Genomic DNA, 57671 nt, shown 5'->3' with positions numbered 1-57671 from the left:
CGACGGCGCGGTGCACGACTTCGGCAGCGGCGCGATGAACGTGCAAGGCGGCAGCCAGATCGTGAACAGCCACGCTGGCGGTGTCGACGGCATGGGGCAGATGACCGGCCAGGGCGACGTGACGATCGGCGCGGCTTCGATCTCGAACACGCAAGGCGGCCAGTTGATGGGCGCGAACCTTCGCGTTCAAGGCGATAGTCTCGACAACTCAGGGGGGCAGGTCGGCAACGTAGCGAATGCCACGGGCGACGTGAGCGTCGCGATGTCGGGCGCGGTGACGAATGCCAACGGGTCGCTCACCTCGACGCGCGACCTGTCGGTAGCGGCTTCCACGCTGCTCGGCGACGGCACGTACAGTGCGGCGCGCGACGCGGCGATCAATCTGCAAGGCGACTTCACGACGACGCCGCAAACGCTGTTCAACATTGGTCGCGACCTGACGTTTACGTTGCCGGGCACGTTCGCCAACAGCGCGAACCTGCAATCGGTCCGCAACCTGACAGTCAACGCCGGCAACATCGTCAACACGGGCGCGATCACGGCCGGCAGCCTGCTCAGTACGCATTCGGGCGACCTGACGAACTATGGCGCGATGGTCGGCGGCAGCGTCGCCATCCAGGCCAGCGGCACGGCGTCAAACCTCGGCCCGGTCGCGTTGATCGGCGCATCGGACACGGCGGGCCTGCTCGAAATTCTTGCGCACGACATCGAGAACCGCGACGACACGACGCTGGGCGACTCGATGCCGACCACGACGATCTTCGGGCTCGGCAAAGTGGCTTTGGCTGGCGGCAAGGATGCGAGCGGCAACTATACGAACGCGGCGTTGATCAACAATGCGTCGGCGGCGATCCAATCGGGTGCTGCGATGGAACTGCACGCCGACAAGGTCACGAACACGCGGCGCGTGATGCAGACTTCGGGCAACACGAGTCAGGTCGATCCCGCACTGCTGCAACAGCTCGGCATCAGCATGTCGGGGTGCGCCGCTTACTTCATGGCAGCCTGTAGCGGTCAAGACGTTCACTGGGTCAACATCTTTCACGACCCGAACGATCCCAGTTACGATCCCGCGCCGATCATCGCCGCGCTCAAGGCGCAGCCGGGTGGCGTCTTCACGGTACCGCCGAACGGCGGCCAGTGGAACAGCGGTTATCAGTACACGACCTACGAGGGCAAGGCGGTCGCCAACACCGTGACGAAGCTGAGCCCGGGCGCGCAGATCGCGTCGGGCGGCGATCTCGACGCGTCGACGGTCAAGACGTTCCAGAACTACTGGAGCAGCGTGACGGCGGCCGGCAACATCAAGCAGCCCGCGAGCCTCGACATGGACGGCTGGGGCGCAACGGGCCAGCAGGCGCCGGGCGTGACGGTCACGTATTCCGGGTACTACCACTACAACAACTACGACAACACCGAACACAACTGGACCTTGCCGTTCGGCGACAAGCCGTTCGTCGGCGGGCCGGGCGGCTATACGCAGGCCGCGCCGGCCGACGTGCGGCAATACAGCTTGCCCGACTATCGTTCGACGTGGGGCGCAAACGGCACGATCTCGGGCAACGGCGTGAGCGTGAACAACACGGCGGCCAATGCGACCATTCCGTCGCTTGGCCTGCTGCCCGGTCAGGCCGTGCCGGGACTGACGATCGGCACGGTGAGCGGCAATGCAAGCGGCACGCAGTCGGGAGCCGCCGCGATCAAGGGCGGTACGCCGACCTGGGTCGACCCGGTCATCGCGAGCGCGACGGCCGTGAACGTGCTGAACAACCTGACGATTCCGCAAGGCGGCCTGTATCGTCCGAATCCGGCACCGAACCCGACGTACCTGATCGAGACGAACCCCGCGTTCACGCGGATGAACAATTTCCTGTCGAGCGACTATTACCTGAATCAGATCGGCGTGAATCCGCTGACGACCGAAAAGCGTCTCGGTGACGGGTTCTACGAGCAGCAGCTCGTGCGCAACCAGGTCACGCAACTGACGGGTAAGGCGGTGTTGGGGCCGTATACGGACCTCCAGGGCATGTATCAGTCGCTGATGCTCGCGGGCGCAGAATTGTCGAAGTCGCTGAACCTGCCGCTCGGCATGAGCCTTTCGGCGCAGCAGGTGGCCGCGCTCACGACCAACGTGATCATCATGCAGACCGAGACGGTCGGCGGCCAGCAGGTATTGGTACCGGTCGTCTATCTGGCCAAGGCCGATCGGCAGAACGCGAACGGTCCGTTGATCACGGCCGGCAATATCGATTTGAAGAACACGCAGGTCTTCACGAACAGCGGGACCGTGAAGGCGGACACGACGCTCGCGCTTCAGGGCAAGCAGATCGACAACGCGTTCGGTGCGCTGCAAAGCGGTGGGCTGATGTCGCTCGATACGACGGGCAACGTGGACCTCACGTCGGCCAACGTGAAGGCCGGAAGCCTCGACCTGAACGCGGGTAACAAGCTGATTCTGGATACCGCGACGCAGACGACGCACCAGGTCAGCCGCGACGGCGCGACGAGCGACAAGACGACGCTCGGGCCGGCCGCGAACCTGAACGTGGCCGGCGACGCGTCGATCAAGACCGGCGGCGACTTCCAGCAGAACGCGGGCAATCTGAACGTCGGCGGGAATCTGAACGCCAATATCGGCGGGAACTGGAATCTCGGTGCACAGCAGACCGGCGAGCACAAGGTCGTGCAGCGTGCGAACGGCGTGTCGGATACGGACCTCAACGGCGCGACCGGCAGTACCGTGAACGTCGGCGGCAAGTCGGCTATCGGTGTGGGCGGTGACTTGACGGCGCAAGGTGCGCAGCTCGACTTCGGCCAGGGCGGCACGATCGCCGCGAAGGGCAACGTGACCTTCGGTGCGGCGAGTGTTACGTCGACGATCAACGCCAACAGCTCGGGTGACCAAGGGAATCGCAGCTATGCGGAAACCCGGCATGGGTCGGACCAGGCGCTGACGGGCACGACCGTCAAGGGCGGCGATACGCTCAATGTGGTGTCGGGCAAGGACATCAACGTCATCGGCAGCACGATCGACCTGAAGAAAGGCGATGCGAACCTGCTGGCGGCCGGCGACGTGAATGTCGGGGTGGCCACCGAAACGCATGAGTACAACTCACGTGAGACGCACAGCCATAGTGGCGTCGTGAGCGGCACGAAAATCGCCAGCTCGCAGGATGCAACCTCGACGATCGCGAACGGCAGCCTGATTTCGGCGGACGGCGTGTCGATCGGCAGCGGCAAAGACATCAATGTTCAGGGTAGTACGGTCGTCGGGACGAAAGATGTGGCGCTGAACGCGGCGCACGACGTGAACATCACGACGTCGCAGGACACCAGCCAATCATCGACTACCTATCAGGAACAGCATTCGGGCTTGATGTCGGGCGGCGGCCTGTCGTTCTCGGTCGGTAACAGCAAGCTCGCACAGCAGAATCAATCGTCGAGCATCACGAACAATGCCAGCACGGTCGGCTCGGTCGACGGTAATCTGTCCATCAACGCGGGTAACACGCTGCACGTGAAGGGCAGCGATCTGGTGGCAAGAAAGGATGTCACCGGAACGGCGGCGAACATCCTCGTTGATTCGGCAACCGATACCTCGCACCAGGCACAACAGCAACAGACGAGCAAGAGCGGGCTGACTGTCGGCCTGTCGGGCTCGGTGGGCGATGCAATCAACAATGCGATCAGCGAGACGCAGGCCGCGCGCGAGTCGGCGAAGGACACCAACGGGCGTGCGTCGGCGCTGCATAGCATCGCGGCGGCCGGCGACGTGGCATTCGGCGGCATGGGCGGAGCAGCGCTGCTGAACGGCGCGAAGGGGCCGCAGGCCCCGAGCATCGGCGTGCAGGTTAGCGTCGGTTCGAGTCATAGTTCGATGCAGTCGTCGGAAGACCAGACGATTCAGCGCGGTTCCAGCATCAATGCGGGCGGGAATGCAAAGTTGATCGCAACGGGCAACGGCACGCCGAAGGACGGCAACATCACGATCGCCGGCTCGAACGTGAACGCCGCCAATGTTGCGCTGATCGCGAACAACCAGGTCAATCTCGTCAACACGACCGATACGGACAGGACGCAAAGCTCGAACTCGTCGTCGGGATCGAGCGTCGGCGTGTCGATCGGCACGAACGGCATCGGCGTGTCCGCGTCGATGCAGCGTGCGCATGGAGACGGCAATTCGGACGCCGCGATCCAGAACAACACGCACATCAATGCTAGCCAGACCGCGACCATTGTGAGCGGCGGCGACACGAACGTGATCGGCGCGAACGTGAACGCGAACAAGGTCGTGGCGGACGTGGTCGGCAACCTGAACGTGGCGAGCGTCCAGGATACGACCGTGAGCGCCGCGCATCAGTCGAGCGCGGGCGGTGGCTTCTCGATCAGTCAGGCCGGCGGTGTCGGTGGGAGTTTCAGTGCGCAGAACGGTCACGCGGATGGCAACTATGCCGGCGTGAACGAGCAGGCCGGCATCCAGGCCGGTTCGGGCGGGTTCGACGTGACCGTGAAGGGCAACACCGATCTGAAGGGGGCGTATATCGGCAGCACGGCCGATCCGTCGAAGAATAGCCTGACGACCGGCACGCTCACGACGAGCGACATCGAAAACCACTCGCACTACAGCGCGAACAGTGCGGGTTTCAGCGCTGGTGCATCGGTCGGGCCGAGCAACAAGGCAGTTGGCCCGTCGTCGGTATCGGGCTCGGGCGGCGTCACGCCGATGGTGTTCCAGAACGACAGCGGCGACCAGAGCGCGACGACGAAGAGCGCGGTGAGCGCAGGTACGATCAACCTCACGAAGCCGGGCGAGCAGACGCAGGATCTCGCGAACCTGAACCGCGATGCGACGAATCTGAACGGGACCGTTTCGAAGACGCCCGATGTACAAAAGATGCTGTCGCAGCAGGCCGATACGATGAATGCGGCGCAGGCGGCGGGACAGACGGTGTCGCAGGCGATTGGTCTGTATGCCGACCACAAGCGCGACGCAGCATTGGAAGCGGCAGACAAAGCCTACAAGGCTGGCGATTTGGCGGGCGCGCAGGCGGCGTTGAACGAGGCCAAGGGCTGGATGGAAGGCGGTGCGTCGCGCGCGGAACTGCAGATGGGTGGCGGCGCGCTGATCGGCGGGCTCGGCGGCGGCAGCGCGCTCACGGCGTTCGGCGGCGCAGCGGGAGCGGGCATGTCGTCACTGCTGGCGAACCAAGCCGAGAAGATCAGTAAATCGGTGGGCGATACGACCGGCTCGTCGCTGGTCGGCAATATTGCCGCGAACGTCGCAGCGACGGTCGGTGGCGCACTGGTTGGCGGTAGCGCGGGCGCGGCGATGGCGTCGAATGTGCAGCTTTACAATGCGGGTAACGACTCGGGGAACCAACAGTCAAACGACATTTTCGCAGCGTTGTCGAAGAAGGTCGCGCAAGCCATCGTCATGACGGGAGATGCCAAGGTCGGTGTCTGGAACGGGATGGTCAACGTTGCGGGTGCGATCGTCAATATTCCGAACGGCGGGCCGTTTGCTACGCCGGGTGATCCGGGCTACATTTCGCTGGATGGGCTGAAGAAACCGTATAAGTCGGGAACGTCGGTTGGCCCTGAGATGGAATTCTGGACGCCTGTTCTGGCGACGTTGGGCCTCGGTGGCAAAGCGGCAGTCGGAACTGACGCGGCAGCAACATCAACTGATGTTGCTACGGTTAGAAACGGTGCGCTGAAGAATGCGAGTGGTGATCTCTCCGCGGCAGCCAATTCGGCGAGAAATCAGCCGTATGGTCAGGGAGCAAGCGCCAGTCAGTCTCCGGGAACCCAGGGGGCAAGCTCAGGTAGTAATATCTCAGCATCAAACGGTTCATCGAGTCCCACGACAATTGTTGCGAGCAATCCAGTTGATCTGAATGCTTTCGATCGATTGAACGTTGTTGATCCGGCAGTAGGTAAATTTAGACCAGGTGAAGCCGGAGCAGCGGCAGAGCTTGAAAATTATCTGGGTGGCACGCTCCAACGTGCGCCTCAGGGCTCCTCGGTTGATTTTGTATTCAGCTCCGGGCCGAACAACGGTAAGACCGTGGATTTTATGCTTACGCCGGATACGGTCGCGCAGGCGGCAAAGATAAATCAGTTTTTTGATAAAAATCTTAATAATTTCATGAACACTCTTTCGGATCATGCGGCTGCTGCGGATTTTGTGCCGTTGGATTCTAGATTTCTGAGTGAGGCAAACAAAGCATTGCTTGTCAAGGCTATTGGCAATCTCCCGCAAAAACTGCAGGCGAAGATTATTCTGATCAAGTGAGGCGAAAATGGCGGGATCGATAGTTATTTCTAAAGAAGTGCGCGTCCCTGTGAGTACGAGTCAGTTCGATTATTTGGTCAGTCGAATCGGTGATCAATTTCACTCGTCCGACATGTGGATTAAGGATGAGGTTTACCTTCCTATGGAAGAGGGGGGGATGAGCTTTATCTCAACGGAATCGTTGAACTCTAACGGGCTGTCAATTTTTCTGGCGACTGTGATGCGGGCTAGAGCCGCTTCTCAGGCTGAGGAATCGTTTCCCCTATACGAGAATGTATGGAATCAATTGGTTGAGAAGTTGCGGCAGGATGCGCGGCTCGGAGTTTCGGGGAATTGATTTAAACCTCAGTCATGGTGAGGCGCTGATGCGGATTGATGATCAGTGTTGTATCGATAACGGAGATGTTTGTTGTCTATTCCCATCAATTCAAAACATAACTAAATGAAAACGACCAGACGGCTGGCGGTTTTACCAATCACTACTCTGATCACGCTTGCTGCGCAAGCACAACAGGCGCCGTCTCCCAGTGACCAGGCCGCCGCTGCCCGCGCGAACGCCGAGCAGAATCAGCAAGCTCAGCAGCGCCGTGATGCGCTGCAGCGAGAAGCCACCGTGCAAGCGCCGGGCGTGCGCTCGGACGTGCCGCGCCCGGAAGCCTATCCGGTATTGCCGACCGAAACACCGTGCTTTCGAATTGATCATTTCGGGCTCGACGTGCCCGACTCGCTATCGGCCGCGTCAAAGGCGCAAGGCGCATCAGCCTTGCCGATGGATCGCTTCGCCTTTGCGCGCGACTGGCTCGCGCACTACGCCGGCCAATGCGTTGGTAAGCAAGGCGTCGACCTGATCGTAAAAGGACTATCACAAGCCATCCTCGCACGCGGCTACATCACTACCCGCGTACTCGTTCCAGAGCAGGATTTGTCCACCGGCACATTGAAGCTTGCCCTGATTCCGGGCGTGATCCGCCACGTGCGTTTCGAGGACGAAAAGTTGCGCGGAACGTGGAAGACCGCATTCCCGACTCGCGACGGCGACGTGTTGAACCTGCGCGACATCGAACAAGGGCTCGAGCAGATGAAGCGTGTCTCAAGTCAGGATGTGTCAATGCGGATTGCACCGGGCGACATGCCTGGCGAAAGCGACGTCGTCCTCGACGTGAAGCGCGGCAAACCATGGACCGTCGTGGCGTCCATCGACAACTCGGGCACGCGCGCAACCGGCAAACTGCAAGGCAACGTATCGCTTGGCATCGATAACCCGCTGGGCTTGAACGACATTTTCAACGTCGGTTTCAACCAGGACCTGGAATTTGGCGACAAGCGTTTCGGTTCGCACGGCTGGAACGCGTTCTACTCGGTTCCTTGGGGTTACTGGACCGGCACGCTATCGGCCTATACCAGCACGTACTTTCAACCGCTCGCGGCCGTGAACCAGACGTTCGTTGCCAGCGGCAACATGAAGACGGTCGACTTCAAGCTCAACCGCGTACTGAGCCGCAGCCGGAACGATGTGTTCGGTGCACAGGTTCGCCTGACGCGCCGTTTCGGCGACAGCTACATCGAAGGCACGACGATACCGTCGTCGCACCAGAATGCGACCTTTCTCGAATTCGGGCTGAACGACCGACACTATTTCGGCTCGTCGCAGTTCGACGGTTCGCTTGCCTATCGCCAAGGGCTCGGATGGCTTGGCTCGACCGACAGCATGTTCGCGGCGGAGGGTGGCCAGACTTACAGATTCAAGATGGTCGTGCTCGATGCGAATTTGTCGACACCGTTCGTCATCGGTACGCAGCCGTTCAAATACGTGACGACCTTTCATGGTCAGTACACAGGCAACACGGTGTCGTACCTCGACAGCGTCACGATCGGCAGCCGTTATACCGTGCGGGGATTCGACGGCGAAACGCTGCTGGCAGCATCACGCGGGTTCTACTGGCGCAATGAGTTGCAGGTCCCGATCGCGCAGACCGGGCTCGCGGCCTATGCCGGGCTCGACTACGGCCGCGTATGGGGACCGGAACCGGTCGCCTTGGTCGGCACGCAACTCGCCGGAGCAGTGATCGGCGTGAAGGGTAGCGTCGCGACGCGCTTCGGCGCATATGCCTACGATCTCTTTGCAGGCACCCCGGTGTACAAGCCTTCCGGATTCGAGACCGCGCGCATAACACTTGGGTTTCAGCTTACGGCGCAATTCTGATCGAGACACGTAAAAGCAAAGAGCCATTTGCGGAAGCCCCTGTCGGGCATCTGGAGCAATTGGTCGCAATTCGTTAGCCGGTGCGATGCAAGAGGCAACCTGGGGGTAAGCCATCCGTTGCCGATCGTGGAGATATCAATGCTGAAAAATGCATGGGCCGGAAATGAGCCTCTCTGGAAAGTCTGGTGGGGACTCGGTATTCCCACCGGAGTGGCCATGTTTTTGATCAACGTCTGTGTCCGGCACATGGTTGATCTGTCGACGCCGAAGATCTACCTGGTACCGCTGCTCTGCTTGCAACTCGTATTGATCGCCGCATGGGTACGCACTGCCTGGATTTGTGCTCCGAACGTGAGGCATGGTCTGTGGATGTATCTTGCGCGAATCTGGCTTGTACTCTGGCTGCTTTCACTGGTTCAGCAAACGTTGCGGCACGGGTGAGCACCCGCGGTTCTGCGCGGTGTTACAAAGCTGGTCGGTCCGGCTTGATTTATCCGGAATCGAGATCGCTGTCGGACAGCTTGACGCCGTCGGCACGTGAACGTTCGCCTTCTATCGAACCCATCCTCAGCCCTGTCACCGCCGCAACTCGCGGGGCGTGAGCTGCCCATTCCATTGCCTCGAACACGAGATGACGGATTGGTTCATCCGGCCTTTTAAAACTGTTCGATGCACGACATCGAACGGTCATCGCCTTCCATTTCCAACCTGCCGCCGACCGCGCTGTGATAGCGCGCGGCCGTCGTTGCATTTCCTGCGGCGCTGATCAGGCAATAAATTATTGTTGGTTCTGCTTCCCCGACTGCACTCGCATAGTGGTGCTTCGATGTTCGCCCGCTTGCGGCGGCCTTCGCGGGCCGCCGCAAGCGTTTTCATGCTGCCCGGTCAGACACGCAGCGACCGGCTTCTTCTCGACGCTGAAACCGTAGCGCGGCACGCACGCCGGATCGGCGCCGGCAGCACACTACGCCCGAGCCTTCCTCCGTCGACAGTTCATCGATCGTGGCAGGGTCCTGCCTGGCCGCGCGCACGCCGGCGAACCGGCGCGCACGCTGCCACGTCGTCAGAAATCGAATCCCGGCCCGCCCGCGCCCGGGCCGCCCGGGGCGGCAGCCGGCGCCGCATCCTTCGGTGCTTCGAACACGGTCGCATCGGTCGTCAGCAGCAGTCCGGCCACCGACGCCGCGTTCTGCAGCGCGGTGCGCGTGACCTTGGTCGGATCGAGCACGCCCGATTCGACGAGGTCGCCGTACTCGCCCGTCTGCGCGTTGTACCCGAAGTTGCCCGTGCCTTCGGCGACTTTCGCGACGACGACGCTCGCTTCCTCGCCCGCATTCGTGACGATCTGGCGCAGCGGTTCCTCCAGCGCGCGCAGCACGATCTTGATGCCCGCGTCCTGATCGGCGTTCGCGCCTTTCAGCTCGCGAATCGCCTGCCGCACACGGATCAGTGCGACGCCGCCGCCCGGCACGATGCCTTCTTCCACTGCCGCGCGCGTCGCATGCAGCGCGTCGTCGACGCGATCCTTCTTCTCCTTCACCTCGATTTCGGTCGCGCCGCCGACCTTGATCACCGCCACGCCGCCCGCGAGCTTCGCGACGCGTTCCTGCAGCTTCTCGCGGTCGTAGTCGGACGTCGCCTCGTCGATCTGCACGCGGATCTGCTTCACGCGCGCTTCGATGTTCTTCGCATCGCCCGCGCCGTCGATCACGGTGGTGTTTTCCTTGCCGACCTCGATGCGCTTCGCCTGGCCCAGATCAGCGAGCGCGGCCTTCTCGAGCGTCAGGCCGGTTTCCTCGGCGATCACCTGGCCGCCGGTGAGGATCGCGATGTCCTCGAGCAGCGCCTTGCGGCGATCGCCGAAGCCCGGCGCCTTGACCGCGACCGTCTTCAGGATGCCGCGGATGTTGTTCACGACGAGCGTCGCGAGGGCTTCGCCTTCGACGTCTTCCGCGATGATCAGCAGCGGCCGGCCCGACTTGGCGACCTGTTCGAGCACCGGCAGCAGATCGCGGATATTCGAGATCTTCTTGTCGTGCAGGAGGATGTACGGGTTTTCGATCTCGGCGATCTGCTTGTCCGGATTGTTGATGAAATACGGCGACAGGTAACCGCGGTCGAATTGCAGCCCCTCGACGACGTCGAGCTCGTCGGCGAGCGACTTGCCGTCCTCGACGGTAATCACGCCTTCCTTGCCGACGCGGTCGATCGCTTCGGCAATGCGCTGTCCGATCGACTCCTCGCCGTTCGCGGAAATCGTCGCGACCTGCGCGATTTCCTTGCTGGTGGTGGTCGGCTTGCTGATCTTCTTCAATTCGTCGACGGCCGATGCGACGGCCTTGTCGATGCCGCGCTTCAGGTCGAGCGGATTGAGCCCGGCCGCAACGTATTTCTGGCCTTCGCGGACGATCGCCTGTGCGAGCACGGTGGCTGTCGTCGTGCCGTCGCCGGCCGCGTCGCTGGTGCGCGACGCGACTTCCTTCACGAGCTGCGCGCCGATGTTCTGCAGCTTGTCCGCGAGTTCGATTTCCTTCGCGACCGACACGCCGTCCTTCGTGACGACGGGCGCGCCGAAGCTGCGTTCGAGCACGACGTTGCGACCCTTCGGCCCGAGCGTGACCTTCACCGCGTTCGCGAGAATGTTGACGCCTTCGGTGAGCTTCGCACGGGCGACGTCGCTGAAAATGATTTCCTTGGCTGCCATGATTGCGCTCCGTTATTGATTGACGACCGCGACGATGTCTTCCTCGCGCAGCACGAGAAACTCGTTGCCGTCCACCTTGACGGCTTGCCCCGCGTACTTGCCGAACAGCACGCGCTCGCCGACCTGCAGGTCGGGCACGATGCGCTGGCCGTCCGTGTCCTTGCGGCCGGGGCCGACGGCGATCACTTCGCCCTGGTCGGGTTTTTCGGCTGCGCTGTCGGGAATCACGATGCCCGATGCGGTGGTGGTTTCCTGATCGAGTCGCTTCACGATCACGCGATCGTGCAAGGGGCGTAGGCTCATTTTTTTTCGTCCTGTGCTGTTCTGTCGAAATTGGCTGGCACTCTTTAACAGAGAGTGCTGACGAGTATAGAAATGCGCGGCGACGCGATCCAATAACGGATTCGGAAAAGCATTTGCGCGAATGCGCTTTGGGAGCGGCGCCGGCTCGGGCGCACGGAGGCCGTCGCCGGACACGACGCGCGACGCGGGCGCGTCAGATCAGCAGCGACACCGTCCTGAACAACGCGAGATCGTCCTTGCGCGCGGAGCGCGCGTGCCGCCGGATGACCTGCAGCAGGCAATCGATGAAGCAGCGTGCGGCCTCGCTCAGCGTGCTGCTGCGGCGCGTGACGATGCCGAGCTCGCGCGGCTCGAAGCTCTCCTTCAGCGACAGCGCGCGCATTCGCTCGCCGAACGGCGGCACGGCGGCGAGGATCGACGGGCACCACGTGCACATGTCGGCCTGCTCGAGCATCGTCTGCAGCATCGCGACCGATTGCGCGCGCACGATGCGTCGCTCGTCGATCTGCGCGCCGTGGCGCGTGAACAGGTAGTCGACGAGCGCCGCCTGGCCATCCGCCGCGAAATTCAGCACCCAATCGTTGTCGAGCAGGTCGTGGATCGATCGCGCGCGTTCGCGCGGGTGGCCGGCGCGCACCATCACCGAGGTCTCGTAACGCAGCATCGGCTCGAACGCGAATTCCTGCGCGCTGCCCGGCTGCACGTGCCCGAGCGCGAAATCCATGGTGCCGTCGCGCAGTAGCGGCTGTGCGACGGCGATCAACGCTTCGTAGAGTTCGAGACGCACGTCGGGCATCCGTTCTCGAAAACGCAGCACCGCTTCCGCCAGGAACGTCATGGTGAGCCACGGCGTGACGCCGACGCTCAGCCGCCCCTCGACGCGCCCGCGCATCCGTTCGAGATCGCTCTGCGCGTGCTCCAGTTGCTTCAGCACGAGCTTCGCATGCGTGAGAAGGGTTTTCCCGTATTCGGTAAAACCGATGCCTTCCGGCGCGCGCACGAGCAGAGGCAGGCGCTCGCTTGCCTCCAGCTCGCGCAACGCGCGCGTGACGGCCGCCTGCGACAGCCCGAGGGTGCGCGCCGCGCCCCGGATGCTGCCGGCCTCCGCGCTCGCGACGAGCGCCTGCAACTGATGCAGCTTCATGGTGCGATACCCGACAACGAAAGGTTGTCATCATAACGAAACCGCGGCTGTTCGCCCGGATTTTCGCTGCATACGATCCCGTCACGATCCGCCCTCCGGCGATCGGCAACCGGAACGTAGCGAAGGAGTATCGGGGTTGGGCCAGACACGAATTTTTCCCGAAATGGCAGCGATCGAAGCCGAGATGATCGCGCTGCGCCGCCGGCTGCACGCGCATCCCGAGCTCGGCTTCGAGGAACGCGCGACCGGCGATCTCGTCGCCGAGCACCTGACAACATGGGGTTATCGGGTGGAGCGCGGCCTCGGCGGCACCGGCGTGGTCGGCACGCTGGCGCGCGGCGCCGGCAAGCGGCTCGGGTTGCGCGCGGACATGGACGCGTTGCCGATCCGCGAGACGACCGGGCTGCCGCATGCGAGCCGGCACGACGGCGTGATGCACGCGTGCGGCCACGATGGCCATACGGCGATGCTGCTCGCCGCCGCGTGCTGCATCGCGGTGCGCGCGCGTTTCACGGGCACGCTGAACCTGATCTTCCAGCCGGCGGAGGAAGGGCTCGGCGGCGCGAAGCGCATGCTCGACGACGGGCTGTTCACGCGGTTCCCGTGCGACGCGGTGTTCGCGATGCACAACGTGCCGGGGTTGCCGGCCGGCGTGCTCGGCTTCTGCGACGGCCCGGCGATGGCGTCGGCCGACGAGGTGCGCGTGCGCGTGGCGGGCCGCGGCGGGCACGGCGCCGCGCCGCACACGACGGTCGATCCGGTGGTGGTCTGCGCATCGATCGTGATGGCGCTGCAGACGATCGTGTCGCGCAACGTGAATCCGCAGGAGCTGGCGATCGTCACGGCGGGCGCGATCCATGCGGGCGCCGCGTCGAACGTGATTCCGCCGCACGCGGAGCTCGAACTGAGCGTGCGCGCGCTGTCGCCGGACGTACGCACGCTGCTCGAGCGGCGCATCCGCGAGGTCGTGCACGGGCAGGCCGCGAGTTATGGCGCGACGGCCGAGATCGACTACCGGCACACCTATCCGGTGCTCGTCAATCACGCGGCGGAAACGGCATTCGCCCGCGAAGTCGCGCGCGAATGGGGTGGCGACGGCGCGCTGATTCCGCAGCTGCGGCCGATCGCGGCGAGCGAGGACTTCGCGTTCATGCTGAACGCGTGCCCGGGCAGCTACCTGTCGATCGGCAACGGCGACGGCAACGGTGATGGCGCGACCGGATGCGGGCTGCACCACCCCGGCTACGACTTCAACGATGCATGTCTCGCGACGGGCGCGAGCTATTGGGTCGCGCTGGCGGAGCGATATCTCGCGTGACGCGGCGCACGCGGCGAACCGGCGCCCGATGCGCCGGACGAATTCGATTCACGATCTACACGAGGAGACGGCAATGAAGCAGTGGATGGCGGCGCTCTCGATGGCGCTGGCGGCAGGGGCCGCACATGCAGGCGACTGGGCGGGCAAGGATATCCGGCTCGCGGTCGATCCGACCTACCCGCCGCTCGAGTACAAGCTGCCGGACGGCACGCTGACCGGGTTCGGGATCGACATCACGAATGCGCTGTGCGCGGAACTGAAGGCGCGCTGCGTGTGGGTCGAGTCGAGTTTCGACGGGATGATCCCGGGGCTGCTCGCGCGCAAGTTCGACGTGATCGCGTCGTCGATGACGATCACGCCGAAGCGGATGCAGCAGATCGCGTTCACGAACCGGATCTCGAACGCGCCTGCGCGGCTGATCGCGCGCAAGGGTTCGCCGTTGCTGCCGACGGCCGAATCGCTGAAGGGCAAGCGGATCGGTGTCGAGCAGGGCTCCGCGCAGGCCGACTATGCGATCGCGAACTGGCAGCGGGCCGGCGTGCAGATCGTGTCCTACCCGAACCAGGACCAGGTCTACGCGGATCTCGTGACGGGGCGGCTCGACGCGGCGTTCCAGGCGTCGATCGCGGCCAGCGACGGTTTCCTGAAGAAGCCGCAGGGCAAGGACTTTGCATTCGCCGGTGAAGCGATCGACGACACGAAGTACTTCGGGCAGGGCGACGGGCTCGGTCTGCGCAAGCAGGACACCGACTTGCGCGACGCGTTCAATCGCGCGCTCGCGACGATTCTCGCAAACGGCACGTATCGGCGGATCAACCGGAAGTATTTCGATTTCGACATCTACGGCGCGAAGTGAGCCGCGCGGCGTGCTGTCGGCGCGTCGCACGTGAGGAGACCCCGCGCGCGATCGACCGCGCGCCGGATACCGGGAATGACCGCCTGCACGGCCTGCGAATCGCGCGGGCATTCACGTGCAGGCCCGGAAAAACGAATAAGGATAACGAATGAACTGGAGAATTTTTTTCGTCGCGATTCCGGCGCTGTGCGCAGCGCCTGCGTTCGCGCAGGGTAGCATCACGCTCTACGGTCTGGTCGACGCGGGTATCGACTATACGAACGACGTCGGCGGCCACGGTGCGTGGCAGATGGCGAGCGGCTTCGCGCAGGGCAGCCGCTGGGGGCTGAAAGGCGCCGAGGATCTCGGCGGCGGCTATAGCGCGCTGTTCCAGATCGAGAGCGGCTTCAACGTGAACGCCGGCACGCTCGCGCAGGGCGGGCGCATGTTCGGGCGGCAGGCTTATGTCGGGCTCGGCAGCACGCGCTACGGCACGCTGACGCTCGGCCGGCAATACGATTCTGTGGTCGACTATCTCGCGCCGACGACCGCGAACGGGAGCTGGGGCGTCTATCCGTTCTCGCATCCGCTCGATAACGACAACACGGGCAACACGTTCCGCGTCGACAACACGGTCAAGTACGCGAGCCTGGATTTCTCTGGTTTCTCGTTCGGCGGCACCTACAGCTTCAGCAACGACACGGGCTTCGCGAACAACCGGGTGTGGAGCGCCGGCGCGCGGTACGAGCACGGCGGGCTGCTGGTCGGCGCTGCGTTCCTGAACGCGAACGACCCCGGCGCGACGTCCGGCGGCGCGGTCGCGGGTTCGGGTTCGGTCGGCGCCGATGCGAACTTTGCGTCGGCGCGGCTGCGAATCTTCGGGGCGGGGATCAACTACACGGCCGGGCTCGCGACGGTCGGCTTCGCGTACACGAACAGCAACGTCACGCGTCCGACCGCGAACGTCGGCTACCTGTTCGGCGACGAGACGATCGCGCCCATGACGGGGCTGCTCGCCGGCGGCACGGTGACGGCGATCAAGTACCAGAACTTCGAGCTGAACGGCAAATACCAGTTCACGCCCGCGTGCTTCGTCGGCGCGCAGTACGTGTACACGACGGTGCGCTACGACGCGACGACGGGCAGCGCGAAGCCGAAGATCCATTCGATCGGGCTGATGGCCGACTACGACCTGTCGAAGCGAACGGACGTGTACCTGATGGGCGCGTATCAGCGGGTTGCGGGCGACGCGACGGGTTCGTCGCTCGATCGGGCGCTCATCCCCGGCGCGGCGGACCTGTCGTCGACGTCCAAGCAACTGATGGTGCATGCGGGGATTCGTCACCGGTTCTGACGGCGTGCGGTCAAGCGGCGGTAACGGACGAAGGAAGACTCGTCGCCCGTCGCCGCCGATGCGCGTGCGTGACCGCGCATCGCGCCGCTTTCTCCCGTCACGCCGCGACGCGAATCACGACCTTGCCGAAATGCTGGCCCGACTGCAGGTATGCATAAGCTTCCGGCGCTTCGTCGAAGCCGAACACGCGATCGACGACGGGCCGGATCCGCTTCGCGTCGACGAGACGGACGACGTCGTCGAGCATCGCGCGGCTGCCGACCATGATCCCGTGAAGCCGCCGGATGCCGCCGATCAGCGACAGCAGCCCGAGTTCGGGGCCGCCGAAACTGCTGAGGCCGCCGATCACCGACACGATGCCGCCCAGCTTCGTCGCGGCGACCGAGCGCGGCAGCGTGTCGCGTCCGCCGACCTCGACGACGAGATCCGCACCCGCGCCGTCGGTGAGCCGCAGCACTTCATGCTGCCATTCGGGCGTCGCGCGATAGTTGATCGTTGCATCCGCACCGAGTGCACGCGCGCGTTCGAGCTTCGCGTCGCTCGACGATGTGACGATCGTCCGCAGCCCCGCCGCATGCGCGAGCTGCAGCGCGACGATCGATACGCCGCCCGTGCCGAGCAGCACGACGGTCGAGCCGGGGCCTGCGCCGCCGTCGGCGAACAGCGCATTCCAAGCGGTCACGCCCGCGCACGACAGCGTCGCCGCCTCGTCGTAGTCGAGATGCGCGGGAATCGCGACCAGCGCGGTTTCGTCGGACACGAAGTGTTCGGCCAGCACGCCGTCGAATTGCGCGCCCGGCGAACCCGAGACTTTCGCCGGCGTGGGCGGCCCGTCGATCCAGCGCGGGAAATACGTGTTGATCACGCGATCGCCGGGCTTGAAGCGCGTGACGTCGCGGCCGGTTTCGACGACTTCGCCCGCGCCGTCGGCCACGGGAATCAGCGGCGCGTCGCCGATGCCGAGATAATCGCCGCGCGCGAACATCAGGTCGCGATAGTTCAGCCCGGCCGAGTGGATCTTCACGACGACGTCGGTCGGCCCGACCGGCCGACGGGCGGCGTCGATGCGCCGGAGCCCGGCGACGCCGTCGCCCGGTTTCAGTTGCCATGCATGCATGTTCGACTCCTGGTTCGATGGGGACGGGACTATCATAGTGTTGCGTGTGGGGACGCATTGGCGAGAGTTTGGCCACGAACTGTTTCCATGCGGGACACAAACCTGCGAACGAACCGGAGCGGAATCACATGGACGAGCGGCTGAGAGGCGTCGCGGAATTCGTTGAGGTCGTGGAGTCGGGCAGCTTCGCGGCGGCGGCGCTGCGCGTCGGCGTCACGCGTTCGGCGGTCGCGAAGGTCGTCGCGCGGCTCGAGCACCGTCTCGGCGTGCGGCTGCTGCAGCGCACGACCCGCCAACTCAACCTGACCGACGAAGGGAGCGTCTATTACGAGCAGTGCCGGCGGTTGCTGGCCGAACTCGGCGAAACGGAGGCCGCGCTCGACGCGGGCCGGCGCGAGCCGTCCGGGCGGCTGCGCATCAGCGTGCCCGTGCTGTTCGGGCGGCAATGCGTGGCCCCGGTCATGCGGCGTCTCGTCGAGCGCCATCCGCGGCTCGAAATCGACGTGTCGTTCAGCGACCGCGTGGCCGACCTGATCGACGACGGCTTCGACATCGCGGTGCGCATCGGCGAGCTGGCCGATACGAGCGCGCTCGTCGGCCGGCGGCTGGGCGTGCAGCGCATGGGCATCTGCGCATCGCCCGCGTATCTCGAACGTCATGGCCGGCCGTCGGGGCTCGACGAACTCGCGTCGCACGTCGGCATCGCGTATTCGCGTGGCGGGCAGCCGGTGCCGTGGCGGATCATCGGCGCGGACGGCCAGGCGCACGACCACCGCGTGGCCGGGCGCCTGCGGTTCGACGACCTGCAGGCGATCGCCGAGGCCGCCGCCGCCGGCGCGGGCCTCGCATGGCTGCCGTGCTGGCTGATGGCGCCGTACCTGCGCGACGGCCGGCTCGCGCTGGTGATGGACAGCAACAGCGTGTCGGGCGCGGAGGTGTTCGCGGTGCGGCCGAAGTCGCGGCACGTGCCGTCGAAGGTGCGCGTCGTCGTCGATGCGCTGGTCGACGAGATCCCGCGGGTGCTGGCGTCGGATGACGGAGACAGGCAGGGGGCGCCGCATCGACGCTCGCATACCTCGTGATCTGCAATTCGCCGATCGCGATCTCGCTGTTGTTCATGATGGTGCGATACGGCGAAGCGTCTCGCGTGTCGGCGCCGTTCTTCCCGATTTCGCCCGCGACCGTGCCCGTGCCGATTGCGCTGGTGGCGCTCGGCGAGACGAATGGCATGCTCGCATGACCCTGCATGGCGCTGGCGGCGGCATGGCTGTTTCTCGTGATGCGTTACTGAACGCACAGGCTGACGGGCTTTCGCTGGCATCTCACATATCGAGACGACGTCCCGGTAATTGACGCGAATTTCGCGCGGCTCCTAGACTGGCTTGCATGACGCCGCGCTTCACTCGGCGCGACGATGCCGCCGCCGTGCGCGCGGCGGCCATACCGTCCCGCGAGACGATCCAGGAGACAAGCCGATGACCGCCGCCGCCCCGCAGTTGCACGCCGTCACGATGCGGCGCCTGAACCTGCGCCTGATTCCGTTCCTGATGCTGCTGTACCTCGTCGCGTATATCGACCGCTCGAACATCTCGGTCGCGGCGCTGCAGATGAACGCCGACCTCGGCCTCAGCGCCGAAATGTACGGACTCGGCGCGGGATTGTTCTACGTGACCTACATCCTGTTCGAGGTGCCGAGCAACCTGTTCCTCGCGCGTGTCGGCGCGCGCCGCTGGATCGCTCGGATCATGATCACGTGGGGCCTCGTCGCGGCCGCGATGAGCGCCGTCCATACGCCGGGGCAACTCTACGCGATGCGCCTGCTGCTCGGCGCGGCCGAGGCGGGCTTCACGCCGGGCATCATCTACTACTTGTCGGCGTGGTATCCGCAGAGCGATCGTGCGCGCGCGATGTCGTTCTTCTATATCGGCGCGACGCTCGCTTCGGTGATCGGGTTGCCGTTGTCCGGCGCGCTGCTGAACCTGAACGGCATGCTCGGCGTCGAAGGCTGGCGCTGGCTGTTCCTGCTCGAGGGTGTGCCCGCGCTGCTGCTCGGCTTCGTCGTGCTGCGCCGCCTGCCCGACACGCCCGCGCACGCGCGTTGGCTGCCGGCCGACGAGCGCGCGTGGCTCGAAGCGACGCTGCGCGACAGCGCGCCGCGCGAGCACCTGTCGCACGGCGTCGCGCTGCGGCGCGCGTTCGGCGATGGCAAGGTATGGGCACTCGCCGCGTTCTGGCTGCTGCAGGCGTTCGGCACGATCGGCCTCACGCTGTTCCTGCCACTGCTCGTGAAGAGCCTGTCGGGGCAATCGAGCTTCGCGGTCGGCAGTCTGTCCGCGCTGCCGTTCCTGTTCGCGTGTGTCGCGATGTATCTGAACGGCCGGCATTCGGATCTCGGCGGCGAACGCGCGTTACATCTCGGCGTGCCGATGCTGGTGGCCGGCGCATTGCTGGTCGCGGCGATCTATACGCCGGTGCTGCCTGTCGCGTATGCGCTGCTGGTGCTCGCGGTCGGCTTCAACTGGGCCGCGACGCCCGTGTTCTGGGCCGTGACGACCGAGTATGTGTCGGGCCTCACGGCCGCCGCTTCGATCGCGCTGATCAATGCGGTCGCGAATATTGCCGGCCTCGCGCTGCCGCCCGTAATGGGGCGGATCAAGGACGTCACGCATTCGTACGACCTCGCGCTGCTGCTCGTCGCAGTCGCGTTGCTGGCGGGCGGCGTGCTCGCGCTGCGGATCGCGTCGCGACGTGCGATGCCGGTGGTGGCGGAGCGGGCGGGGTGAACGTATGTGAACGCGTTACCCCGCTTCCGGATGAGGCACTTCGCGGCGTTATCGATGTTCGTCGTTTTTGTTCGATAACAGGAAGCAAGCACCGCCTGACGCCAGGAAGAGCCATGCCAGTTTCTTTGTTCGCTCCATCGACAGACCCTTCGCAGGTCGAGAGAATTTTCAGTATTTCCGCGATTTCAGCATTCGTCGATCGATGCGTGCATGTGCTGGCGCCGATATTCATTATCCGATCGAGGACGCATATTCCCCCACCCCGTTAGCATGTGACGAATCCGACTTTGGGCGCCGCGCGCGCGACGCTAAGATCGCCGATCCCGTAGATCGAGCGTTCCACAACAATGAAAAAGTCCGCGTCGCCGTTGCATGCTTTCCGTTTCCGTGTCGTCTGCGCCGCGATCGCCGGCGCGGTGTCGCTCGCGTCGTGCGGCGGCGTCGACGGCGATCCGCCGCCGCAGGCCAGCGCGGCGCCGTCGGCCAAGCGCCCGAACATCCTGTACATCATGGCCGACGATCTCGGCTATTCCGACGTCCATGCGTTCGGCGGCGAAATCAACACGCCGAACCTCGACGCGCTCGTCGCGTCGGGCCGCATCCTGTCGAACCACCACACGGGCGCCGTCTGCGCGATCACGCGCGCGATGCTGGTGTCCGGCACCGATCATCATCTCGTCGGCGAAGGCACGATGGGCGTGCCGACCGACGAGCGGCGCGGGCTGCCCGGCTACGAGGGCTATCTGAACGACCGCGCGCTGTCGTTCGCGCAATTGCTGAAGGACGCCGGCTATCACACGTATATCGCGGGCAAGTGGCACATCGGCTCGGGGATCGTCGGCAGTACGACGGGCAGCGGGCAGACGCCCGACCAGTGGGGTTTCGAGCGCAGCTACGTGCTGCTCGGCGGCGCGGCGACGAACCACTTCGCGCACGAGCCGGCCGGCTCGTCGAACTACACGGAAGACGGCCGCTACGTGCAGCCTGGCCAGCCCGGGCAACCGGGCGGCGCGGGCGGCAGCCCGGCCGTGTTCTATTCGACCGATTTCTATACGCAGAAGCTGATCTCGTACATCGATGCGAACAAGCAGGACGGCAAGCCGTTCTTCGCATACGCCGCCTATACGTCGCCGCACTGGCCGCTGCAGGTGCCCGATCCGTGGCTGCACAAGTACGCGGGCGTGTACGACGCCGGCTACGATGCGATCCGCAACGCGCGGATTGCCCGACAGAAGGCGCTCGGCCTGATACCCGCCGATTTCAAACCGTTCGACGGACTGCCGGAGACGACGGCCGCATCGCCCGCGACCGCGAACGACGGCAAGGCCGGCGCGAAGTACGTCAGCGCAGTGCATTCGGCCGCGGACGGCTACGTCGACTACGGCGCCGGCAAGGTCGACAAGCTGTGGTCGAGCCTGTCGCCGGCCGAGCGCCGGGCGCAGGCGCGCTACATGGAAATCTACGCGGGGATGGTCGAGAACCTCGACTACAACATCGGACTCCTGATCCAGCATCTGAAGGACATCGGCGAATACGACAACACGTTCATCATGTTCCAGTCGGACAACGGCGCGGAAGGCTGGCCGATCGATTCCGGCGCCGACCCGACCGCGACCGATACCGCGAACGCGCAGGAGCCGACCTATTCGGCGCTCGGCACCGACAACGGCAAGCAGAATGCGCAGCGCCTGCAGTACGGGCTGCGCTGGGCCGAAGTGAGCGCGGCGCCGTTCCGGCTCACGAAGGGCTATTCGGGCGAAGGCGGCGTATCGACGCCGACCATCGTGCACCTGCCGGGCCAGTCGCAGCCATTGCCGCCGCTGCGCGCGTTCACGCACGTGACCGACAACACGGCCACGTTCCTCGCGGTCGCGGGCGTCACGCCGCCGTCGCAGCCGGCGCCGCCGCTCGTCAACACGCTGACGGGCGTCGACCAGAACAAGGGCAAGGTCGTCTACAACAACCGCTACGTGTATCCGGTCACGGGCCAGTCGCTGCTGCCGGTGCTCACGGGCTCGGTGACGGGCGAAGTGCACACGACGGCGTTCGGCGACGAAGCGTACGGCCGCGCGTACCTGCGCAGCGCCGACGGCCGCTGGAAGGCGCTGTGGACCGAGCCGCCGCTCGGGCCGCTCGACGGTCACTGGCAGTTGTACGACCTCGCGTCGGATCGCGGCGAGACGACGGACGTGTCCGCGCAGAACCCGTCGGTGATCGGCACGCTCGTCGACCAGTGGAAGGCCTACATGAGCAGCGTCGGCGGCGTCGAGCCGCTGCGGCCGCGCGGCTACTACTGAGCGCGAGGGGCGACACGATGCGGTTCCGCTTCTGGACGATCGGCGCGGCGCTGGCCGCCACGCTGTTCGCCGCCGCGTTCGCGGCAGGCTATGCGAATCCGGCGACGCCGGCCGGCGGCGCGTTCGACGACCTGAATCGCGGCCGCGCGCTCGCGCCGCTCGGTTCGGAACGCCAGTGCGAACGCTATTCGGGGCTGCCGTCGAAGTGGCGCGACGATCCGAAGGCCGGAATGGTGCACCTGCGCGGCGGCGCGTTCGTGTTCGGCAGCACGCGCGGCTACGCGGACGAGCGTCCGGTCGGCGACGGCCGCACGCGCGTCGGCGGCTTCTGGATCGACCAGACCGACGTGACGATCGCGCAATTCGCGGCATTCGTGCAGGCGACCGGCTACGTGACCGAGGCCGAGCAGCAGGGCGGCGCGGCGGTGTTCCATGTGCCGACGCGCGACGAGATGAACGCGCGCGACCTCGCTTGGTGGTCGTGGGTGAAGGGCGCGTCGTGGCGGCATCCGCGCGGGCCCGGCAGCGACGTGGACGGGCTCGGCAACCTGCCGGTGACGCTCGTCACGCAGCGCGATGCGCTCGCGTATGCGCACTGGCTCGGCCGCGACTTGCCGACCGAGGCCGAATGGGAGTACGCGGGCAAGGCCGGCCGCGACGACGCATCGCTCGATGCGGCGCCGCGCGACGCGCAGGGCAAGCCGGCCGCGAACTATTGGCAGGGCGCGTTTCCGGTGCTCGACTCGGCGGAGGACGGCCACGCGGGGCTGGCCCCCGTCGGCTGCTATGCGGCGAACGGCTTTCGTCTTTACGACATGATCGGCAACGCGTGGGAATGGACGAAGGACGCGTACACGGGCCCGCATCAATCCCACACGAACGGCGACACGGCGGCCGTCGCGCCGCCGACGCGCCGGCACGATACGCCGATGGTCATCAAGGGCGGCTCGTTCCTGTGCTCGCGCGATTACTGCGTGCGCTATCGCGCATCGTCTCGCGAACAACAGGAGGCCGATCTCGGCGCGTCGCATATCGGGTTTCGCACGATCCTGAGGGACGCGTCATGACGGTCGGCATCGGGCGATTCGTTTCTGCATGGTTGCTGATTGCGTGCGCGGCGATGCAGCAGGGGGCGGCGATGGCTGCCGAAGCCGCGGCGCCGGCCGTGCGCGTCGGCGTCACGCGCGGCGTGCATGCGCAGATTCTCGACGAAGTGAAGCGGGTGGCCGCCGCGCGCGGGCTCGGCATCGACGTCGTCGAATTCGACGATGCATCGCGCATCGATACGGCGCTGGCCGACGGGCGAATCGACGCGGCCAGCTTCGAGGATGCGCAACAGCTTGCCGCGACCCGCGCCCGGATGCGCTACGCGCTGACCGAAGTCGCGCCGACCGTCACGTTGCCGATGGCGTTGTATTCGCGCAAGCTGAGGAGTCTGAACGAACTGCAACCCGGCGCGACGGTCGCGCTTCCCGCCGATCCGCGCGGGATGGCGCGCGCGCTCGTGCTGCTGCAGAACGACACGCTGGTGACGCTGCGCGAGAAGGCCGGCCTGCATGCGACGCTGCGCGACGTGACGGGCAACCGGCTCGGGCTGAAATTCGTCGCGCTGCGCCGCGACCGGCTTTACGCGGCCCTCGACACGGCCGCGTTCGTCGCGATCGACAGCGACGAGGCGGCCCGCGCCGGGCTGCAGCCCGCGCGCGACAGCATCAGCCTGGAGGATGCGCGCTCGCCGTATGCGAACGTGCTCACGGTGCGCGATGCCGATCGCGCGAAGCCGTGGGTCGCGCAGCTCGTCGCCGCGTATCACTCGGACGAGGTCGCGCGCTTCATCCTCACGCGCTACCAGGATTCGGTGCGGCGGCCGTGGTAGACACCTACCTGCTCGCGTGCAACGCGTGCGGACGCTGCTGCAACAGTGCGCCGACGCTGTCGTTGCGCGAACTGTTCCGGCATCGGCACCGCTTCGTCGGCGCGTTGACGATCCGCCGCGTGCCGAAGCGGCGCATCGGCGAACGCTGGCAAGCGGGCGGCCGCGAGCATTCGCTCGATGCGGATGACGTCGCGGCGGCCGATGCGCTGGCGGACCGATTGTTCCATCGCGGCCGCGTGCATGGCGAATGGCTCGCGCTGACGCTGCAAGGCTACGACTATCCGTCGCTGGGCCGTTGCGCGGCGCTGGCCGACGACGGCCGCTGCGGCGTGCACGCGAACAAGCCGTCGATCTGCCGCGCGGTGCCGCTCGATCCGATGCTGCCCGACCGGTTGCAGGCACGCGTGCTCGCGACGCGGCGCGGCGATGCGGCGTGGCTCGGCGCGAATTGCATCGTCGATGCCGCGAGCGTGCAGTCTGCCGAGGTATCGGCGTTCCCGATTCCGCTGGTGACGGCCGGGCAGGTCGAGGATCGTGCGATGCTCGACGCGCATCGCGATGCGCTCGTGTTCGAGCGCGCGGTGTGGCGCGACGCCGTGTTCGCGTCGCTGGCCGACGGCGGGCCGGGCGTGAGCGATGCGCTGTCGCGGCTGGCGCCCGGCGGCTACCTGACCGTGTCGATCGTGCCGGCCCTGCTGGCCGTCGCTCAGGTTTCCGCGCATTGCCGCGCGCTGTGCATCGACTTCGTCGACGCCCAACTGACCTTGATCGGCGCGAACATCGAAGCGGCGCTCGCGCGCCGACATGCCGACGACCGGCCCGCGACGCGCGAATTGCGTGGCTTCGCGCAGGCGCTGGAGCGGGCGCGACGAGCGCTCGCGGCGACGCCGGCATCCGCCGCCGCCACGCGCGACGATGCGTCACGCATCGAAGCGTGGCTCGACGATCGCGTCGACGCCGCTTCGCTCGCCGCCTGACGATCGCGGCACGCCGCGCGTGCCTTACACTTGGCGCTCTTTCAATCGTTGCAGAGCGAGCGGGCATGTACGCGTCGACTTTCATTTTTCGCGCCGGCCAGTACGACGACGAATTCCACCGGCTCGACCGGCAGATCGCCGACATGGCGCGCGCGACGCCCGGCTATCTCGGCGAGGAAACGTGGGAGAACGCGCAAGCCGGCTTGATCCAGAACGTCTATTACTGGGAATCCGAGGCGGCGCTGCGGCAGTTGATCCAGCATCCCGCGCATCTCGAAGCCAAGGCGAAGCAGGCGCGCTGGCTGGACGGGTATCGTGTCGTGATTTCGCAGGTGCTTCGCGAGTATGGCGACGGCAAGCTGACGCCGCCGCATGCGGCGCCATCCGCGTAAGGGGTGCCGGGTCAGGCGGCCGCCCCGGCTTTTCCCGGGCCGCCCGGCTTGCCCGCCGCGCGCTCCCAGATCGGGAAGGTCGCGTTCTGGATCGACGTCTGCGCGTCGATGACCTTGCGGTGGTCGATGCCGGGCAGGTCGAGCAGCCGGTCGACGGCCGCCTTCGCGCCCTGGGCGTCCTGCGGAAAGCCGCACGCGAACTGCTTGTTCGTATCGAACAGGACCCACCAGATGTCCGACACGAACGGCCCGTGATCGTTGGTTTCGATCAGGATCGCGCCGAGGTCGGACAGCGCGATGCCGCGCGTCGTCCCGGTCTGGTCGGTCGACGCGATGCGCGTATCGGTTGCGGTCACGGTCCAGCCGCTTTGCCGGGTAGACGGGCGGGTCGACGACGGCGCGGCATTCGGTCGGGCCGGGCTGCCGGCGGCTGCGTTTGTCCCTGCGCCTGGGCCTGCGCCGGTCGGCACGATCCCGCCCGCGGCACCGACCGCACGGCTCGGCGCACCGCCATCCTGCCGCGCGCGCCCGTCGATCCACGGCAGCGCGGCGGCGCCCGCCATCGCCGCGATCCATAAGTAGTACCCGGCCCCGAACGTGCGGATCGTTTCGTAGTTCGCGTCGGTCGGGATCGTATGCCACCCGAGCGCAAAAACCACGACCACGGCCAGCAGCGCCGACACGGTACGGCTCGGCCTGAGCAGCGCGACGACGAGCAGCGGGTTGCCGAGCCAGGCGAATTGCAGGTCGAGGATCGCGAGCCCGCCGAGCGCGAGCACCGTGTAGCCGTGCAACCAGCTCACCGCGCCGGCCGCATTCGGCGGTTCGGCCGCGACGGGCAGCAGCAGCGACGCGACATACAGCGCGACGATCACGACGCGCGCGAGGTTCAGGCGGGGCGAAGCGGAGCGAATCTGCATGTTGCCTTCCTGTCGTGCACGGTCATGCGAGGCGACGAATGCCGGACGGCCCGGCCCTCATTCGCGACGCGCGGCGCCGACGTGGCGGCGCGCCGAACGCGATTGTGGGCGATTCGCGCGGCGATGTCGAACGCGCGTCGTCTGCCGCTGCCAGGTCAAAGCGCTTCGACCAGCAACCGCGTGCTCTTCTCGCAATACTCGTGACACGCCGCGCGCGCGGCGATCGACGCGCCGTGCACGAACCGCGGCGCGTCCGCCCGCCGCGACATCGACACGACGATCGACGGCGGCGACGGCTGCAGCGGCAGCTCGACGACTTCGCCGCTCGCGATCAGCGCATCGACGAACAGCACCGGAATCGCGGCAACGCCGAAGCCGTCGCGCACCAGTTGCACGATCACCGAGATCGACGGCGACCCGGTGATGCGCGTCTCCGACAGCGGCACGCCGTGCGCATGCGCGAGCGTGCGGACGATGTCTTCCAGCGCACGATGGGGCGCGGTGCCGCGCCCGTAGGTGAGGATCGGCTGGCGCAGCACCTGCCGCGCGAGGCCTGTGCGCAGGTTCGGCAGCAGCCCCGCGCGCGCGATCCAGCGCACCGGGTAGTTCGCGAGCGCGTCGCATACGACCGACGCCTCGTCGCTGCCTTCCACGCGGATGATCAGGTCGAGCTCGCCGGCCATCAGCCGGCGTTGCAGCACGACGCTGACGTCGACGGTCAGATCGATCTCGAGCTGCGGATAGTCGGCCGCGAGCCGCCGCATATAGTGCGGCAGCCAGCTGTGCACGACCGTCTCGATCACGCCGAGCCGCAGCTTGCCGCGCAGCGCGCGCTCGCCGGACGCGGCGGCCTGCAGTTCCTGCGTCGCCTCGACCACGGCTTTCGCATAGCCGAGCAGGTATTCGCCGTTCGGCGTGAGCCGGAACGCGCGGCTGTCGCGATCGACGAGTACCGTATGCAGTTCGTCCTCGAGCGCTTTCAGGCGCTGCGAGATCGCGGCCGGCGTCGCATGCAGCGCGGCCGCGGTCGTGCGGAAGTTGCGCAGCTTCGCGAGCGTGACGAAGGTTTCGAGAAAACGCGTGTTCATGGCGGTCGGGCGAGCAGTGGATGCGCAGCTTGCCGGCGACGAAAAATGAACGGGACCGGGGAAAACCCGCGGATCCGTTAAGAAATTCTATACAACGGACGCAAAAAAACTCGTTGGCGACAAATTTTTTTCTTTTCTATTCTTCGCCGTATCCGATGACACGCCACCGTCATCGCCATGCCATCCCGATTCTGCGACCGACCATCATGACGCCTTCCGAATTCCGCCAGTCCGTGCGCCGCGGCGCGTTCCGCGGCCCGACCGCCGGCCATTGCGGCCCGTTTGCCCAGGCGAACCTGGCGATCCTGCCCGACGCGTACGCGCACGATTTCCTGCGCTTCTGCCAGGCCAACCCGAAGGCTTGCCCGCTGCTGGGCGTTGGCGAATCGGGCGCGTTCCGGCTCGACGCGCTCGGCGAGGATCTCGACATCCGCACCGACGTACCGAGCTACAACGTCTACCGCGACGGCCGCCTGACCGAGCAGGTCGAATCGCTGGAAGCGCTGTGGCGCGACGATTTCGTCGTATTTGCGATCGGCTGCTCGTTTTCGTTCGAGGACATGCTCGCCCGCGAAGGGATCGGGCTGCGCCACGTCGAGGAAGGGCGCAACGTGCCGATGTACCGCACGTCGATCGCGAACCGCCGCGCGGGAATCTTCGGCGGCCAACTGGTCGTGTCGATGCGGCCGCTGCGCGGCGCCGACGCGATCCGCGCGGTGCAGATCACGAGCCGGTTCCCGGGCGTGCATGGCGCACCGATCCATATCGGTCATCCGCGGGAACTGGGCATCGAGGATTTGAACGCGCCCGAATTCGGCGACGCGGTGACGATCCGCGACGGCGAACTGCCGGTGTTCTGGGCGTGCGGCGTGACGCCGCAAACCGCGCTGATGGACGCGAAGCTGCCGATCGCGATCGCGCATACGCCCGGCCACATGCTGATGACCGACATCACGAACGCGTCGCTGGCCGTGTTTTGACCGGCCGCACACCCCTTACGCCACGTACCCGCGACACACCACACGCCATTCGACGGCGCATCACGACAGGAGCACCACCATGGAAAGCAAGACCCTCGCGGCGCCCGCCGCCGAGCCCGCGAGCCGCGCGCGCAGCGGCCTGTTCTCGTGGTACGCGGATGCGCAGCCGCGCGAACGCCGCGCGTTCTGGAGCTGCAAGGTCGGCTACATGCTCGACGGAATGGACACGCAGATGCTGTCGTTCGTGATCCCGACACTCGTCGCGACCTGGGGCATCTCGCTTGCCGACGCAGGCTTCATCGGCACCATCACGCTGCTCGCGTCGGCGCTCGGCGGCTGGATCGCCGGCATCCTGTCCGACCGGATCGGCCGTGTGCGCACGCTGCAGCTCACGGTGCTGTGGTTCGCGGTGTTCACCGCGCTGTGCGGGCTCGCGCAGAACTACCCGCAACTGGTCGCGGCGCGCGCGCTGATGGGCTTCGGCTTCGGCGGCGAATGGACGGCCGGCGCGGTGCTGATCGGCGAGGTGATTCGCGCGCGCGACCGCGGCAGGGCGGTCGGCCTCGTGCAGTCGGGCTGGGCGATCGGCTGGGGGCTGTGCGCGCTGCTGTATGCGCTGCTGTTTTCGGTGCTGCCGGCCGAGCAGGCGTGGCGCGCGCTGTTCCTCGTCGGGCTCGCGCCCGCGCTGCTGGTCGTCGCGATCCGCCGTTACGTGAAGGAGCCGGACGTCTACGAGAAGGAGAAGGCCGCGCAGGCGAAAGTGGCCGACGCACCGCGCCTCACCGAGATCTTCGCGCCGAAGCTGATCACGACGACGCTGCGCGCGGCGCTCCTGACGACCGGCGCGCAGGGCGGTTACTACGCGATCACGACGTGGCTGCCGACCTTCCTGAAGACCGAGCGGCACCTCACGGTGATGGGCACTGGCGGCTATCTCGCGATGATCATCCTCGGCTCGTGGGTTGGCTACCTGACGAGCGCGTACCTGACCGACCGCCTCGGCCGCAAGCCGAACTTCATCCTGTTCGCGGTCGGCTCGATGGTGATCGCGTTCTCGTACACGTCGCTGAACCTGACCAATGCTTCGATGCTGTGGCTCGGCTTCCCGCTCGGCTTCTTCGCGTCGGGCATTTTCTCGGGGATGGGTGCGTTCCTCACCGAGCTGTTCCCGACCCGCGTGCGCGGGTCCGGCCAGGGCTTCTGCTACAACGTGGGCCGTGCGATCGGTGCACTGTTTCCGTTCCTGATCGGCGCGCTGTCGAAGCAATACGGGCTCGGCACGAGCATCGGCATCTTCGCGGTCGCCGCGTACGGCGTGGTGATCGTCGCCGCGCTGACGCTGCCCGAGACCCGCGGCCGCGAACTCGACGCCGCGTAAGCGGCAGCGGCCCGCGCGCCGCTTTCTCCCTTTTCCCCTTTTTTACCGGTACCGCCACGCGGCGCGCGACGCGCGCCGTGCGGCGGCGCTCGCCCCTCGATTCAACGACGCATCGCCCCGACATCATGACCGACCGACACCTTTCTCCCGTTTCCTCCGACGCCGCGCGCTGGCAATTCTGGATCGACCGCGGCGGCACGTTCACCGACATCGTCGCGCGGCGGCCCGACGGCTCGCTCGTCACGCACAAGCTGCTGTCGGAGAACCCCGAGCAGTACCGCGACGCGGCCGTGGCCGGCATCCGTCACCTGCTCGGCCTCGCGGCTGGCGAGCCGATCACGCCCGAGCGGGTCGACATGGTGAAGATGGGGACGACGGTCGCGACCAACGCGTTGCTCGAACGCAAGGGCGAACGCACCGCGCTCGCGACGACGCGCGGCTTTCGCGACGTGCTGCGCATCGCATACCAGAACCGGCCGCGCCTGTTCGATCTCGACATCGTGCTGCCCGACGCGCTGTACGAGACGGTCGTCGAGATCGACGAGCGCGTCGGCGCGCATGGCGACGTGGTCGTGCCGCTCGATGTTCAGGGTGCCGAAGCGTCGTTGCGCCGCGTGTTCGACGGCGGCGTGCGCGCCCTCGCGATCGTGCTGATCCACGGCTACCGCTACACCGCGCACGAACGGATGCTGGCCGAACTCGCGCGCCGCATCGGCTTCACGCAGGTGTCGGTGTCGCACGAGGTGTCGCCGCTGATGAAGATGGTGTCGCGCGGCGACACGACCGTGGTCGACGCGTACCTGTCGCCGATCCTGCGTCGCTACGTCGAACAGGTCGCGCACGAGATGCCGGGCGTGAACCTGCAGTTCATGCAGAGCAGCGGCGGGCTGACACGCGCCGATGCGTTCCAGGGCAAGGACGCGATCCTGTCCGGCCCGGCCGGCGGCATCGTCGGGATGGTGCGCGCGGCGCGCGCGGCCGGCTTCGAGCGCGTGATCGGCTTCGACATGGGCGGCACGTCGACCGACGTGTCGCACTACAACGGCGAATTCGAGCGCGTGTTCGAGACGCAGGTGGCCGGCGTGCGGATGCGCGCACCGATGATGAGCATCCATACGGTCGCCGCGGGCGGCGGCTCGGTGCTCGGCTTCGACGGTGCGCGGCTGCGCGTGGGGCCCGAATCGGCCGGCGCGAATCCGGGGCCGGCCGCGTACCGGCGCGGCGGCCCGCTGACGGTGACCGACTGCAACGTGATGCTCGGCAAGATCCAGCCCGACCATTTTCCGCGGGTGTTCGGCCCGCATGCGGACCAGCCGCTCGACCGCGACGGCGTGGTCGCGAAGTTCGCGGCGCTCGCCGACGAGATTCACGCGGCGACCGGGCGGCGCGAGACGCCCGAGGCGCTTGCCGAAGGTTTCCTGGAGATCGCGATCGGCAGCATGGCGAACGCGATCAAGAAGATTTCCGTGCAGCGCGGCCACGACGTGTCGCGCTACGTGCTGACGACGTTCGGCGGCGCGGGCGGCCAGCACGCGTGCGGCGTGGCCGATGCGCTCGGGATGACGCAGGTGTTCGCGCATCCGCTCGCGGGCGTGCTGTCCGCGTACGGGATGGGGCTGGCCGACCAGACCGCGATGCGCGAGCGCGCGGTCGAGGCCGTGCTGACCGACGCGTCGCTGCCGGCGCTGAACGCGGCGCTCGACCGGCTGGCCGACGAGGCCATCGGCGCGCTGCTCGAACAGGGCGTGCCGCCGCAGCGGATCGCGACCGAGCGGCGCGTGCATCTGCGCTACCAGGGCACCGATTCGGCGCTCGACGTACCGGCCGGCAGCGTCGCCGCGATGCAGCAGGCGTTCGAGGCCGCGTACCGGCAGCGCTACGCGTTCCTGATGCCGGGCACGCCGCTCGTCGCCGAGCTCGCGTCGGTCGAGGCGATCGGCCGCTCGGACGCGCCGGTCGACCTCGCGCCGCTCGCGCCGCGCGCGGAAGACGCGGCGCCTCGAGCGCACACGGCCGTGCGCTTTTATTCCGGCGGCCGGTGGCACGACGCGGCGCTGGTCGTGCGCGACACGCTGCGCGCCGGCGATGTGATCGACGGCCCGGCGATCGTCGCGGAACAGAACGGCACGACCGTCGTCGAGCCCGGCTGGCGCGCCGCGATGACCGCCCAGGGCAACCTCGTGCTGACGCGCACGACGCCGCTGCCGACGCGCCGCTCGCTCGGCACCGACGCCGATCCGGTGCGGCTCGAGATCTTCAACAACCTGTTCATGTCGATCGCCGAGCAGATGGGGCTGCGGCTGCAGAACACCGCGTACTCGGTGAACATCAAGGAGCGGCTCGACTTCTCGTGCGCGATCTTCGACGGCGACGGCAACCTGATCGCGAACGCGCCGCACATGCCCGTGCACCTCGGCTCGATGGGTGAAAGCATCCGCACGGTGATCGAGCGCAACCGCGGCCGCATGCGCGACGGCGACGTGTTCATGCTGAACGACCCGTACCACGGCGGCACGCACCTGCCGGACGTGACGGTCATCACGCCGGTGTTCGCGGACGGCTCGGACGCGCCGCTGTTCTACGTCGGCTCGCGCGGCCACCACGCGGACATCGGCGGCACGACGCCGGGCTCGATGCCGCCCGATTCGACCCATATCGACGAGGAAGGCGTGCTGATCGACAACTGGCAGCTCGTGTCGGCCGGCGTGCTGCGCGACGCCGAGACGCGCGCGCTGCTGGCGTCGGGCCGCTACCCGGCGCGCAACGTCGAGCAGAACATGGCCGACCTGCGGGCCCAGGTCGCCGCGAACCGGAAGGGCGTCGACGAATTGCGCCGGATGGTCGCGCAGTTCGGCCGCGACGTCGTGCTCGCGTTCATGGGGCACGTGCAGGACAACGCGGAAGAAGCGGTGCGGCGCGTGATCGGCGCGCTGCAGGACGGCGCATACCGGTACCCGCTCGACAACGGCGCGGAGATTCGCGTCGCGATTCGCGTCGACCGCGCGGCGCGGTGCGCGGAGATCGACTTCACCGGCACGTCCGCGCAGCTCGACAACAACTTCAACGCGCCGAAGGCCGTCTGCATGGCCGCGGTGCTGTACGTGTTCCGCACGCTGGTCGGCGACGACATCCCGCTGAACGCCGGCTGCCTGAAGCCGCTGACCGTGATCGTGCCGGCCCGCTCGATGCTGAACCCCGAATACCCGGCGGCCGTCGTGTCGGGCAACGTCGAGACGTCGTCGGCGATCACCAACGCGCTGTACGGCGCGCTCGGCTGCGTCGCGTCGAGCCAGGGAACGATGAACAACTTCACATTCGGCAACGATCGGTACCAGTACTACGAGACGATCGCGGGCGGCAGCGGCGCGGGCGACGGCTTCGCGGGCGTCGCCGCGGTGCAGACGCACATGACGAACTCGCGGCTCACCGATCCGGAGGTGCTCGAATGGCGCTATCCGGTGCGGCTCGATTCGCACCGGATTCGCGCCGGCTCGGGCGGCGCCGGGCGCTGGCGCGGCGGCGACGGCGCGGTGCGGCGGATCCGCTTCCTCGAGCCGATGACCGCGTCGATCCTGTCGAACAACCGGATCCACGCGCCGTTCGGCGCGGCGGGCGGCGAAGCCGGTGCGCTCGGCCGCAACACGATCGAGCGGGCGGACGGCACGGTCGAGGCGCTCGACCACATCGGCCGCGCGCAGATGGCGCCGGGCGACGTGTTCGTCGTCGAAACGCCGGGCGGCGGCGGCTACGGCGCGCCGGAATGAGCGGCGCACCCGGCGCGGGCACTCCGCGCCGGGTGCGCGGGCGGGTGAAGAATATTGCAAAGAACTGTGGAATAAAGCGGCGCATTCACGCGCGAGCGGAATCAAAATGGCGGCAACACGGATCGCGGCATGCGATTCGACCCCTGCCGCCACGGTCTCCCCAAAGATCTGGCCCCGTCACCGCGGATCGACCTCAAACGCCCGTCCGGCGCGGGTTCCGGCCCGGCAATCCACCCTCGACGCGCGGCGCGTCGCCCACCCGTTCTCATGCGGCCGATCATGAAAAATCCGGCTTGCCAATCGAGTCCCGGTTCCTTGACACTTTTCTCTAAATGTGAGTGCCAATCTTCATCGTCATTTGATAAGATGGCTCTCATCATTCGTAAGGCAGAACCTGCGCGCATCACGCGCGAACGCCGGCCGCATCAGCTGCAAACAAGTACGGGACGAGGCCCGCTGTCACGGCGATCACGGCTGCCCTGCCGGGCATGCGCGCTGCGCGTGCCCGGGAAGGCGGTCGGCCCACTCGCCTCCGTCTACACTGTGCGTTTTTTTTGGATCGGGGCGTGTCCATGGATGACGAAAACGATAGCGCGGTGCTCGAGGCGCATGTCGGTACGCGCAGCCCCTGCTGGCGTCTCGGCAGCGACAGCAACGCGCTCGAGCTGGCCGCGGTCCGCGGCCTGACCAACGTCGCGATCGCGCTGACGGCCGAACAGGCCGCGCGCATCCGCGCGCTGACCGGCGTCACGTCGCACCTCGTGCTGGACATCGTGCTGTTCGGCAACCCGGTCAGCCTCCATCTCGTCGGCAGGAAGGTCAATACGGTCGACTGGGCCGGCACGGCGTCCGCCTATTCCGATACCGAGTCCGTCGCCGGCGACCTGTCGCACGGGCTCGCGTTCGCCGAGCAGGTCGTGTCCGAAGTGAATTCGCTCGTCGTGATCCTCGACCGCAACGGGATGGTGCAGCGCTTCAACCGTTTGTGCGAGGAAGTGACGGGCAAGCGCGAGGTCGACGTGATCGGCCGCAGCGCGTTCGAGCTGTTCATGAGCCCCGAACAGGGCGCGCAGTCGCGCAGCAACATCACGGGCTTCTTCGCGAGCAACCAGTCGTTCGCGGTCGAGCGCTACATCAACACGGTCAACGGGCCGCGCCTGTTCCAGTTCCGCAACAAGTTCGTGCGGAGCGGCAGCGGCGTGGACGAACAGTTCCTGATCTGCTCGGGCATCGACATCACCGAGGAGCGCAACGCGCAGCAGCGGCTCTCCGAGCTCGCGAACACCGACGTGCTCACCGGGCTGCCGAACCGCCATGCGATCAGCGAGCGCATCCGGACGGCAATCGCCGAGGAGAGCGAGCTGACGCGCGGCCAGGTCGGCATCCTGTTTCTCGATCTCGACAACTTCAAGCGCGTCAACGATCACTACGGCCACATCACCGGCGACCGCCTGTTGCAGGACGTATCGGCGATCATCAGCGGCTGCCTGCCGTCCGGTGCGACGCTCGCGCGGCTCGGCGGCGACGAATTCCTCGTACTGTTCGAACACGGCACGCGCCCGCTGCTCGAAGCGACCGCGCAGATCATTCTCGAGCGGCTGCGCACGCCGATCCATCTCGGGCTGATGGAGGTCTACACGAGCTGCTCGATCGGTATCGCGATGTATCCGCAGCACGGCGATTCGCTCGAGACGCTGATCCGCAGCGCCGACACCGCGATGTACGTCGCGAAGGAAGCGGGCAAGCATACGTATCGCGTGTTCTCGCTGGAGATGAACCAGAAGGTCGCGAAGTACATGTGGCTCGACACGAACCTGCGCAAGGCGCTCGAGGAAGAGCAGTTCGTGCTCCACTACCAGCCGGTCGTCGATATCGCGACGGGCGACGTGCACGGCGTCGAGGCGCTGATCCGCTGGCAGTCGCCCGATCGCGGGCTCGTCGCGCCGGTCGAGTTCATCCGTTTCGCGGAAGAGTCGGGGCTGATCGCGCCGCTCGGACGCTGGGTGATGCGTACCGCGGCCGCGCAGGCCGCCGCATGGAAGGCGAAGGGGCTCGGCGTCCGGATCGCGGTGAACGTGTCCGCGCGGCAGTTGCAGGACATGAACATCGTCCACCAGTTCGCGTCGATTCTCGACGCCGCGGGGCTGAAACCGGGCCTGCTCGACATCGAGCTGACCGAAAGCTGCTTCATCGAGGACGAGGAGGCGGCCATCGGGCTGATGCGGCAGTTCCGCCAACTGGGCGCGGAGATCCATCTCGACGATTTCGGCACCGGCTATTCGTCGCTGTCGCAGTTGTCGCGCCTGCCGCTCGACGTGATCAAGCTCGACCGCACCTTCATCACGGCCATCGACCGCAATCCGCGCTCGCAGGCGCTGGTGCGCTCGGTCGTGTCGCTCGCGAAGGCGCTGAATTTCGCGGTGGTCGCCGAAGGCGTCGAAACGCATGCGGAAGCCGAATTCCTGAAGCAGCTCGACGTCGATCACGCGCAGGGCTACTACTACGCGCGGCCGATGCCGGCGCAGGCGTTCGAGGGGTGGCTCGCGGAGACGAGAAAGCTCAGGCTGATCGCCTGAGCGTCGTTCCGGAAACGGGCGCCGCCGGCCGTCGGCGGCGCCCGTCGCATTACACCGTGCGCAGTTTCGACACGCGCCGGTTCTGCAGCATCACCAGGCGTTCCATGTACGCGAGGTCCTTCGGCTCGATCGTGAACGCCGCATGCACCCACGCTTCCGTGATATCCATCAGCTCCGAGCGCGACAACTGGAACACGCGTTCGCGGGCGCGCAGCATCGCACGGATGCCGTTCAGCTTGGGCTTCGTCACGTCGATGAAGGTGCGCGTCGCGAGGTACGCGTCACCGGCGTCGAACGTCTCGTCGATCAGGCCGCGATCTTCGTACCACTCGGCCGCGTGCGCTTCGCCGGTCGCGATCAACGATTCCGCGAGACCGCGGTTCGCCTTGCGCGCGACCAGCGAATAGCCGCCCATGCCCGGGAACAGGTTGAACGCGATCTCCGGGAACCCGAGTTTCACGCCCTTCTGCGCGAGCACGTAGTGATGCGCGAGCGCGGCCTCGAAGCCGCCGCCGAGCGCGCTGCCCTCGACCATCGCGATCGAGATCGCGCCGGTGCCGAAGCCCGTGTAGATCTCGTACACGCCGTCGATGCACGAGCGCGCGTAGGCCATCAGCTGGTCGCGCCGGCCGCTGCGGATCGCGTCGACGAAGAAGCTCAGGTCGCCGCCGACGTTGAACAGCTCGGGGACGAGCGAGCCCGTCACCCAGAAGTCGAACTTGAGGCCCGAGTCGCGGGCGACGCGCGCGAGATGAATGATGTCGGTGACGAGTTGTTGGTTGAAGCACGGCCGCGGCTCCGATCGGAGCATCATCCACATGACGTTACGGCCTTCTTCGTAGAAGGCGGTCAGTTGCGAGAGTTCACCGGCTTCGTAAAACGGGCGGCATGCCGGATGGGATTGGAGTTGCATGGTATGTCCTCGTGAGATGTGGTTTTAAAGACCGCCGCGCCAGGCGCGAGGCATCGCCATTGTTGCGCGCGCACAAATGTCGAATTGCGGGGAAAAACGCACGACCGGGACGCCGATGCGAATCGCGTTCGGGCGGGGCGGGTGACGGACGGGGTGAGGTCGATCGGAAGGCGGCGGCCGGCGGGCCGGGCGGGGGCGAGGCGCTGCCGGCGTGGGCCGGCAGCCGGTCCGGCGCGCGGTTGCCGGCGCCGTTCGCTTGCATGTCGAAAGCGTCGCCCCGGCCGCCGGGGCTGCAGGCCGGACAGTTCGGCGGCCGGCTACCGGGTCGTATCCGGCCGTCCGGACGGCCGGAAAAGTTTTGCTAAGATGCGCGGCGCATTGCCGCAATCAATCGAACTAAAAATCTTTTCCGAGAGACTCCCATGACGAATGCAGTCACGCTGTTCACCCGGTTCACGCGAGCCGGCCGCTACGCATTGCCGGCCGCCGCGCTGCTGTCGCTTTCCACGCTCGCCGGCGCCGCCGGCGACGTGCCCGGCTCGAAGGACCATCCGCTGATTTCGCGCTTTGCCGGCGCGACGATCAACGCGTATTCGCAGACCGCGTTCGACGAGGCATTCCTGCCGAACCAGCCGATCGACGACGAGAGGACCGCGAAGGGGTTGAACCTGGAAGGCAAGGTCACGCGTATCAGCTATACGATCGGCGCGGACAAGTCGACGCTCGAAGTCGAGCGCAACTACCTCGATGCGCTGCAAAAGGGCGGCTTCCAGATCCTGTTCCGTTGCACGGCGGAGCAGTGCGGCAAGAGCGGCGGCGGCGAGTTCCAGAGCGTCGTGATCAATTCCGGGCGGATGCGCAAGGCGGGCGGCGGCGAAGCGAACTTCGGCGGCAAGCACCGGACGATCCTCGCGAAGCTGCCGCGCGCAGCCGGCGATGCATACGTGTTCGTGCACGTGATGGACGATTCGGCGTCGAACAAGCGCACGGTCGTCTACGAGGAAGTGGTCGAGGTGAAGCCGATGCAGACGGGGCAAGTGAAGGTGATCGATTCCGGCGCGCTGCAAAAGGGGCTGGCCGCGACCGGCAAGGTCGCGCTGTACGGCATCTACTTCGATACCGACAAGGCGCAGGTCAAGCCCGAGTCGAAGGCGCAGCTCGACGAGATGGCGAAGCTTTTGTCGGCGAATCCGGCGCTGAAGGTCTACATCGTCGGGCATACCGACAACCAGGGGCAGCTCGCGCACAACGTCGACTTGTCGCAGAAGCGCGCGGAGGCCGTTGCGCAGGCGCTCGCGACGACGTACCGGATCGCGCCGGCACGGCTGGCCGCGAAGGGTGTCGCATCGCTGTCGCCGGTTGCCTCCAACGCCGACGACGCGGGCCGCGCGCAGAACCGTCGCGTCGAACTCGTGCAGCAGTAATTCCCGACGCCCGCCGGATGCCCGTGCGGCCGCGCGGGCATCGCTCAATCGAACACAGACATCATGAAACTGCTGACTGCCGCCGTGCTCGCCGGCTTCGCCGTCTCTTCTTTCGCGCAGACCGTATCGCCCGGGCTCTGGCATGACGACACGGCCTACACGCTGAACGGCAAGCCGCTGCCGCAGGGCACGGATCCGATGCCGGACCAGTGCCTGACCGACGCGGATGCGAAGAACCTGCGCAAGACGATGACGGCGCGCCTGCAGCGCGACGACATCCGCTGCACGATCACGAACTGGGATTACGCGGGCACGACACTGAAGGTTGCGCTTTCCTGTGCGAACGAGCAGGGGCGTGGCAACGGCACCGTGACGGGGGTCGTCACGCCGACGAGCTACGACCTGAAGGGGCAATTGCGCGGGCAGCACGTGCAGGCCGGTGCGTACACGCTCGCGTGGACGTGGCGCGGCAAGCGCGTCGGCGACTGCAAGTAACGCGCCGCGCGCCGGCCTTGCGCGCCGCGGCTTGACGCTCGCCGGTACGTCACCCACACTGGGCCGCACGACGGCGCCGCGGCGGGTACGCGGGTGGCTTGTCATCCGCGCGCCATGCGGTACGACTTCCGCCCTCGCGCGCGACGCCGACGCCCGGCAACGAACGCGCGGAGAGCTTCGACGTGGTGCGTTTTCCTTCCCGATGGACCGGCTGCCTGTTCGCATGCGCGGTGGCGCTCGGCGCGGGTACGACCGCCGCCGAGACGCGCGGCACCGGCGATTCGCCCGATGCGGGCGATACGGCGCCCGTCACGCTCGTCAGCGACGTCCACGAATTCGTGATCCAGCACGACGGTTCGCTCGACGAGCACGACGATTCGACGCTGCGCGCGAACGACGCGAACGGCATCGACGCGGTCGCGCAGCGCTACGTCTGGTTCGACAAGAATCTCGAGAAGGTCGAGCTGCTCGCGGCCGAGACGATCGACCGCGACGGCGTCGCGCATCCGGTCGGCGCGGACGGCATCCGCGACGTGCAGGAGCCGCGCTCGGCCGGCGCGCCGACGTTTCAGGACGGGCTGCTGCGCACCGTCGTGTTCCCCGGCGTCGAAGCCGGGTCGAGCACGCGCGTCGCGTTCCGCAAGACCCGCACGAAGCCGGTCAATCGCGGCTACTTCGGCTACTACGTCGAGCCGTCGCGCGAGCCGGTCGACCGCCAGCGGCTGATCTTCGACGTGCCGGCCGACATGCCGCTCTATGCGGATGCGCGCGGCTACGTCGCGCTGCCGCCCGTCACGGCGAACGGCCGCACGCGTTACGAATTCGACTACCGGCACGGCACGTACGATCGCATCGAGCGCGGCGCGGTCGGGTACCCGACCTACGGCGACCGGCTCGTCGTGTCGACGCTGCCCGACTACGCGGCGTTCGCCGCGCGATACCGCGACGCAGCCGTCGACCCGAGCGCGAACGATCCGGCCGTCGTGCAACTGGCGCGAGCGCTCACGGCGGATGCCGCCGATCCGCGCGACAAGGCGCGCCTGCTGTACGACTGGGTGCAGGCGAACGTGCGCTACGTCGGGTTGTTTCTCGGCGAAACGGCCGCCGCGCCGCATCGCGTGACCGACATCCTGCGCAACCGCTACGGCGATTGCAAGGATCATGTCGCGCTGTTCGGCGCGTTGCTGGCGGCGGTCGGCATTCGCAGCGAACCGGTGTTGATCAATCTCGGCGCCGTGTACACGCTGCCGTCGGTGCCCGGCTACGGCGGCGGCGCGATCAATCATGCGATCACGTGGCTGCCCGATCTCGGGCGCTACGCGGATACGACGACGGCCGGCATCGCGTTCGGCTACCTGCCGCCGATCGTGATGGATCGCCCCGCGCTGCTGGTCGATACGGGCGTGCTGTCGCGCACGCCGGCCACGCAGCCGCGCGCCCGCACCGCGCGCATCGCGATCGATGCCGCGCGGCCCGGCGCCGCGCGTTTTCAGGCGTATGTCGAGGACGACGGCTGGACGGCCGAACTCGAACGCAACCTGTTTCGCCGCGCGTCGCGCGACCGCATCGCGCAACTCGCGAACGAGCGCCTGCGGCAAAGCGGCCTGCGCGGCCGCGTGCAACTGTCGACCGGCGACCGGCGCGCGACCGACGGGCCGTTCGACGTGACCGTTACCGGCACGCTCGATCATTTCGTATGGCCGGACGGCACGACCGCGTTGCCCGCGCTGTCGAGTCTGACGGGCGGCATCGCGACGCAGGTCGAGACCTGGCTGGCCGAGCCCGTGCGCACGCAGCCGTGGGGCTGCCTCGGCGGCACGTTCGACGAGACGGGCCAGATCGCGTTGCCGGCGGGCGTCGCCGTGACCGACCTGCCGGCCGATGCGGCCGTGCACGACCGTTTCGTCGACTTCACGTCGCATTACGTGTTCGATGCGGTCGCGCGGGTCGTGCAGGTCACGCGGCGGATGAAGGCGGATTTCGGCCGGCAGGTGTGCTCGCCGGACGAGTTTGCCGCGCTGCGCGCGTCGCTCGAGCGCATCGAGCGCGACACGCAGGCGCAGATCGTCGTGCGGGCGCAGCAGCGTTGAGCGGCGCGGGCACGGCGTTCGCTCCGGACGGGCGAATGACGCAATCGCCGACGCGCAGGAGGGACATCATGACGGAGCGGGACCGCGAGATCGCCGAACTCGCGAAGGAATTACTGGGGCGGATCGTGCAGGGTACGGTCGCGACCGGTGCGGCAGTCGATGCGCAGCAGTGCGCGGCGCTCGCCGTGCAATGCGCGACGGCACTGATCGACCGGCTCGACGCGCTGAAGTGACGCCCGGCGGGCCGCCGCCCGCGCCGGCGCCGCGCGGCGGGCGTTACGCTTCGGCGTGCACGTCGCTGTCCGCGCGCACGGCGCCCGGCGGCTTGCCGACCACGCGTTTGAACGCACGGCTGAACGCGGCGAGCGAACCGTAGCCGAGCCGGTACGCGACGGCTTCGATCGTCTCGCGGTCGCGCGCGATCCACTGCGCGGCGAGCCGCATCCGCAGCTCGGTCAGGTAACGCACGGGCGTCATCCCGGTGGCCGCGAGGAAGCGCTCGGCGAACACCGAGCGCGACACGCCCGCTTCGGTCGCGAGTTCCGCGACGCTCCAGTTGCGGCCCGGGTCGCGATGCAGCGCGACGATCGCGCGGCCGAGCTTCGGCTCGCGCAGCGCCTGCACCCAGCCCGTCGCGTCGCCGCATCCGCACTCGACCCAGCCGCGCACGATGAACGCCGCGACCACGTCCGCGAGCCGCGCGAGGATGCCCGCGAAGCCCGCGCGCGCGGTGCACGCTTCGCGCTCCATCGCATCGAGCATCGGGCGGATCTCCGGGTAGCGCGCGAGCAGCGTGCCCACGTGCATGAACTTCGGCATCGTGCCGACGAGCGGCTGCATGCCGCCGAGGTCGAGCTCCATGCACGCGCTGAAGATCAGCGCGTCGCCGGCGCCGGGTTCCGTCGTCGCGCAGGTCGCCGGCGAGACGCCGGCCGACGCCACCGACGCGACCGTATCGCAGATCTTCGCGATCTCGAAGCCGTTGATCTCGCGGCACGGCACATCCGGATCGGACACCAGCGCGTGCATGCCGCCGTGCGGCAACAGGATCGCGTCGCCGGCCTCGAGCCGCATCGTGTCGCCCGACGCGTCGCGCAGCAGCACGGGCCCGCGCACGACGAAATGGAACTGCGCGCGGCCCGGCGCATGGCCGAAGTTCAGCCCGAACGGTCGCGCGACCTGGATGCGGCGGTACTGGACGCCGCTCAGGCGCATCCCCAGCAGCAGCTCGCTGACGAGGTCGTGCACATCGGGAATCGGGGGCAGAAGGGGTTCGGGCATATCGAGATACGGACGTTCGATCAACAAGAACGGATTGTATGTCATAGACCGTCCTGCCGCTGTTCCTTACGATACGCCCTCATCAGTACTTTCCCTAACCGACACGGAACCACGCATGAATCCCGGAATCTCCTCGGCCGCCTCGACGGCGGCTCCCCGCGAACCGGCCTGGGGCGCGGTATTCGCGATGGCGCTCGGCGTGTTCGGGCTCGTCACGGCCGAATTCCTGCCGGCGAGCCTGCTCACGCCGATGGCCGAGAGCCTCGGTGTGACCGAAGGCGTGGCCGGGCAGGCCGTCACGGCCACTGCCACGGTCGCGCTCGTCACGAGCCTGCTGATCTCGGCGCTCACGCGCACGATCGACCGGCGCCGCGTGCTGCTCGTGTTCTCGGTGCTGCTCGTCGCATCGAACCTCGCCGTGGCGTTCGCGCCGAACCTTGCGATGCTGCTGTTCGGCCGCGTCGTGCTCGGCGTCGCGCTCGGCGGTTTCTGGACGATGGCGACGGCCACCGCGATGCGGCTCGTCCCGACGGCGATGGTGCCGCGCGCGCTGTCGATCATCTTCAGCGGCGTGGCGGTCGCGACCATCGCGTCCGCACCGATGGGCAGCTATTTCGGTCACCTGATCGGCTGGCGCAACGTGTTCCTGATCGCGGCCGTGCTGGGCGGCATCGCGTTCGTGTCGCAGATGGTCACGCTGCCATCGATGCCGCCGAGCGGCACCACGCGGCTGCGCACGCTGATCGACGTGCTGCGCCGGCCGACCGTCGGCCTCGGGATGTTCGCGACGATCCTCGTGTTCACCGGGCATTTCGCGTTCTTCACGTATCTGCGGCCGTTCCTCGAACAGGTGGCGGGCGTCGGCGTGAACGGGCTGTCGGCGATCCTGCTCGGCTACGGCATCGCGAACTTCGTCGGCACGTCGCTCGCGGGCCGCGTGCTCGAACACCGGCTGCGGCCGATGCTGATCGGCATGCCCGCGCTGATGGTCGTGCTCGGCATCGCGCTCGTCGTGCTCGGCCGCGCGCCGATGATCGACGCGGTGCTCGTCGCGTTGTGGGGGATGGCATTCGGCGGCGTGCCGGTCGCGTGGTCGACGTGGGTCACCCGCACCGTGCCCGACGAGGCCGAGAGCGCGGGCGGGCTGATCGTCGCGGCGATCCAGCTCGCGATCGCGACGGGTGCAGCCGCCGGCGGCGTCGTATTCGACGCGAACGGCGCGGCGGGCGTGTTCGTCGGCGCGGCCATCGTGCTGGCGGTGGCGGTCGCGACGATCGTGACCGGCGTGCCGAAGCGGGTTGGCGTGGCCGCGTCCTGACCGGCCGGCGATCCGGCGGCCGGCGGCCCGGTGGCCCGGTGGCCCGGCGGCCCGCGTTGCACGGGCTGCCGGGCGATCGTCCGCGCGTCAGGCGGCGTCGGCGCCCGCGATGCGATCGAGTTCCGCGAGCGCGTCTGCCGGCAGATCGACGTCGGCTGACGCGAGATTCTCGTGCAGATGCGCGACCGACGACGTGCCGGGAATCAGCAGGACATTCGGCGCGCGGTGCAGCAGCCACGCAAGGGCGACCTGCATCGGCGTCGCGCCGGTACGGGCGGCGACGCCGGACAGCGTCGACGACTGCAGCGGCGAGAAGCCGCCGAGCGGAAAGTACGGCACGTATGCGATGCCGTCGCGAGCAAGCGCGTCGATCAGCGCATCGTCGCCGCGATGCGCGATGTTGTAGTGGTTCTGCACGCAGACGATGTCGCAGATCCGCCGGCCTTCCGCGACCTGCGCGGGCGTGACGTTGCTCAGGCCGATATGCCGGACGAGCCCGCGCCGCTGCAGTTCGGCGAGCGTGGCCAGCGGCGCTTCGATCGATCCTTCTGCCGGCCCGTGCGTGTCGAACATGATGCGCAGGTTGACGATCTCGAGCACGTCGAGCCGCAGGTTGCGCAGGTTGTCGTGCACGGCCCGTTCGAGTTCGTCGGGCGCGAACGCGGGCAGCCACGACGCATCGTCGCCGCGTCGCGCGCCGATCTTGGTGACGATCACGAGATCGTCGCGATACGGATGCAACGCGTCGCGAATCAGTTGGTTCGTGACGTGCGGGCCGTAGAAGTCGCTGGTGTCGAGATGGTCGACGCCGGACTCGACGGCTTCGCGCAAGACGCGCAATGCAGCATCGCGATCTTTCGGCGGGCCGAATACGCCGGGGCCTGCAAGCTGCATCGCGCCGTAGCCGATTCGTTTGACGTGGCGATCGCCGAGCTTGAAGGTGGCGGTGGGACGAATGTCGGGCATGACCGTGCTCCTGTCGATGGGATGAATGCGTTCAGCATAGGGACGAGTCGTCTGCGCGATAAGACGTCATAATTCGCACGGGTTGTACGAAAAGGCGAACAATGCAAACCGATCTGGGCGATCTGAACGCGTTCATGGCCGTGGCACGCGCCAGCGGATTCCGCGACGCCGCACGCATGACGGGCCTCAGCGCGTCGGGGCTGAGCGAAGCCGTGCGCCGGCTGGAAGCGCAGCTCGGCGTGCGGCTGCTGCACCGCACGACGCGCAGCGTCGTGCCTACCGAAGCCGGCGAGCGCCTGCTTGCGCGCCTCGGGCCCGCACTGACCGAAGTGGCGGCGGCGCTCGACGATATCGACGAATTCCGGAACCGGCCGGCCGGCACGCTGAAGCTCAACGTGCCGGTCAGCGCATCGCGGCTCGTGCTGCCTGCGATCGTGCCGCGCTTTCTCGATGCGTATCCGGATATCCGGCTGGAAGTGATCGCCGAAGAAAATTTCGTCGACGTGCTGGCGGCCGGATGCGACGCGGGTATCCGCTACGACGAACGGCTCGAACAGGACATGATCGCGGTGCCGATCGGCCCGCGCATCCAGCGCTTCGCGACCGCGGCGGCGCCCGGCTATCTCGCCCGGCACGGCCGGCCGCGGCATCCGCGCGATCTGCTCGACCATCGGTGCCTGCGCGGGCGCTTCGCCAGCGGCGCGATGCCGCCGTGGGAGTACGAGCGCGACGGCGAGGTCGTGCGGGTCGAGCCGGCCGTCGGCCCGCTGCTGGTGCAGATCGGCGGCGCGACGGACCTGCTGGTCGATGCGGCGATCGCCGGTACCGGCATCCTGTATCTGTTCGAAGACTGGGTGCGCCCGCATTTCGACAGCGGCGCGCTCGAACCCGTGCTCGAACCGTGGTGGCGGCCGTTCTCCGGCCCCTTCTTGTATTATCCCGGGCGGCGTCTCGTGCCGCCGGCGCTACGTGCGTTCATCGATTTCATCAAGGCCTCCTGAGCGTCGTCAGCGCGCCGGCGCGTGCGCGTCGAGCAACTGCCGGTGCCGCGCGTGTCGGTCGCATCGTCGGCGGGAAACATGCATTCCATGCGTAATTCCTGCGCGGCCGCGCTTTGCGGCGTGCCGACCGTCGTGATCGGCGAGAAGTAACGCAGCACGACGCCTTCGTGGATGAAGCCGATCGGGATGACCGGCAGCGGCGGCGCAGCGGCCGGCGCCGGCGGCGTGTTCCAGTCGCGCGGAAGCGGATGGGCGCACATGATGTCTGCGGGCGACGGGCGCCGCCGGAATGGCGGCGCGCTCCCCGAAGCGTAGAAGCGGGCGTGTCGTGCGCCAATGACATGCGATGTCATCGTTCGACGCGCGGTGGCGCCCGCCGTTTCGCGAATCCGTCAGCCGCCCTGCCTGACCAGCGCCGCCAGCGCCTTCATCGCCTGCAGATACGGATACGGCCCGTGGCTGATGCGCGCCACGCCGTACTCGGCGAGTTCGGCGAGCGTCGGCGTTTCCGCGACGCGCATCACGTTCACCGGCAGCGGCGACGCGGCCGTCAGCGCACGAATGAGCGCCGGCGCGCGCAGGCCCGGCACGAACAGGCCGTCGGCGCCGGCCGCCGCATAAGCGCGGGCGCGCGCCAGCGTCGCCTCGAGCAACCGTTCGTCGTGCGTATCGGCCGCCGCCAGGAAGAACACGTCGGTGCGCGCGTTGATGAAGTAGTCGGCGCCCGCGCGATCGGCCGCCTGCCGCGCTGCCGCGAGACGGGCCGCCGCGGCGTCGACGTCGCGCAGTTCGCCCGTCGACGGCACGCTGTCTTCGAGATTGCAGCCGATTGCGCCGGCCCGGATGCTCAGCGCGATCGTCTCGCCGACTTCCTCCGGCCGCTCGCCGTAGCCGCTTTCGAGATCGACGGTGACGGGCAGGTCCGTCGCGCGCACGATCCGCTCCAGCACCTCCATCATCAGTGCGCGCGGCATCTGTTCGCCGTCGCCGAAACCGTTGGCGGCTGCGACGGACCAGCTACCGGTGGCCAGCGCGGCGGCGCCGGCGTCGGCCACCGCGCGCGCACTGCCGGCGTCCCATACGTTGAACAGCGCCAGCGGTTGGCCCGCACGGTGAAGCGACCGGAAAGTCGCGCCTTTCTCGTTGTTGCTCATGCTCGTCTCCTTGGATAACGGATCGGTTGTCGTGCCGAGCGATATTGCCACCGAATCGGGCGGTGCGACGGGGGCCGGCAATGTCTGCTGACAGCGCGTGGCAGGAAGTGCGCGCGACCGCCGCGGCCCGCTCCGTGTGCCGGCTCAGTCGCGCGAACCCGGATCGATCGACAGCGTGCGCAACTGGCCGCGCAACTGGTCGACTTCGCCCGGCGCGAACGCCCGCTCGATCTCGGCATGCGTGCGCTGCCACAGCGGAAACGCTTCGGCCAGCAGGCCGTGCCCGGCCGGCGTCAGTTCGAGCAGGCGGCTGCGCCGGTCGTCCGGATCCTGCGCGATCGCGACGAGGCCGCGCCGCTCGAGCGGCTTGAGCGCCGCGGTGAGCGTGGTGCGATCCATCGCGAGCAGCGACGCGACCGATTTCATCGGGGCCGGTTGCGGCCGATTCAACGACATCAGCAGCGAAAACTGGCCGTTGGTGAGATCCAGCGGGCGCAGCACATCGTCGAAGATGCGCGCCAGATTGCGCGCCGCGCGCTGCATGTGCAGGCACAGGCAGCAATCGCGCACCATCAGCGTCGTTTCGAAGGGAAGCTTTTCTTTTCGTGCCATGTTGCAATTGTGTTGATATCAACCTATCTTGTCAAGGTCGAGGCGCGGCAACCCGCTGCGTCCGTCATCGGAGGAGAAGGCATGAGTGCGCAACAACAGGTGTATCTCGCCGTATTTCTCGGGAGCCAGGACAGCCCGGCGATGAAGGCATGGCTCGCGCTGCCCGAGGAAGAGCGGCGCACGCGCGAGCGCGACGGCATCGCCGCATGGCATGCGTGGGTCGAGCGCCATCGCGACGCGATCGTCGAGCTGGGCGGGCCGCTCGGCAAGACCAAGACCATCGACGCAGGCGGCATCCGCGACACGGTCAATGCGCTGACCGGCTTTACCGTCGTGCGGGCCGCGTCGCACGGCGCGGCCGCCGCGCTGTTCGAAGGTCATCCGCATTTCACGCTGTTCCCGGGCGTGTCGGTCGACGTGATGCCGGTGCTGGCGATTCCCGGCGCGTGAGCGACGCGTGATGCCGGGCGCTGCGTGTCGCCCGGTTCGATGCGCGTGGCCCGGATACGGGCTTTTTTCCGACGTTCTGGATGGAGATTGGCGATGAAGCTTTACGGATTTGCCGGCACCCGCTCGCAACGGGCGCTGTGGGGGCTGAAGGAACTGGATGCGGATTTCGAATTCGTGTCGGTCAACCTGCTCGAGGGCGAGCACAAGCGGCCCGAATTCCTGCGCCTCAATCCGGCCGGCAAGGTGCCCGTGCTGGTGGACGGCGACCTCGTGATTCCCGAATCGGCCGCGATCGTGCTGTATCTCGCGGACAAATACCCGGAGAAGGCGCTGCTGCCCGTCGATCCGGTGCTGCGGGCGCAGGCCTATCGGTGGATCATGTTCGCGGTGACGGAGCTCGAGCAGCCGCTGTGGCGGATCACGCGGCATACGTTCCTCTATCCGCCGGAGAAGCGCTCGCCGGCCGATATCGAACTGGCGCGCGAGGATTTCGCCACGATGGCCGTCATTCTCGACAAGCATCTCGAAGGGCGCGAGTTCATCGTCGGCGATACGCTGACGGTGGCCGATTGCGTGACGGCCTACCTGATCGACTGGGCGAACGAATGCCACCTGATCGAACCGTTCCCGCAATTGCGCGCGTATCTCGAACGGCTGTATGCGCGGCCGAAGGCGCCGCAGCGGATCGCGGAGGCGAGGAAGGCGGCGTGAAACGGGTGGCGGGTCATGCGCCGTATCGGCATGACCTGCCGCATTCGCCTACGATCGCGACACCGTATCGGGCCCGCCAAGCGCACGGCACAGCATCGCCAGGTCGCGCAGCGTGAGATGCGGCGTCGCCGGATGCCGAGGCGCCCGTTCTCCTTCGGCCCGAGGCTCGCGCACGACCCATGCGGCTTGAAGCCCCGCATTCAACGCGCCGACGATATCGAGGTGGAAGTCGTCGCCGACATGCAGCAATTCGGCCGGACGTACGTCGAGTGCGTCCGCCGCCGCATGGAAGATCTCGGGTGCCGGCTTGGCGAAGCCGAAGGCACGCGCGCTGAGCGTCGTGCGGAAGAACTCGCCGCCGCCGGTCAGCCGGAGATCCGCGTTGCCGTTGGTGACCGCGATCAACGGAAAGCGGGCACTCAACCATGCCAACGCCGGCAGCGCGTCTTCGTAGAATTCGACGCGGTTGCGCGCTGCGTAGAAGACGTCGTAAGCACGGTCGGTCAGCGAGACGTCTTCGTTCGCGCGTTCCAGCGCGAGCCGGATCGACCCGATTCTCATCGCACGATAGTCGCTGGCGAGCTCCGGACATGAACGTTCGTATTCCTCACGTAGCGCACTGAGTGCCTGTTGCGTCGGCAGCACGCTCGCGGTATTGGGCGCGTGCTCGATCAGCCATGCGCGAAGCGTCGCCTCGGCCCGGACGACGGACGGCCCGAACGGCCACAGGGTGTCGTCGAGGTCGAACGAGAGGGCGGAAACTTTGGCGAGACGCATGGCGGCGGAAAGCGGGAAGTCGTTTTACCAGGGCCACGGAACGGAGGTTCCGGTGCCGTTGTCGAGGGCGTGCCGGTACAGGAGGCGCGCGACGGTCAGGTCCTGAAGCGCGAGCCCGGTCATGTCGAAGACGGTGATCTCGTGCGCGGCACGGTCGACCGATGTCGCACCCGCGAGGATGTCACCGATCTCCATACGCGGCAAATCGGGCGCCCACTGGCACTCGCCGATGCTGCGCGCCTGGTCGTGATCGTCCACGACAATGCGCGCGCGTTCCAGCACGCCTGCCGGAAGTTCGCGCTTGCCCGCGGTATCGGCGCCCACGCAGGTCAGGTGGGTGCCCGGCTGAAGCGCATCCGCGTCGAACAACGCGCCGCCGCCGGGCGTGGCCGTGATTACCACGTCGCTATTGGCGACCGCCTCGTTCCGGTCGCCAGCGACGCCGATCTCGCACCGTTCGACGAAGTGCGATTCGAACGCCGGATCCGGCTCGCCACTGACGTTCACGTACTGCACCGTGCACCGCTGCGGCAGCAGCCTGAGCGCGTAGTCGAGCTGCACGCGCGCCTGCACGCCGGTGCCGAACACGCAGATCCGCGTGCTGTCGCGGCGCGCGAGCAATTGCAGCCCGAGGCCGCCCGCGGCGCCGGTCCGCGCGGTGGTGATCGCGTTGCCGTCCATGATGCACAGCGGCCTGCCCGTCGCGGGATCGAACAGCGCGACGGTGGCCTGATGCGGCTCGCCGCCGCGTGCCCGGTTGTCCGGCCAGAACCCGGCGGCCTTGAAGCCGAGCAGATCCTGACCGGCGACGTCGCCCGACTTGATGCCGAACACACCGCCGGTATGCAGCTTCTCGCGCACCACCGGGAATACGCGTCCGGCCCTTTGACTGTGCAGCACGAAGGCTTCGCGGACGGCCGCCAGCACTTGCCCGGCCTGCAGGGCGGGCTCGACGGCGTCGCGGTCGAGGAGAAGGAGGCGGGCGTCGGTCGGCATGGTCGCGGAGTTGTTCGGCACGAGACGTATCGAGAATGTTTAAATTCTGTCCAGAGTTGGACGAATAGTCAATGCGCGGATGACGCGGCATGGACGCCGGACTTCGCTCACCAGCCGTAGAAGCGCGGCCACGTCTGCGCGTCGCCGTCGTCGCCGATGGCCTGGTATTCGGGATGTTGCGCGCCGGTGGCGCACGCGTGATTCGGCAGGATGCGCAGGCGCGTGCCGATCGGAAACCGCTGCGCGATACCGGTATCCGGCGCGCCCGCGCGCGACACGATCCCGTGTTCCTGGTTGGCGGCGCTCATCAGGTAGTCGCCGAGCACTTCGCCGGCTTCGGTGCAGATCTGCCCGTAGCCGAAATCGCGCGCCTGGCGTTGCGTGCCTCGGTCGCGGCTCATCGCCATCCAGCCCGCGTCGACGATCGCCCAGCCTTTCTCTTCCTGGTGGCCGATGACGGTGGTCAGCACCGACAGCGCGATGTCCGACAGTTCGCACACGCCGATGTTGTGCATCACGAGGTCGAACATCACGTACACGCCGGCGCGCACTTCGGTCACGCCGTCGAGCCGTTGCGCCGCCAGCGCGGTGGGCGTCGATCCGATACTCACGACCGGGCACGGCAAGCCGGCCGCCCTCAGGCGCTCCGCGGCCCGCACGGTGCGGCTGCGCTCCTGCTCGGCGATCGCGACCAGCGCCTCGTGCGTGTCGTATTCGTAGCTGGAGCCCGCGTGCGCGAGCACGCCGCCGAGCAGCATGCCGCCGTCGGTCAGCGCGCGGCCGACGTCGATCAGCAGGTCGGCTTCGGGCGGGATGCCCGAGCGGTGGCCGTCGACGTCGACCTCGATCCACACGTCGAAACGTTCGCCGTGCTCGCGCCCGAAGGCGGCGATTGCGTGCGCGGCCGGCAGGCTGTCGGCGACGATCTTCAGGTCGCAGCCCTGCCGGCGCAGGGCAAGCGCCTGGCCGAGCCTGGCGGGCACCATGCCGACCGCATAGACGATGTCGCGGATGCCGTCGGCGAAGAACTGCTCGGCTTCCTTGAGCGTCGACACCGTGATGCCTTGCGCGCCCGCCGCGAGCTGCGCGTCGACGACGTGCCGGCATTTGGTGGTCTTGACGTGCGGTCGGAACCGGACGCCGAGTGCGTCCAGATGCACCTGCATGCGCGCGATGTTGCGACGCATGCGGCCGACATCGATCAATGCGGCCGGGGTATTGAGCGTGTGAAGGTCCACGGTGGGTCCGATTGCGAGGTTGCCGAAGCGGACACTGTAGGGCAGTTGGCTCGCATCGTGCTTAATGCAGGACTAATCCGTCATTAAGCCGGATTTAATGGATCGAATCTCGCGGATCGCGCCCCCGGCTCACGCCTTGCCGCGCCACGGCGGCGGATCGAGAAACCGCCGCGCGGCGTCGAGAAACACGCGCTGCCGCGCGGAGCGGCCGGTGCGCGACGGCAACAGCGCCGTCACCGGCGCGGGCGGCAAGCGCCAGCCGGGCAGCAACCGGACGAGCTTGCCGTTCGCGAGCAGCGGGGCGACGTCCCACTCGGAGCGTTCGACGATGCCGAGCCCGGCGAGCGCCCATTCGGTGATGACGGTGCCGTCGTTGGACGACAGCGCGCCGGTGACGCGGATGACGGCGGAGCGTCGCGATTCGCCCTTGACGCTGCTGCCGGGCGAGAAGCGCCAGCGCGGGATGTCTTCGTCGTTCTCGCGCAGGCACAGGCAGTCGTATCGTGCCAGGTCGGACGGATGGTTCAGATCCTCGATGCGGCGCGCGTACGCGGGGCTCGCACACAGAAAGCGCTCGTTGGGCGCGAGCGGATAGCCGATCCACGACGACGACTTGAGGCTGCCGACATGGACGACCACGTCGGCCCCCGCCGCGCTGGTCAATGGGCTTTCCGACAGGTGGAGCGAGATGTCGAGTTTCGGATGCGCACGGTGCAGGTCGCGCACGATCCGGGCGACGTACTTGCGGCCGAAGCCGAGCGGGGCGACGACGCGCAGCGTGCCCTGCACGTCGCCGTGGTCGCCCGCGATGCCGACCGGCAGCGCCTCCACGCGCTCGAGAATGCCGACGGCTTCCTGGTACAGCCGCTGCCCTTCGTCGGTCAGTGCGATGCCTTTCGGCTGCCGCACGGCGAGCCTGGCGGACAGGCGTGCCTCCATCCGCTGCAGGCGAATCGTGACCGCGGGCGGCGTGAGATCGAGCAACCGGGCGGCGGCGGCGAGGGAGCGCGACATGCCGATCGCGCGGACGAGTCGAAGGTCGTCGAGGTCGAGCATTTCATGGCTCTTGATGCGGATGATGGCGAGCATTAAACCGCACATCGCGAGGCGAAGCCATCGACGTGGCGCCGGGCGGCGCCGACGAGGATGGCGGGAACGCGTCGCTGCCAGCCTGTGGTGGCTCAACGGACACGAAACGCGTCTGATCTCGCTGGAGGAGTGCAGTGTGGAGCGGACGCGCAGCCGGCGGTGGACGCCGCGCCGCGCGCGTCGTGACGCCTGCTGCCCCCGCCTATGCGTCCAGCCCGAAAATCAGCGACCGGTGTACGCCCACGCCGGCCGCCACGCCGGATGCCGATGCGAAGGTCGCATTGGTCATCAGGCTCGACGCGTCGCCGGCCGCATACACGCCGGCGACGCTCGTCTGCTTCCACGTATCGACGCGGATCGCGGGGCCGAGCGGCCCTTCGTCGAACGCGCAGCCGAGCTGCTGTGCGAGGTCGCTCGCCATGGTTGTGCGCGCGCCGATGAACAGCGCGTCGATCGGCACGACCTGCCCGTCGGCGAGCCGCAGCGCGTCGATACGCGGCGCATCGCCGAGGATCTCGACGACCGGCGAGCGCTCGATGCGCACGCCGCGCGCGGCGAGCAACGCGGCTTCTGCTTCATTCGCTTCGACCACGCCCTGCGTGAACCATGTCGTCGGGCCCCAGTCCGGAATCAGGATCGCCTGATGGACCGACAGCGGATGCGAGGCGAGCACGCCGAGCCGCTGGCCGCCGACCTCGTACCCGTGGCAGTACGGACAGTGCAGCACGCTGATGCCCCAGCGTTCGGCGAGCCCGGGCAGCGCCGGCAGTTCGTCGCGGATGCCGGTCGCGAGAATCAGCCGGTCGGCGCTCGCGTGGCGGCCGTCGGCCAGCGTCACGTCGAAGCGCCCGTCCGTGTTGCGTTCGGCGGTGCGGACCTCGCCGTCGATACGCTGCACGGTTGGATACGCGGCGAGTTGCGCGCTCGCTTCGGCGACGATCTGCGCGGGCGGCTTGCCGTCCTGCCCGAAGAAGCCATGCGCGTGTTCGGCAAAGCGGTTGCGCGGCCGGCCGGCGTCGATCACGAGCACGCGGCGGCGTGCCCGCGCCAGTTGCATCGCGGCCGACAACCCGGCAAAGCTGCCGCCGATCACGATCACTTCATGATGGGAATGCATGCATCGACTCCTTTCTGAACCTGCGTGAATGACCACGTGCTCCGCTGGCGGACAACTCATGAAACACGAGAAGTTGCATGATAGGGCGATGGTATCATTCATGCAACTTCAGAAGTTTCGAGAAAAGGGAGTCCCGCCCGTGAGAACCGACAGCCGTTTGTCGCGCATGCTGCATGCGCTGATCCACATGGACCAGGCCGACGGCCCGCTGACGTCGGAGACGATCGCGACGATGCTGTGCACGAACCCGGTCGTCGTGCGGCGGCTGCTCGGCGGGCTGCGCGATTGCGGGTACGTGCAGTCGGAGAAGGGGCACGGCGGCGGCTGGGCGCTGAGCGTCGCGCTCGACGACATCACGCTGCTCGACGTCTATCGCGCGGTGGGCGAACCGCCGCTGTTTTCCGACCTGGTGTCCGAGGATGCGCCCGAGTGCCTGGTCGAGCAGGCCGTCAACGCGCATCTGTCGGCGACGCTGAAGGAGGCCGAAGCCTCGCTGCTCGCGCGCTTCGGCGAAGTCACGCTCGGCATGCTGTCGCGCGATTTCGAAGCGAAGGCGGCCCGGCGGCGCAAGCCGCGCTGACGCGTCGCAGCATCGCGCTCGGGCGCACCCGACCGGCGATCCGGCGCGACCGAAACCGCCGCGCCGCGGTGTTCTGTCCCCCGACTTCTGCCCGGTTCGCCCGCCACAGGGCAAAATACGGGTTTTCCGCACCCGCGAGGGCGCGTTCGAATCACGCGCCGGGCGGCGGCAGTGCGCATTCCGCACGCTGCGGCCGGGCGCCCAGGCAAGATCGCTCGCCGTGCTGCGAGCCCACAGGAGTCCAGACCCCATGCCCGAATCCAACCTGTCCTTCTTCGGCCGGCTGTCGCTGGCCGTCGGCACGTTCTTCTCCGTGCTCGGCAACCGCGAGTTCGCGGCCGAAGTGCTGCGCGTGCGCGACGGCGTTCCGGCGGCGGCGCCGGTTGCCCCGGCCCCGGCAGCACCAGCACCCGCTGCTGCGCCGGCACCGGCCGCGGCGCCCGTGAAGGCGCCGGCCCCCGAGCTGCGCGAAGCGAGCCCGCAGGCTGCCCTGCAACTGCTCGGCCTGCTGCAACGCGATGCACGCTTCATCGATTTCGTCGAGGAAGACATCGCCGGCTACGCGGACGCCGACATCGGCGCCGCCGCGCGCCTCGTGCACGACGGCTGCCGCGCCGCGCTGCGCGAACACTTCACGATCGTGCCGGTGCGCGACGAAGCCGAAGGCAGCCGTGTGACGCTGCCGGCCGGCTTCGACGCGACGGCCGTACGCGTGACCGGCAACGTGGTCGGCTCCGCGCCGTTCACCGGCACCGTCAGCCATCGCGGCTGGCGCGTGTCCGACGTGCGCCTGCCGAAGCTGACGGGCAGCCACGACGCATCGGTGATCGCACCGGCGGAGGTGGAACTGTGAGCGATCCGCGCTATTCGATCGGTATCGACCTCGGGACGACCCATTGCGCGCTGTCGTACGTCGACAGCAGCACGAGCGACGGCGAAAAGATCGTGCAGCAGGTGCTGCCGATCGCGCAGCTCACCGCGCCCGGCGCGCTGGAATCGCGCGACCTGCTGCCGTCGTTCCTCTACCTGCCGCATGAAAGCGAACTGACGCAGGGCGACCTGACGCTGCCGTGGACGGCCTCGCGCGGCTTCGCGGTCGGCGAAATGGCGCGCACGCGCGGCGCCGGCACGCCGATCCGCCTCGTGTCGAGCGCGAAGAGCTGGCTGTGCCACCCGGGCGTCGACCGTCGCGCGGCGATCCTGCCGAGCGATGCGCCGCCGGAAGTCGCGCGCGTATCGCCGCTGGAAAGCTCGATCCGCTACCTGACGCACCTGCGCGAGGCGTGGGACCACGCACACCCCGACGCGCCGTTCGCCGACCAGGACGTGACGGTCACGATCCCCGCATCGTTCGATCCGGCCGCGCGCGAACTGACGGCGGAAGCCGCGCGGGCCGCCGGCTATTCGCGGATGACGCTGCTGGAAGAGCCGCAAGCGGCGCTCTACAGCTGGATCCAGAAGAGCGAGGGCGGCTGGCGCAAGCAGGTGCAGGTCGGCGACCTGATCCTGTGCGTCGACGTCGGCGGCGGCACGACCGACCTGTCGCTGATCGCGGTAGTCGAGCGCGACGGCAACCTCGAACTGCATCGCGTGGCCGTCGGCGAGCACATCCTGCTCGGCGGCGACAACATGGACCTCGCGCTCGCGCACGTGGTCGCGCGCAAGCTCGCGCAGCAGGGCACGCAGGCCGATCCGTGGCAACTGCGCGCGCTGACCTACGCGTGCCGCTCGGCCAAGGAAACGCTGCTGTCCGACCCGACCACCGATGCGGTGCCGCTCGTCGTGCCGAGCCGCGGCTCGAAGCTGATCGGCGGCTCGATCCGCACCGAGCTGACGCGCGCGGAACTCACGCAGACGATCCTCGAAGGCTTCTTCCCGCAAGTCGATGCCGCCGCGCGCCCGGTGAGCCGCGCGCGCGTCGGCCTGACGCAGCTCGGCCTGCCGTATGCGCAGGACGCCGGCATCACGCGCCATCTCGCGGCGTTCCTCGGCCGCCAGGTCGCGGCGCTCGACACGCTCGAAGGCGTGCAGCGCACGCTGCCGCCCGGCGCGACGTTCCTGCATCCGACCGCCGTGCTGTTCAACGGCGGCGTGTTCAAGTCGACGCTGCTCACGCAGCGCGTGCTCGACACGCTCAACGGCTGGCTCGCCGCCGAAGGCGCGCCGCCCGCGCGCCTGCTCGAAGGCGCCGATCTCGATCTCGCGGTTGCGCGCGGCGCGGCGTATTACGGCTACGTGAAGCGCGGCCGCGGCGTGCGCATTCGCGGCGGCACGGCGCGCGCATACTACGTCGCGATCGAATCGGCGATGCCCGCGGTGCCGGGGCTCGAACCGCCGGTGCAGGCGCTGTGCGTCGCGCCGTTCGGGATGGAGGAAGGCTCGGACGCGGCGCTGCCGCCGCAGGAGTTCGGCCTCGTCGTCGGCGAGCCGGTGCAGTTCCGCTTCTTCGGTTCGTCGGTGCGCCGCCAGGATCAGGTCGGCACGCTGCTCGACTACTGGTCGCCGGAAGAGCTGCAGGAACTGGAAGAAATCCAGGCGACGCTGCCCGCCGAAGGGCGTACGGTCGGCGAAGTCGTGCCGGTGAAGCTGCATGCGCGCGTGACCGAAGCCGGCACGCTCGAACTCGAGGCGATCCCGAGCGGCACGAACGAGCGCTGGAAGGTCGAGTTCGACGTGCGCGGCGCCGCCTGAGCGCGATGAAGCGTTATACGGTCGGCATCGACCTCGGCACGAGCAACACCGTCGTCGCATACGTCGAGGCCGGTTCCGACGCGATCCGCGTGTTCGACGTCGAGCAACTGGTCGGGCCGGGCGCGGTGGCCGCGCAGCCGCTGTTGCCGTCGGTGCGCTATCACCCGGCGGCGGGCGAGTTGCCGCCGGACGCGCTGCGCTTGCCGTGGCAGGCGGCTGGCGCGCGCGGCGCGCTCGCCCATTCGGGGGGCGGCCGTGACGGCGGGGCGGCCGGTCGTGACGGCGGGGCGGACGACGCGCCGCCGGCCGTGATCGGCCGCTACGCGCGCACGCTCGGCGCGCAGGTGCCGGGCCGGCTCGTGTCGAGCGCGAAGAGCTGGCTGTCGCACGCGGCGGTCGACCGGCTCGCGGCGATCCTGCCGTGGGGCGCGGCCGACGGCGTCGACAAGGTGTCGCCGGTCGAT

General features: G+C 67.6%; 46 protein-coding genes and 2 pseudogenes (2 of these 48 only partly in view). 31 read left to right on the top strand and 17 right to left on the bottom strand.

What is annotated here, in order from left to right; translation table 11 throughout:
- The 4 genes from WS89_RS26740 to WS89_RS26725 all read left to right on the top strand — a co-directional run.
- On the top strand, positions 1–6295 hold the 3' portion of the coding sequence (locus WS89_RS26740) for a hemagglutinin repeat-containing protein (RefSeq protein ID WP_059794823.1). The gene continues 3134 nt to the left of window position 1, outside the view; only the last 6295 of its 9429 coding nucleotides appear in the window; its start codon lies beyond the left edge, outside the window; it ends in the stop codon at positions 6293–6295.
- A 7-nt stretch (positions 6296–6302) separates the two neighbouring features.
- The gene (cdiI, locus tag WS89_RS34875; protein ID WP_269434743.1) at positions 6303–6632 is read left to right on the top strand and encodes a toxin-immunity protein system imunity protein CdiI; all 330 of its coding nucleotides are present in this window, start codon (positions 6303–6305) and stop codon (positions 6630–6632) included.
- 105 nt (positions 6633–6737) lie between these two features.
- On the top strand, positions 6738–8498 hold the full coding sequence (locus WS89_RS26730; RefSeq protein ID WP_059794817.1) for a ShlB/FhaC/HecB family hemolysin secretion/activation protein: 1761 nt from the start codon (positions 6738–6740) through the stop codon (positions 8496–8498).
- 138 nt (positions 8499–8636) lie between these two features.
- Positions 8637–8939, top strand: coding sequence for a hypothetical protein (locus WS89_RS26725; RefSeq protein WP_082741981.1), 303 nt, complete (start codon positions 8637–8639; stop codon positions 8937–8939).
- 622 nt (positions 8940–9561) lie between these two features.
- Here WS89_RS26725 and groL read toward each other — a convergent pair.
- The 3 genes from groL to WS89_RS26710 all read right to left on the bottom strand — a co-directional run bounded on the left by groL (position 9562) and on the right by WS89_RS26710 (position 12649).
- Positions 9562–11202, bottom strand: a complete 1641-nt coding sequence (gene groL / locus WS89_RS26720; protein ID WP_059794813.1) for a chaperonin GroEL — start codon at positions 11200–11202, stop codon at positions 9562–9564.
- Between the two features lie 12 nt (positions 11203–11214).
- A complete protein-coding gene (locus tag WS89_RS26715; protein WP_011694564.1) occupies positions 11215–11505 on the bottom strand; it encodes a co-chaperone GroES in 291 nt (96 codons plus the stop codon).
- A 193-nt stretch (positions 11506–11698) separates the two neighbouring features.
- Complete coding sequence (locus WS89_RS26710; protein WP_059794811.1) at positions 11699–12649, bottom strand: LysR substrate-binding domain-containing protein; 951 nt, start codon at positions 12647–12649, stop codon at positions 11699–11701.
- Between the two features lie 163 nt (positions 12650–12812).
- On the opposite strand from WS89_RS26710, the gene WS89_RS26705 reads away from it, so the two are divergent.
- The 3 genes from WS89_RS26705 to WS89_RS26695 all read left to right on the top strand — a co-directional run bounded on the left by WS89_RS26705 (position 12813) and on the right by WS89_RS26695 (position 16156).
- Positions 12813–13967 carry a M20 aminoacylase family protein gene (locus tag WS89_RS26705; RefSeq protein ID WP_373558397.1) on the top strand — a complete coding sequence of 385 codons (1155 nt, stop codon included), beginning with the start codon at positions 12813–12815 and terminating at the stop codon, positions 13965–13967.
- Positions 13968–14040: 73 nt separating this feature from the next.
- Positions 14041–14823 (top strand): ABC transporter substrate-binding protein, encoded by a 783-nt coding sequence (locus WS89_RS26700; RefSeq protein WP_059794808.1) that lies wholly within the window; start codon positions 14041–14043, stop codon positions 14821–14823.
- A 148-nt stretch (positions 14824–14971) separates the two neighbouring features.
- Positions 14972–16156 carry a porin gene (locus WS89_RS26695; protein ID WP_059794806.1) on the top strand — a complete coding sequence of 395 codons (1185 nt, stop codon included), beginning with the start codon at positions 14972–14974 and terminating at the stop codon, positions 16154–16156.
- Positions 16157–16253: 97 nt separating this feature from the next.
- Here the strand turns inward: WS89_RS26695 and WS89_RS26690 are convergent, their stop codons facing one another.
- The gene (locus WS89_RS26690) at positions 16254–17273 is read right to left on the bottom strand and encodes a zinc-dependent alcohol dehydrogenase family protein (RefSeq protein WP_059794803.1); all 1020 of its coding nucleotides are present in this window, start codon (positions 17271–17273) and stop codon (positions 16254–16256) included.
- 128 nt (positions 17274–17401) lie between these two features.
- Here WS89_RS26690 and WS89_RS26685 point away from each other — a divergent pair, with 128 nt between their 5' ends.
- From WS89_RS26685 to WS89_RS26655, 8 genes and pseudogenes are all read left to right on the top strand, one after another.
- Positions 17402–18355: a LysR substrate-binding domain-containing protein gene (locus WS89_RS26685; RefSeq protein ID WP_059794800.1), complete on the top strand. Its 954-nt coding sequence runs from the start codon at positions 17402–17404 to the stop codon at positions 18353–18355.
- Positions 18331–18513: pseudogene (locus WS89_RS33230) on the top strand (EamA family transporter); the annotation flags it as partial. The gene WS89_RS26685 and the pseudogene WS89_RS33230, both read left to right, overlap by 25 nt.
- Before the next feature lie 235 nt (positions 18514–18748).
- Positions 18749–20056 carry an MFS transporter gene (locus tag WS89_RS26680; protein ID WP_059794797.1) on the top strand — a complete coding sequence of 436 codons (1308 nt, stop codon included), beginning with the start codon at positions 18749–18751 and terminating at the stop codon, positions 20054–20056.
- 347 nt (positions 20057–20403) lie between these two features.
- Entirely contained in the window at positions 20404–22353 is a 1950-nt protein-coding gene (locus WS89_RS26675; RefSeq protein ID WP_059794795.1) for an arylsulfatase, read from the top strand.
- Between the two features lie 17 nt (positions 22354–22370).
- Positions 22371–23420: a formylglycine-generating enzyme family protein gene (locus WS89_RS26670; RefSeq protein WP_059794793.1), complete on the top strand. Its 1050-nt coding sequence runs from the start codon at positions 22371–22373 to the stop codon at positions 23418–23420.
- Complete coding sequence (locus WS89_RS26665; RefSeq protein ID WP_059794790.1) at positions 23417–24229, top strand: MetQ/NlpA family lipoprotein; 813 nt, start codon at positions 23417–23419, stop codon at positions 24227–24229. The genes WS89_RS26670 and WS89_RS26665 overlap by 4 nt, the downstream gene beginning before the upstream one ends.
- A complete protein-coding gene (locus tag WS89_RS26660) occupies positions 24223–25206 on the top strand; it encodes a YkgJ family cysteine cluster protein (protein ID WP_059794787.1) in 984 nt (327 codons plus the stop codon). The genes WS89_RS26665 and WS89_RS26660 overlap by 7 nt, the downstream gene beginning before the upstream one ends.
- Positions 25207–25271: 65 nt before the next feature.
- On the top strand, positions 25272–25598 hold the full coding sequence (locus WS89_RS26655) for an antibiotic biosynthesis monooxygenase family protein (RefSeq protein ID WP_059504328.1): 327 nt from the start codon (positions 25272–25274) through the stop codon (positions 25596–25598).
- A gap of 11 nt (positions 25599–25609) precedes the next feature.
- Here the strand turns inward: WS89_RS26655 and WS89_RS26650 are convergent, their stop codons facing one another.
- Both WS89_RS26650 and WS89_RS26645 read right to left on the bottom strand, forming a co-directional pair.
- A complete protein-coding gene (locus tag WS89_RS26650) occupies positions 25610–26518 on the bottom strand; it encodes a hypothetical protein (protein ID WP_059794785.1) in 909 nt (302 codons plus the stop codon).
- A 155-nt stretch (positions 26519–26673) separates the two neighbouring features.
- Positions 26674–27606 (bottom strand): LysR family transcriptional regulator, encoded by a 933-nt coding sequence (locus WS89_RS26645; RefSeq protein WP_034205491.1) that lies wholly within the window; start codon positions 27604–27606, stop codon positions 26674–26676.
- Between the two features lie 206 nt (positions 27607–27812).
- Here WS89_RS26645 and WS89_RS26640 point away from each other — a divergent pair, with 206 nt between their 5' ends.
- The 4 genes from WS89_RS26640 (at position 27813) to pdeR (ending at position 36304) form a co-directional block, all read left to right on the top strand.
- Entirely contained in the window at positions 27813–28586 is a 774-nt protein-coding gene (locus tag WS89_RS26640; protein WP_059794782.1) for a putative hydro-lyase, read from the top strand.
- Between the two features lie 79 nt (positions 28587–28665).
- Entirely contained in the window at positions 28666–29964 is a 1299-nt protein-coding gene (locus WS89_RS26635; protein ID WP_059504322.1) for an MFS transporter, read from the top strand.
- 125 nt (positions 29965–30089) lie between these two features.
- A complete protein-coding gene (locus WS89_RS26630) occupies positions 30090–33728 on the top strand; it encodes a hydantoinase B/oxoprolinase family protein (RefSeq protein WP_059794779.1) in 3639 nt (1212 codons plus the stop codon).
- Between the two features lie 572 nt (positions 33729–34300).
- The gene (gene pdeR / locus WS89_RS26625; RefSeq protein ID WP_059504319.1) at positions 34301–36304 is read left to right on the top strand and encodes a cyclic di-GMP phosphodiesterase; all 2004 of its coding nucleotides are present in this window, start codon (positions 34301–34303) and stop codon (positions 36302–36304) included.
- Between the two features lie 49 nt (positions 36305–36353).
- Here the strand turns inward: pdeR and WS89_RS26620 are convergent, their stop codons facing one another.
- Entirely contained in the window at positions 36354–37217 is an 864-nt protein-coding gene (locus tag WS89_RS26620; RefSeq protein WP_059504317.1) for a crotonase/enoyl-CoA hydratase family protein, read from the bottom strand.
- Between the two features lie 422 nt (positions 37218–37639).
- Here WS89_RS26620 and WS89_RS26615 point away from each other — a divergent pair, with 422 nt between their 5' ends.
- From WS89_RS26615 to WS89_RS34335, 4 genes are all read left to right on the top strand, one after another.
- Positions 37640–38641, top strand: a complete 1002-nt coding sequence (locus WS89_RS26615; protein WP_059504315.1) for an OmpA family protein — start codon at positions 37640–37642, stop codon at positions 38639–38641.
- Between the two features lie 63 nt (positions 38642–38704).
- Positions 38705–39136: a DUF3617 domain-containing protein gene (locus tag WS89_RS26610; RefSeq protein WP_059504313.1), complete on the top strand. Its 432-nt coding sequence runs from the start codon at positions 38705–38707 to the stop codon at positions 39134–39136.
- Positions 39137–39318: 182 nt separating this feature from the next.
- On the top strand, positions 39319–41226 hold the full coding sequence (locus WS89_RS26605; protein ID WP_059794775.1) for a DUF3857 and transglutaminase domain-containing protein: 1908 nt from the start codon (positions 39319–39321) through the stop codon (positions 41224–41226).
- Positions 41227–41294: 68 nt separating this feature from the next.
- On the top strand, positions 41295–41459 hold the full coding sequence (locus WS89_RS34335; RefSeq protein WP_179949402.1) for a hypothetical protein: 165 nt from the start codon (positions 41295–41297) through the stop codon (positions 41457–41459).
- A 43-nt stretch (positions 41460–41502) separates the two neighbouring features.
- Here the strand turns inward: WS89_RS34335 and WS89_RS26600 are convergent, their stop codons facing one another.
- Entirely contained in the window at positions 41503–42552 is a 1050-nt protein-coding gene (locus WS89_RS26600; RefSeq protein ID WP_059504310.1) for an AraC family transcriptional regulator, read from the bottom strand.
- 70 nt (positions 42553–42622) lie between these two features.
- On the opposite strand from WS89_RS26600, the gene WS89_RS26595 reads away from it, so the two are divergent.
- Positions 42623–43825: an MFS transporter gene (locus WS89_RS26595; RefSeq protein WP_059504308.1), complete on the top strand. Its 1203-nt coding sequence runs from the start codon at positions 42623–42625 to the stop codon at positions 43823–43825.
- 87 nt (positions 43826–43912) lie between these two features.
- Here the strand turns inward: WS89_RS26595 and WS89_RS26590 are convergent, their stop codons facing one another.
- Positions 43913–44791: an aldo/keto reductase family oxidoreductase gene (locus WS89_RS26590; RefSeq protein ID WP_059794771.1), complete on the bottom strand. Its 879-nt coding sequence runs from the start codon at positions 44789–44791 to the stop codon at positions 43913–43915.
- Positions 44792–44892: 101 nt separating this feature from the next.
- Between WS89_RS26590 and WS89_RS26585 the strand changes: the two genes are divergently transcribed.
- Positions 44893–45792, top strand: a complete 900-nt coding sequence (locus WS89_RS26585) for a LysR family transcriptional regulator (RefSeq protein ID WP_059794768.1) — start codon at positions 44893–44895, stop codon at positions 45790–45792.
- Positions 45793–45798: 6 nt separating this feature from the next.
- Here the strand turns inward: WS89_RS26585 and WS89_RS26580 are convergent.
- From WS89_RS26580 to WS89_RS26570, 3 genes and pseudogenes are all read right to left on the bottom strand, one after another.
- A pseudogene (locus WS89_RS26580) lies at positions 45799–46058 on the bottom strand (transcriptional regulator); the annotation flags it as partial.
- A 126-nt stretch (positions 46059–46184) separates the two neighbouring features.
- Positions 46185–46946 carry an isocitrate lyase/PEP mutase family protein gene (locus WS89_RS26575; RefSeq protein ID WP_059504303.1) on the bottom strand — a complete coding sequence of 254 codons (762 nt, stop codon included), beginning with the start codon at positions 46944–46946 and terminating at the stop codon, positions 46185–46187.
- 144 nt (positions 46947–47090) lie between these two features.
- Positions 47091–47558 carry a MarR family winged helix-turn-helix transcriptional regulator gene (locus tag WS89_RS26570; RefSeq protein ID WP_059504302.1) on the bottom strand — a complete coding sequence of 156 codons (468 nt, stop codon included), beginning with the start codon at positions 47556–47558 and terminating at the stop codon, positions 47091–47093.
- Between the two features lie 81 nt (positions 47559–47639).
- On the opposite strand from WS89_RS26570, the gene WS89_RS26565 reads away from it, so the two are divergent.
- Positions 47640–48008 (top strand): hypothetical protein, encoded by a 369-nt coding sequence (locus tag WS89_RS26565; RefSeq protein WP_059794762.1) that lies wholly within the window; start codon positions 47640–47642, stop codon positions 48006–48008.
- Positions 48009–48101: 93 nt separating this feature from the next.
- Positions 48102–48719, top strand: a complete 618-nt coding sequence (locus tag WS89_RS26560) for a glutathione S-transferase family protein (protein ID WP_059794759.1) — start codon at positions 48102–48104, stop codon at positions 48717–48719.
- A gap of 48 nt (positions 48720–48767) precedes the next feature.
- Here WS89_RS26560 and WS89_RS26555 read toward each other — a convergent pair whose 3' ends face one another.
- From WS89_RS26555 to WS89_RS26535, 5 genes are all read right to left on the bottom strand, one after another.
- Positions 48768–49496: an HAD family hydrolase gene (locus tag WS89_RS26555; RefSeq protein WP_059504296.1), complete on the bottom strand. Its 729-nt coding sequence runs from the start codon at positions 49494–49496 to the stop codon at positions 48768–48770.
- A gap of 24 nt (positions 49497–49520) precedes the next feature.
- A complete protein-coding gene (locus tag WS89_RS26550; protein WP_059795084.1) occupies positions 49521–50492 on the bottom strand; it encodes an ornithine cyclodeaminase family protein in 972 nt (323 codons plus the stop codon).
- A 107-nt stretch (positions 50493–50599) separates the two neighbouring features.
- The gene (locus WS89_RS26545) at positions 50600–51730 is read right to left on the bottom strand and encodes a DSD1 family PLP-dependent enzyme (protein WP_059794756.1); all 1131 of its coding nucleotides are present in this window, start codon (positions 51728–51730) and stop codon (positions 50600–50602) included.
- Positions 51731–51859: 129 nt separating this feature from the next.
- A complete protein-coding gene (locus tag WS89_RS26540; RefSeq protein ID WP_059794752.1) occupies positions 51860–52819 on the bottom strand; it encodes a LysR substrate-binding domain-containing protein in 960 nt (319 codons plus the stop codon).
- A gap of 202 nt (positions 52820–53021) precedes the next feature.
- Positions 53022–53936: an NAD(P)/FAD-dependent oxidoreductase gene (locus WS89_RS26535; RefSeq protein WP_059794750.1), complete on the bottom strand. Its 915-nt coding sequence runs from the start codon at positions 53934–53936 to the stop codon at positions 53022–53024.
- A 139-nt stretch (positions 53937–54075) separates the two neighbouring features.
- Here WS89_RS26535 and WS89_RS26530 point away from each other — a divergent pair, with 139 nt between their 5' ends.
- The 4 genes from WS89_RS26530 to WS89_RS26515 form a co-directional block, all read left to right on the top strand.
- Positions 54076–54516, top strand: a complete 441-nt coding sequence (locus tag WS89_RS26530; protein WP_059504286.1) for an RrF2 family transcriptional regulator — start codon at positions 54076–54078, stop codon at positions 54514–54516.
- 250 nt (positions 54517–54766) lie between these two features.
- Positions 54767–55369, top strand: coding sequence for a DUF2760 domain-containing protein (locus WS89_RS26525; RefSeq protein WP_059794747.1), 603 nt, complete (start codon positions 54767–54769; stop codon positions 55367–55369).
- On the top strand, positions 55366–57207 hold the full coding sequence (locus WS89_RS26520; RefSeq protein ID WP_059504282.1) for an Hsp70 family protein: 1842 nt from the start codon (positions 55366–55368) through the stop codon (positions 57205–57207). Before WS89_RS26525 ends, WS89_RS26520 begins: the two co-directional genes overlap by 4 nt.
- A gap of 5 nt (positions 57208–57212) precedes the next feature.
- Positions 57213–57671, top strand: partial view of an Hsp70 family protein gene (locus WS89_RS26515; RefSeq protein WP_059794745.1) — the beginning only. 2343 nt of this gene lie beyond the right edge of the window; 459 of the gene's 2802 nt are visible here — the first part of the coding sequence; it begins with the start codon at positions 57213–57215; its stop codon lies off the right edge, out of view.

It is taken from the genome of Burkholderia sp. MSMB1072 (assembly GCF_001524725.1).
Classification (GTDB): Bacteria; Pseudomonadota; Gammaproteobacteria; order Burkholderiales; family Burkholderiaceae; genus Burkholderia.
The sequence above is the reverse complement of the archived record's forward strand: the minus strand, read 5'-3'. Positions and strand labels throughout refer to the sequence as shown.

Coding starts and splice junctions, on each gene's coding strand:
- cdiI (WP_269434743.1), top strand. CDS start 6,303: ATGGCGGGATCGATAGTTATTTCTAAAGAAGTGCGCGTCCCTGTGAGT.
- WS89_RS26730 (WP_059794817.1), top strand. CDS start 6,738: ATGAAAACGACCAGACGGCTGGCGGTTTTACCAATCACTACTCTGATC.
- WS89_RS26725 (WP_082741981.1), top strand. CDS start 8,637: ATGCTGAAAAATGCATGGGCCGGAAATGAGCCTCTCTGGAAAGTCTGG.
- groL (WP_059794813.1), bottom strand. CDS start 11,202: ATGGCAGCCAAGGAAATCATTTTCAGCGACGTCGCCCGTGCGAAGCTC.
- WS89_RS26715 (WP_011694564.1), bottom strand. CDS start 11,505: ATGAGCCTACGCCCCTTGCACGATCGCGTGATCGTGAAGCGACTCGAT.
- WS89_RS26710 (WP_059794811.1), bottom strand. CDS start 12,649: ATGAAGCTGCATCAGTTGCAGGCGCTCGTCGCGAGCGCGGAGGCCGGC.
- WS89_RS26705 (WP_373558397.1), top strand. CDS start 12,813: ATGGCAGCGATCGAAGCCGAGATGATCGCGCTGCGCCGCCGGCTGCAC.
- WS89_RS26700 (WP_059794808.1), top strand. CDS start 14,041: ATGAAGCAGTGGATGGCGGCGCTCTCGATGGCGCTGGCGGCAGGGGCC.
- WS89_RS26695 (WP_059794806.1), top strand. CDS start 14,972: ATGAACTGGAGAATTTTTTTCGTCGCGATTCCGGCGCTGTGCGCAGCG.
- WS89_RS26690 (WP_059794803.1), bottom strand. CDS start 17,273: ATGCATGCATGGCAACTGAAACCGGGCGACGGCGTCGCCGGGCTCCGG.
- WS89_RS26685 (WP_059794800.1), top strand. CDS start 17,402: ATGGACGAGCGGCTGAGAGGCGTCGCGGAATTCGTTGAGGTCGTGGAG.
- WS89_RS26680 (WP_059794797.1), top strand. CDS start 18,749: ATGACCGCCGCCGCCCCGCAGTTGCACGCCGTCACGATGCGGCGCCTG.
- WS89_RS26675 (WP_059794795.1), top strand. CDS start 20,404: ATGAAAAAGTCCGCGTCGCCGTTGCATGCTTTCCGTTTCCGTGTCGTC.
- WS89_RS26670 (WP_059794793.1), top strand. CDS start 22,371: ATGCGGTTCCGCTTCTGGACGATCGGCGCGGCGCTGGCCGCCACGCTG.
- WS89_RS26665 (WP_059794790.1), top strand. CDS start 23,417: ATGACGGTCGGCATCGGGCGATTCGTTTCTGCATGGTTGCTGATTGCG.
- WS89_RS26655 (WP_059504328.1), top strand. CDS start 25,272: ATGTACGCGTCGACTTTCATTTTTCGCGCCGGCCAGTACGACGACGAA.
- WS89_RS26650 (WP_059794785.1), bottom strand. CDS start 26,518: ATGCAGATTCGCTCCGCTTCGCCCCGCCTGAACCTCGCGCGCGTCGTG.
- WS89_RS26645 (WP_034205491.1), bottom strand. CDS start 27,606: ATGAACACGCGTTTTCTCGAAACCTTCGTCACGCTCGCGAAGCTGCGC.
- WS89_RS26640 (WP_059794782.1), top strand. CDS start 27,813: ATGACGCCTTCCGAATTCCGCCAGTCCGTGCGCCGCGGCGCGTTCCGC.
- WS89_RS26635 (WP_059504322.1), top strand. CDS start 28,666: ATGGAAAGCAAGACCCTCGCGGCGCCCGCCGCCGAGCCCGCGAGCCGC.
- WS89_RS26630 (WP_059794779.1), top strand. CDS start 30,090: ATGACCGACCGACACCTTTCTCCCGTTTCCTCCGACGCCGCGCGCTGG.
- pdeR (WP_059504319.1), top strand. CDS start 34,301: ATGGATGACGAAAACGATAGCGCGGTGCTCGAGGCGCATGTCGGTACG.
- WS89_RS26620 (WP_059504317.1), bottom strand. CDS start 37,217: ATGCAACTCCAATCCCATCCGGCATGCCGCCCGTTTTACGAAGCCGGT.
- WS89_RS26615 (WP_059504315.1), top strand. CDS start 37,640: ATGACGAATGCAGTCACGCTGTTCACCCGGTTCACGCGAGCCGGCCGC.
- WS89_RS26610 (WP_059504313.1), top strand. CDS start 38,705: ATGAAACTGCTGACTGCCGCCGTGCTCGCCGGCTTCGCCGTCTCTTCT.
- WS89_RS34335 (WP_179949402.1), top strand. CDS start 41,295: ATGACGGAGCGGGACCGCGAGATCGCCGAACTCGCGAAGGAATTACTG.
- WS89_RS26600 (WP_059504310.1), bottom strand. CDS start 42,552: ATGACATACAATCCGTTCTTGTTGATCGAACGTCCGTATCTCGATATG.
- WS89_RS26595 (WP_059504308.1), top strand. CDS start 42,623: ATGAATCCCGGAATCTCCTCGGCCGCCTCGACGGCGGCTCCCCGCGAA.
- WS89_RS26590 (WP_059794771.1), bottom strand. CDS start 44,791: ATGCCCGACATTCGTCCCACCGCCACCTTCAAGCTCGGCGATCGCCAC.
- WS89_RS26585 (WP_059794768.1), top strand. CDS start 44,893: ATGCAAACCGATCTGGGCGATCTGAACGCGTTCATGGCCGTGGCACGC.
- WS89_RS26575 (WP_059504303.1), bottom strand. CDS start 46,946: ATGAGCAACAACGAGAAAGGCGCGACTTTCCGGTCGCTTCACCGTGCG.
- WS89_RS26570 (WP_059504302.1), bottom strand. CDS start 47,558: ATGGCACGAAAAGAAAAGCTTCCCTTCGAAACGACGCTGATGGTGCGC.
- WS89_RS26565 (WP_059794762.1), top strand. CDS start 47,640: ATGAGTGCGCAACAACAGGTGTATCTCGCCGTATTTCTCGGGAGCCAG.
- WS89_RS26560 (WP_059794759.1), top strand. CDS start 48,102: ATGAAGCTTTACGGATTTGCCGGCACCCGCTCGCAACGGGCGCTGTGG.
- WS89_RS26555 (WP_059504296.1), bottom strand. CDS start 49,496: ATGCGTCTCGCCAAAGTTTCCGCCCTCTCGTTCGACCTCGACGACACC.
- WS89_RS26550 (WP_059795084.1), bottom strand. CDS start 50,492: ATGCCGACCGACGCCCGCCTCCTTCTCCTCGACCGCGACGCCGTCGAG.
- WS89_RS26540 (WP_059794752.1), bottom strand. CDS start 52,819: ATGCTCGCCATCATCCGCATCAAGAGCCATGAAATGCTCGACCTCGAC.
- WS89_RS26535 (WP_059794750.1), bottom strand. CDS start 53,936: ATGCATTCCCATCATGAAGTGATCGTGATCGGCGGCAGCTTTGCCGGG.
- WS89_RS26525 (WP_059794747.1), top strand. CDS start 54,767: ATGCCCGAATCCAACCTGTCCTTCTTCGGCCGGCTGTCGCTGGCCGTC.